Raw genomic sequence first — 45,448 nt, forward strand, 5'->3', positions numbered from 1 at the left:
CGTTCCGCAGCGGCCGTCACCTTCCTCGGCGCCCTTTCCCCGCACCGCGCCGAGGACTACGAGTGGATGCAGGACGAAATCCTCTACTCCCGCGTCTACATGGCCGGCCACGTCACCAGCGACCTCACCGCCGGAACCCTGCTCGGCGACCTGATCGGCGACTACGAACTCGCCGTCAGCGGACACTGACATCCCTGAAACCCGGCGATCTGCCCGCCCCGCGACTCACGTGGGGCGGGCAGACGACCATGGGGAAGTGCACCTTCCCGTCGACTGCCTGGGTGCCCCCCGCCTGGGTGCGTGGGGAGGGCAGGAAACCGTCGCCGAACTCCAGGATCACAGTGCCGAGTTCGTCACCTGTGGGACCGACCGCTCCCGGGAGACTTCGTCCGAACCGGTACTGAACCTGCGCTGGACGGGACAACGATGAGCCGACTCCTCGTCCACCCGTGACCGGCATTGACGGACAGCCGAGCGGCGCGCCACACCGGCTGTCCGGTTCGCACCGAGGAGCAGCCGTCGGCCGAGCGGGGAACGATCAGATTTCCCGGGCTGGAACGCTGGCAACCGGTCGGGCGTTCGGTTTCCTCCCACAGCCTCTCGAGCTACTGCCGACGCATCACCACTCAGTTCACTCGGACGCCCGCCGTGACACCGCATTCAGAAGCTCCTCAAGGCTCATCGCGCCAGTATCGCAACAGCCCTCTCCCGATCGCTGCACGAGTGCCAGGACCTCAGCCATCCTCGCCTGGGCGGCGACCGCACCGGGCCCGCGACCTGCGGCCGCGCCACCAGTACTGCCCCGGCAACTACGGGCGCTAGATGATGAAACGCTCCTTTCTGCCGGCGCCATGCCAGATGCAGTGGCTCTCCTGACCTGCACCCCAGAGCACCTGACAACCCCTCAAGTCAAGCGTCAGCTCTACTACACGCACGACTGCGGGGCCCCTGATCGACATCCACATCGCCTTCCGTGCATTCGCCTTCACGTGAAGAGCTTCGCCGCTAGCTTTCGGCACATGGCACACGACGAGGCAAGGCAGGTGGACGTGGTCCACCGTGCTGGGGAGCGGCAAGGGCCACCGCTGCAGGTGCAGGTGGGGGACGAGGTCGTCATCACTCTGTACGGATCATCCGCCTACGGGTGGACGTCGGTCGAGGTGGTCAGGGGGCCTTTGACGGTGGTGGCGGCAGAAGCGACCGACGGAACCGTACGGGCCACGGTCAGGGCGGTCGGCCCGGGTGAGGCGGAGTTGCGGTCGACGTCGTCGTTCCTCGGGGATCGATTCGGGCCTCAGACGCGGCTATGGTGCCAGCTAGTGCACGTCAGACCGTCGTCGTAGCCCCACGACGACGGTTGCGGGACCACGACGACGCTCAGTTGAGAACCATGACGGTGCCACTCAGGCACAGACGGGTGGAGCCGCCGACGCCGACGGACACCGTGCTGACGGACGCCGTTACCGCGGACGAAGAGGACGAAGACCCCACGGAAACAGGGACCAGGGGCGACTGGTTGCGGGCGCGGAAGACCTGGTGCCGGACACACAGGCAGCGGCTGAAACAATGAGGGCCACAACGGCGAGTGATCGGGCGCCGGTTCGGCGATGCCTCGCGATGTCCCCAAGCGTGGTCAGGACAGGTCCACGGTGGGACGTCGTTGCGACGCCAAGCGTTCCCCGTGCGGGCGGGCGCGGAAGCCGCCGACACGGGCGATACAGGGGAATCCCCTGTGCCGATACAGAGGAAGCCCTGTGCTTTACGGTGAGTTGACTGTGCTCCGTAAATTCTCGGTTGCTTCGCGCCACACTGACGCCTTCTCTCTTGTTGCGTGAAATGTCCGGTGCAACCATCCCGGATTGCGAACACGCGCTCCATCGGCGTGAACGTCCTTCTTCTCCCCACATGCCGGGCGATCTCCGGCTGGCCGAAAGGATGTTCCGTGTCCCGATCCGGACGCAGACGCGGCCGCATAGCCGCGCTCACCGCGATCCTGACCGCAGTTCCCGCTCTCTGGCTGGCCGCTCCCGCGGCCCAGGCCGACCCCACACCCCACACCCCGCGGCCCACCGATCGGCCGACACCGGCCCCGCCGTCCGGCACGACACCTCCCCCACCCTGCGTTCCATGGCCGCCCACGCCCACCACGGGCACCACGGCAAGAAGCAGCAGGACGACGACCCCGGCGAGGCACGCCTCCCGCACCCGCCCGCGTCCCACTTTCCCGACCCGGTCGTCCAGTCCAGCCCCGGTGGGCCGTCCGCCCCCTCGACGGGAACGAACTTCGAGGGCATCGGTCTCCCGCGCACTCCGGAACTTGGCCGACTCGGCTGACCACGCGGCGAAGATGGTGCGGAAGGCGGACGCGGCACGGCGAAGCTGAACCGGCACACCCAGGTAGGCCAACAGCCGTGCTATCCGCGCGAGCGGAGGTGAGCCGCCCATTGCCGCGGAGGAACAAGGCCGACCTCCAGCGCACAGCCCCGGCCCCGCCGCGCCGCCCTACGCCGCCTGACCCGCCCAACAGTTCGCCTGACTGCCCATCAGAACGAGCGTCACGAGCGCCATTTCAGCGTCAAGACATCGCCCGTAACGCCCACACCGCACATCATGCGCACCAACAAAACTGCAGGTCAGGAACCCTTTGCGGCCGGTTCGAGGATGGCAACGCACTCCACATGATGCGTCATCGCAATCACGTCACGGTCGGCGGAGACGAGAGAACATCCACGTCAGACCTTGGATTTCGGTCCGGCAGGGTGGCCGTGGAGGCCCGGAGCGTCACTTGAGCGTCAGGGCTGATGATCACTGACTTCGCTAGGCGGACTGCTCCCAGGCCGGCCAGTACACCACCGAGAACTCGCGGGGAACCCAGGATCGGCCCGAGGCAATCCATGGGCCCAGAAAGTCACGGTGCAGGTAGCGCAGCTTTCCATGTCTATCCAGGCGGCGGTGGTTGCGCTTCACGCGTTCGGTGAGGGTCGGAGCCCGTGCAGCGGCGATCTGCTGGGTGCGCTGCCCGCCTGTGGCGTCCACCAGGAAGAGCCACGAGACGGTGCTGTCTGGACAAGCGGCGGTCTGCTGGCGTGGGGGGCGAGCAGACCTTGGAGTTCCTCGGCTGCGGTCTTGAGGAGGTCGCCGTCGCGGGTGGCGTGGAGGGTTTCGAGGATGAGGGCTACGTGGGTTGAGTCCTCGGTGGCGCGGGGGTGGTGGGCGTCGCGGTGGTTCCAGTGGCCGGTCAGGACGCCGGTGATGTCGGTGTAGATGATCTCGACGGTGTCGGGTTCGCCGAGCGGGGTTGAGGACTCGGTGCCGTCGGCGCGGCGGACGGAGACAGTGCTGTGGGAGTCGGCGGCCGGGTCGATGCGCGGCCGGCAGCCCTTCTTCGCCATGCGGCGGCCGAGTGCGTCGACGCTGGGGCGGATGTGGCGGGGTTGGTGCCGAAGGAGCGGTAGGCGGTGTGCCGGGGCAAAGGGCTTGGCAGCGCATGACCCGTCTGCCTGACGCTCAGCCGCCCCGGGGGCTACGGCCTGAGCCTGGCGCCCGCCGGCCCTCGCCGGGGGTGGCATCAGCGCCGTGCCTCGACCTCCGCGCAGCGGTCGGCCAGGTCCTGGGCTCTCGTGCGCGGCTCCCTCCTTCGTGGAAGAGGGGCGGACCTGCGCCCCGGCCACCTGGTGGCCGGGGTCTGCCCGTTCGCGACAGTCCCGGCCCCGGTCGGAGGAGTCGGGGCAGGCTCACAGCCACTACTCTTGAAGAGTTCTTCAATTCGCTAGTTGCCATGTCGACCAGGTTCCAGGGGAGGTGGTCCTCGGTGGGTGGGTTCACCGAGTCCGTACGAGAGCGGGTACGCAAGGCGCGTGCCGCGCTGTCGCAGGCGCTGGAGGCTGAGGACGCCTATGAGGTGGCCGTCGCGCAGGACGACCTGGACGACGTGCTGCGTGTGGCGCGACAGCACGGCATCGACGTCGGCGCCGACGTGGCGGCAGACGAGGGGTGAACGGGATGCCGGTTCCGCTGTACGAGGCGAAGGCCGAGTTCTTCCGGATGCTCGGCCATCCGGTGCGTATCCGGGTGCTGGAGCTGCTGCAGGACGGGCCGACGCCCGTGCGCGATTTGCTCGCCGCGATCGAGGTCGAGCCGTCGAACCTGTCGCAGCAGCTTGCGGTGCTGCGACGATCCGGGATCGTCACCGCCACCCGCACCGGGTCGACGGTGATCTACGAGCTGGCCGGCGGTGATGTCGCGGAGCTGCTGGCCGCCGCCCGACGGATCCTGTCCGTGCTGTTGGCCGGCCGCCAGGACCTGCTCGCCGAGTTGCACCGAACCGAGCCGGCACGGTGAGTGGCGACCCCCGCAGGTTCCGGCTGCCGTGGCACCGCCGCCGCCCCGCGGCGGCCGTCGAGCACGTACGGCCACAGGGACGGCGGCACGTCGCCTCGGTGCCGGTGGGGCCTGATGCGGTGCGTGAGGCCCGCGAGCGTGTGGCCGGGCACTTCGCCGAGGCCGGTATCGCCCCCGATTCGGCCTTCGCGGACGCGGTGCTGCTGGTGGTCAGCGAGCTGGTCACCAACGTGCTGCGGCACGCCCCGCACTCGCCGCTGACGGACGTGGGGATAACGGTCGTTGGCGATCAGCTGGTCGTCAGCGTCGCGGACGCCGACCCGCGTCTGCCGGACCTCACCCTTGAGGGCATGGGCGCCGGACTGCGGATGGTGGCCGAACTGGCCGCCGACTACGACGGGGAGCTGAGCGCCGAGCCGGCCGTCGACCACGACGGCAAGGTCGTCCTGGTCCGGTTCGAGATCCCCTTGTAGGCGCGCGCGGCAGGACGGAAGAAGACCGGGCCGGCGTGTTGAAGCACGAGACGTTGACGATCAGCTGGCCGGCAGCCGGCCTCACGGCGACCTCGCGCACCGCCTCAAGGAGCGCAGTTCCCACCCCACCGCGTGAGGCGGCAGGATCCACGGCGAGATGCTCCAGCCTCGCGGTCGAGCTCTCTTGGACATGCAGACTGCCTTCGCGCTCCACCACCCGGGCCAAGGCGTACCCGACGACGGCCTCCCCGGATGGGAATTCGGCTACGAGGACATGCACGGAGGGCTCATCGAGGGCGTCGTGAAAGAAAGCCTGCAGCCGCACCCGGTCCGGCTCCGGGACGAAGATGTCGGGCCGTTGCCGCGCGTGCAGGTCATGAACGGTGGCGTGAAGCTCCACGAGCCGCGGACCGTCGTCCTGCGAGGCGCCCCTGACCCGGATCAGGCCCCATGGTGCCCGGCAAGCCCGCCCTCCCGCTACGGGTCACCGCATCCCCCTGCCAGGGCCTACCGGCGCCCATCCCGTCCCCGGTCGGCCCTGGTGCACTGCGCCCCCGCCCGGAGATGATCAAGCTGGCTGTGGGCGGTCGCTGCGCTCCCGGGAGCCCGCCCACCGGGGAGAAGGGACAGCCAGGTGATCGCTGTTGTGGAGCATCCCGATCTCAGGGTGCCGACGCTTGCGCTGCTGGAGGAGGAGCTGTGTTCCCGGCTGGCCGGCTTCGCGAGGGCGGGCAGGGGCGGGCTGGTCCGCGTAGGGAGGGGACTGCCGGTGGCGTTCGGGCGGGCCGCCCGGAAGGCGGGGCTGGCCCTGGTGACGGTATCGCCGTCGTACAACGGCGTGCCCGCGCCGCGCGCCGAGCCCGACCGGAAGGCGGCCGGTGAGCTGCTGTTGCTGTCGGGGCAGGTGCGGCTGGTGGAGTACGACCCCGGTGACCGCGGTGCTTGCGTGGCCGCGGACGAGCGTCTGCTGTGCAATTGCGCCCGCGTGCCGGCGGTGTGGGACGGTTCGCCGTCGAACGGCCGGGACGCGACCGCGCACCTGGTGGCCTACGCCCGCAGTCACGGAGTCGATGTCGAGGTGCTCTGGCCTTCGGGAGCCGAGCACCGGGCCGTCTGCAGGGAGGCGTCATGACCGCTGAGCCCTCCCCTTCCACTCCTGGCGCCCGGATGATCGGGCTGGAGCGGGAGGAGTCCCTCAGGCTGCTGGCCGGTGTGTCCATGGGCCGTGTCGGCTTCACTCACCAGGCCCTCCCGGTGATCCGGCCGGTCAACCACCTCGTGAACGACGACGGCGACATCGTCATCCGTACGCACGCCGGGGCCGCGCTGCTGGCCACCGCCTCCGCGTCGGAGGTGGTGGTGTATGAGGCGGACCGGATCGACGAGGGCACGCACACCGGCTGGAGCGTGATGGTGACCGGCCGGGCGAGCCGCGTGACGGACGCGCAGGCTCTGTCCCGCTACCGCGCCGAGCTCATGCCCTGGATCGACACGGAGATGGAGCACGTGGTGCTCATCCGGGCCGAGCTGGTGACCGGCTACCGGCTCGAGCGCTGGGACCGCCGCGCGGGCGGGTCACAGGTCGTTGCCGGCGTAGGAGAGGTTGAAGCTCTTGTTGGTGAGCGGGAAGTCGGGGACGATCGTGTCCGCCAACGCCACCGGCAGCGCAGGCCAGTTGAAGAACGACGGGTCGACCGGCTTCACCCGGGCCAGCGTCCCGTCCGAGGCGAGTTCGACGCGGGTGGCGATGGTGCCGCGCCAGCCCTCGACCAAGCCCACACCCGCACGGGAACCGGTGCCGGGTGCGGGTGAGGGCGCCAGTGCGGCCGCAGGTGCGCCGAGTCCCTCGGTGAACTGTCCGATCAGTGCCAGAGACGTGTCGATCTCCTCGGCGCGGACCAGGAAGCGGGCCAGGACGTCACCGCTGTCGTGCACAGGTACGTCGAGCTGGGTGCCGTATGGCGTGAAGGGGTGCGCGACGCGGGCGTCGTAGGCGAGTCCGCTGGCGCGGGCGACGTACCCGAGACAGCCGATCTCCCGGGCGGCATCGGTCGTCAGGATCGCGGTGCCGGTGAAGCGGTCACGGACGGTGGAGTGGCCCAGGGCGAGGTCGGTGATCTCGCGGATGTCCTCGCCGATCACCTTCAGGCGTCCTGCGTCGGGTACGGTCCGGAGCGCTGCGCCGCCGGGTACGACGCCACCGCGCAGCAGCCGGTGGCCGGTGACTTCCTTGTTGAGGCGCAGGAGTTGTTCGCGGACGCGCTGGGCGTGGGCGTTGAGGATGCCGTGCCCGACGTCGTTGCAGAGCATGCCGAGGTCGGCGACGTGGTTGTGGATCCGCTCCAGCTCCAGCAGCAGGGCCCGGGCCTGCTGGGCTTCGGCGGGTACGTCGGTGCCGGTGGCCTCCTCCACCGCCAGGCAGTAGGCCAGGGCGTGACCCACGGCTGTGTCGCCGCTGATGCGTTCGGCCAGTGGCAAGCCTGCGGCGATCGTGCGGCCCTGGAAGAGTTTCTCGATGCCCTTGTGGACGAACCAGAGGCGAGCCTTGAGCTTGAGGATGGTCTCGCCGACGACGGAGAAGCGGAAGTGGCCGGGCTCGATCAGCCCGGCGTGCACCGGGCCGACGGGGATCTCATAGACGCCCTCGCCCTCCACCTCCAGGAAGGGGTACGGGCCTTCCTGTTCGCCGAAGCTCGGCGGTGGTCCGGCGTCCGGGCGCATGGGATACCAGCCGCGGGGCCAGTGGAAGTGGCGGACGAGACGGTGCGGCAACGGGTGGTCGAGGGGGACGATGCCGAACAGGTCGCGCATCTCACGCTCGAACCGGCCTGCGGGGAACGACAGATGGGCGAGGGTGGGCACTTCCGGCCGGTCGGGGTCGAGGCGGACGTGCAGTTCGGTGCGCGTGTCGGGCGGGCCTGTCACGAACAGGTACACCACGCGCGGTCCGGCCTCGTCGAGGTGCGCGGCGACCAGCGCGAGCCGGTGACCGTCCGCCAGCAGCCGCTCCGCCCGCTCAGGCAGTTCGGTGACGTCGATTTCGCGTGTGGTGCGCATCGCTTCAGCCTCCGATCGCCTGGGCGGCGGCGTGCAGCAGGTCGGTGAGGGGACCGAGGGTCACGCCCAGGGCGGCGCAGGCGGCCAGGCCCAGCATCAGAGGCCACACGGCGGACGGGCTGTCCTCGGCCGGGATTCCCGGTCCGAGCAGCATGCGGGCGGCACGGACGGCGATCGCGGCGAAAGCGACCAGCACGAGCAGCAGGGCCACCACCGTGACCCAGCCCAGGCCCTGTCCGGCCGCGAAGCCGGCCCGGGCGATGCCCAGTTCGGAGGCGAAGAGGCTGAAGGGCGGGAACGCCATCAGCGCCACCACCGCGAGCCCGAATGCCCCCGCGAGCGGCGGCGCCTGGGCGACCAGGCCGCGGACTCGTCCGATCCGCGTGGTGCCCGTGAGTTGCAGGATGCGACCGGAGGCGCAGAACGCGACAGACTTGGCCAGGCCGTGGCCGGCGATGTGCAGCAGTGCGGCGGACAGGGCGAGCGGGCTGCCGATCGCCGCGGCCAGGGCAATCAGGCTCATGTGCTCCATGCTGGAGTACGCAAGCATCCGCTTGTAGTCGCGCTGGGCGAGCAGCAGCCCGGCCGCGAGGGCGAGGGTGAGCAGGGCGATTCCGGCGAGCAGGATGCGGGTGAAGTCCGGGCCGAGGGCGGCGTCGGCGATGACCCGGTAGCGCAGGATCGCGGCGAAGGCGACGGAGAGCAGTACCCCGGACATGAGCGCGGAGACCGGCGCGGGGGCCTGGCTGTGGGCGTCCGGCAGCCAGGCGTGCAGCGGGATCAGGCCGGCCTTGGCGCCGAAGCCGAGCACGATCAGGGTGATGCCGAGCCGGGTGACCGCCGGGTCGAGCCGGTCGGCGCGGGCGACGAGGGTGGGCCAGTCCAGCGCCCACGCCTCCGCGATGCCGGCCTGTCGGGCCGCGTAGTAGATGAGCACGGTGCCGAGGAAGGCGAGCGCAATGCCGGCCGAGCAGATCACCACGTACTTCCAGGCGGCCTCCACAGAGACGCGGGTGTGGCGGTGGCCTACGAGGAAGGCGGTGACGATGGTGGTGGCCTCGATGGCGACCCACAGCACGCCGAGGTTCGCGGTGACGACGGCCAGGCACATCGCGGCCAGAAACGCCTGGACCAGGACGTGGTAGCGCCACGCAGTCTGCTCGCCCGCCCGTCGTGCGGCCCGCTCGCCCGCAAGGTACGCGGGGGCCGAGCCGCAGGCGATCAGTGCGACGGTGCCGACCACCAGCAACATCCACGCGGTCAGCGCATCCGCGCGCAGCAGGCCCGAGTACGCCTGCGGAACTCCGCCGTCGACCACGTCCCTCGTGAGCAAGCTCCCGCACGCGAGGATCACGGCGGGCGAGACGAGCCCCACCCAATCCCGCACTTGCCGCTCGGGCACCGTGCCGGGCTCGGGCGCCTCCGCCACCAGGACGGAGCCCTGTGCGGACACTCCGCGCCGGGCCTCGGTAAGCGCCGCGGCGGTCGAGCGTGTGCGCAGTCCGGTCAGCGCGTACCCGCCGCCCATCGCCAGCGGCACGGCGGCGGGCGCGGTGAGGAGCAACGCGGAAGCGGTAGGGCTCATCAGTCGTGCAACTCCCGCAGGTCGTCGATGTCGGTGGTGCCGAACGCCGCCCGCATCCGGGTGGTGAGGATCTGCAGCACCAGCACCGCCAGCAGGACGTCGAAGGAGACGCCGAGTTCCACGATGAGCGGCACACCGGAGGTGGCCAGGAAGGCGGTGGCGGTGATGCCGTTGTCCAGCAGCAGGAAGCCGACCACCTGAGCGAGCGCCCGGCGCCGGGTCACGAGCACGAAGAAGCCGATCAGGACGACGGCCAGGCCCACCGGCAGGGCACGGGTGGCCGGTGTCGGGTCCAGCTCGGTCAGGGGCCGGGCCACCGCGTAGGCCAGCAGCGTCAGCAGCGCGGCCGTGAGCAGCGAGGCCGCGACGTTGACCAGCGGCTGGGTCTCCCGGGTCTCGGCGCCACCGGTGCCGTAGCGCTGCCGGTCCTCAGTGAGCGCGGCCAGGGCGCGCCGCATCAGATACGGCAGGACGCCCGCTCTGAGCACCCCGACGCCGAGGCCCACTGCGACGAGGTCCCAGCGCTGCTCGTGCGCGCCGAGGAGTACCGCGATGGCCGCCAGAGCCATGCCCTGCAGGGCGAAGTCCCGGACGATCGCGGCGAGTTCTCGCCGCCACAGCACGATGACGGCGGCCAGCAGGAAGGCGCCGCAGGCCAGGTCGAGGAGCTGGGTGTACAGGCCGCCGCTCATGACGCTCCGTTCAGGAAGTACGAGGCGGTCACCGCGAGCAGCGCCAGCAGGAAGGAGCCGGCGAGCAGTTCGGGTACGCGGAACAGCCTGACCTTGGCCCAGAACACCTCGGCCGCCGCGAGCACCGCACCCAGCAGGCAGACCTTCGCGGCGAACAGCACCAGCGCCACGGCGAGAGCGGCCCAGGAGGCGCTGGTGGCGATGCCCCACGGCACGAACAGCGAGGACAGCAGCCCCAGCAGCAGGGTGAGCCGCATCTGGGCGCCGAGTTCGACCAGCGCCAGGTCCGGGCCTGCGTATTCCAGCACCATCGCCTCGTGGATCATCGTCAGTTCAAGATGGGTGGAGGGGTTGTCGACCGGGATCCGGCCGGTTTCCGCGAGCACAGCCACGGCGAGGGCGGCCGTGGCCAGCAGTCCGGCCGGGGAGGCGAGGCGGGCCGGGTCGTGGGCGGCGCCGGAGACGATGGCGGGCAGGTTGGTCGTCCCGGTCGGTATCGAGAGGGCGAACACCGACAGCAGGATGGTCGGCTCCACCAGCGCGGCGACCGTCATCTCCCGGGAGGCGCCCATCCCGCCGAACGCGGTGCCCGTGTCCAGCCCGGCCAGGGCGAGGGCCATGGTGCCCAGCGCGATCAGCGCCACCACCACGATCAGGTCCGCATGACCGCTGACCGGCGTGTCCGTCGACAGCAGCGGCACCAGGCCGGCCGCCACCACCGTGGTGGCCACCAGCAGCGCGGGGGCAGCCCGGAAGGCGGGCCCTGTTCCTACAGGCGTGATGGGTTCCTTGCGCAGCAACTTGCGTGCGTCGCGCCAGGGTTGCAGCACCCCGGCCCCGGCCCGGCCCTCCAGGCGGGCTCGTACCTGCCGCATCCAGCCGGTCAGCAATGGTGCTCCCGCCACCACCACGACAACCTGGCCGACGACGGCCGCGTATCCGATCCCGTTCATCACCAGCCCACCGCCAAGACCAACAGCAGGACGACCAGGCCGACAAAGCCGTAGCCGAGATAGAGATGCACACTTCCGCCCGCCAGCCGGCGCGCCGCGCGTCCGGCACGGGCGAGGGCGGTCAGCACCGGTTCGTACAGCCGATGCTCGATCCGGTCGGGCACCGCGCGGGAGAAGCGCACCCGCTCCACCAGGTAGGCCGACTCGCGCACCGGTGTGACGTTCACGTCCTGCTCGGGGGCGAGGACGTCGTCGAAGACCCGTTGCAGCGGCTCGGCGAACGACGTCGCCGTGTAGGCCATCCGCGGGGTCGGCGCCCCTCCCCCGCAGTCCCAGAGTCGCGCGTCCCGGCGCCGCCGCCGGTGCCCGTAGAGCCGGGGCAGCCAGGTGGCGAGGAGGAGCACACCGGTCAGGGCCGCGGTGATCCACAGCGGTGAGAGCGACGCGGAGATGTCGGCGAGCCGCACCTTCAGCCCGCCGCCAGAAACCGCGCCGGTGCCCGGCAGCCCGACCGCGCCCACGGCCCGGTCAAGGCCGTCGCCCACCAGTCCGGGCACCAGCGCCAGTGCCGCGCACAGAGCCGCGAGCAGTCCCATTCCGGCGAGCATGAGCGGCGGCGCCTCCTGGGCCGAGGCGGCCCGGTCACTGCGCGGCCTGGCGAAGAACCCCACGCCGAGCGCCTTGACGAACACCGCCGCCGCGAGCCCCGCCGACAGCGCGATCAGCGCCACGGCGATGGGCAGGACGACCGCCGGTGCCACACCGGATACCTGAAGGCCGTGGATCAGGGACTGCAGCAGCAACCACTCACTGATGAAGCCGTTCCCCGGCGGCAGCGCCACCGCGCCCAGCGCGGCCACGGCGAACAGGCCCGCCGTGAACGGCATCCGGGAGCGCAGCCCGCCCAGCAGGTCCAGATTGCGTTCCCCCGTGGCCCGCAGCACCGACCCCGCCGCGCAGAACAGCAGCGCCTTGAACGCGGAGTGGTTGACCACGTGCAACAGCGCCGCCGCGAGCGTCAACGCGGCCAGCGCCTCGTCCCCGTACGCCGTGAACAGGCCCGCCGCGCCGACGCCGATCAGGACCAGGCCCATGTTCTCCGAGGTCGAGTAGGCCAGCAGCCGCTTCAGGTCCGAGGCCATCGCGGCCTGCAGGATGCCGTACACCGCGGACAGCCCGCCCAGCGCGAGCACCGTCAGCCACCACCAGGCCGCTCCGCCGCCCAGCAGGTCGAAGCCGACCCGCACCAGACCGTAGACGCCGAGGTTGACCATGGCCGCGCTCATCAGCGCCGAGACGGAACTGGGCGCCTCGGGATGCGCGCGCGGCAGCCAGGCGTGCAGGGGCACGGCGCCCGCCTTCGACGTGAACCCGGCCGCCACCAGAACGAAGACGAGTCCGCGTACCGTCGGCGACATACCCTCCGCGCCTGCCCGCAAGGCCCCGAAGGACTCCCCGCCCGCCTGTCCGGCGAACAGCGCCAGCCCTGTCAGCAGGAGGACGAGCCCCAGATGCGTCATCACCGCGTACCACACACCGGCCTGCCGCACTGTCGCCCGCTCCCGGTGCTCGACCAGCACCAGCAGCAGCGAGGCAAGCGCCATCAGCTCCCACAGCGCCAGGAACGTGGACACCGACGCCGCCACCGGAACCAGGATCAGCGTGAGCGCGAACAGCGGCAGCAGCGCCTGCGCCGTACGGGAGCCGAGTCCGTGCGGGCCGTGCCCGCCCGCGTAACCGATGCCGTACACCGCGACCGCGGCCACGACGGCCCCCGCTACCGCCAGGAACAGGCCCGCCAGCGCATCCACCGCCAGATGCGCCCCGGCCAGCGGCAGCAGCCCGGGATACACGGCTGCCCAACGGCTTCCGCCCAGTGCAGCCACACCCGCCGTGCCACCTGCCACCCCCACACCCACCGTCAGCAGTCCAACGACCGGGATACGGACCCTGTTCGGCAGTCCGAGACCGGCCAGCGCCCCCGCGCCGCCCAGTGCCGTAGCCGTCGCGAGGGCGGCCGAGATCACGCTCACCGCCCGGTCACTCTCCTGAGCGCCGCCACGATCTCGCCCGGCTCCGGCGGGCATCCGGGGACGGCCAGGTCCACCGGTACGACATCGGCGACGGCGCCCTCGACGCCGTACCCGCCCGCGAACTCCCCGCAGTTGATCGCACAGTCCCCGACCGCGACAACCAGCCGCGGCTCTCCCATCGCGGCGACCGTACGCCGCAGGGGCTCGGCCATGTTCCGCGTCACCGGCCCCGTCACCAGCGCCACGTCCGCGTGCCGGGGCGAGGCCACCAGCCGGGCGCCGTACCGCTCGGCGTCGTAGACCGGGTTGAAGGCCGCGGCGATCTCGATCTCGCAGCCGTTACAGGACCCCGCGTCCACGCACCGAACCTGCACCGAACCGCCGAGCTCCCGCGCCCCTGGCGGGACCTCACCCTCAGGACGCGGCGGCGCGGGCTCGGCCACCCGCCCACTGCCGCGGATCTTGCGCAACAGGCCCATGAACCCTCCTTGACACGGTGAGGACGTGTCCGCAGGTGATCAGAACGGTGTTCTGCGGCTGGAGTTACGGCACTTTTCTTGCGTTTTGCCAATTTTTGTGAGGCTTTGCCGGTTAAGGAATGCCTCGGTCCTGTCGGGACCAGCTCCACGGGGTGAAGGCGACCGCCTCCCGCACCACAGAGCGCTGTCCAACTCTCGGGAGGCGGCCGCCGATCGAGGGCCGTCGCTACGACGGCGGCTTTCCCTCCCCCTGGGCGGCCTGCAGGTCTGCCAGCAGCTCGGCCTGCCCGGCCAGTACGCCGGAGAGGATGGTGCGGGCAACCCGGAGGAGTTCGGCCACGTGCGGGCTCGTCAGCGAGTAGTACACGGTCGAGCCCTCCTTGCGGGTCACCACCAGGTTCGCCCGGCGCAGCACCGCCAACTGCTGGGACAGGTGTGCGGGCTCGATGCCCACCTCGGGCAGCATCTCGGCGACCGCGTGCTCACGCTCGCTCAGCAGCTCCAGGACCCGGATGCGGGCGGGATGGCCGAGGGTCTTGAAGAACTCGGCCTTCAGTTGGTACAGCGGCGTACTCATCGTGCCGTCCCCTCTCCGACACACCAGCACGGCTCCACCGGCCGGACGTCGGTGCATCGCATCCACCCACTTATCAAGAACATGCGGCCCATCCTCGCGTGGGACATCGGCAGGACCGAACCCGCGCCGAGAAGCTGAACCTCCGAACCCAGCGGTGACGACATCAGTAATTGCTAAGATTAGCAATTCCATACGTCCTGTGAGGGAGGCTCGGTGAGAATCACCCCGCTCCGCGGTCTGAGCGTCGCCTGGTTCAAGTGCCCGGCCTGCCGCCTGAAGTGCCGCCCCACCGCCGTCGGCCCGGACGGCGTCTGTCCGCGCTGCGGCAACGCCCGCATGCTCAGGCTGTCCTTCGGCGGGCGTCCCGGTCAGCCGACTCAGGGCGCCGACCGCGGCTGACCGGTGGTGCCACCGGCCCGGTGAGACAGTCGGTTCAGACCTTCTTGACCACGCTGGACTTCAGCTGCATGGCGCCGAACCCGTCGATCTTGCAGTCGATGTCGTGGCCGTCCACCCCGTCGACGAGGCGGATGCCCCGCACCTTGGTGCCCGCCTTGATCCCGGTCGGGCTGCCCTTGACCTTGAGGGTCTTGACCACCGTCACGGTGTCGCCGTCGGCGAGCACATTGCCGACCGCGTCCTTGATGACCTTGTCCCCGCCCGCGTCGGCTGCTGAGTCGGACGGCGACCACTCATGGCCGCATTCCGGGCAGACGAGGAGCGCGCCCATCTCGTACGTGTACGCGCTGGAGCATGCGGGGCAAGGGGGAAGGGTTTCACTCATGGGACCAGTGTCTTTCTCTCAGTGAGCTCTCAGTGAGCCGATACGTATGTCGTGCGGGTGGGTGTCACGCGGGCCAGCCGTCCGTGCGCCACTCCTGCTGCCCCTCCTCCAGGGCCGACGGCCCCCTGCCATGGGCCGCGAGGGCGGCTGTCAGGTTGCAGTGGACGGGGATGTCCGGGCAGTCGCCGGCAGGGACGAGGGAGCCGTCGGCGGGGATAGCGGCCAGCTCCAGGCTCCTGCCCGCTTCGGCGAGGCGGCGCGCCGCCTCGGTGATCGCCAGCTGGCCCTCGGCCGACCAGCTGCGCAGCCCGGTCAGGTCGAGGACGACCGGTCCGGTGCCGCGGGCAACAACCCAGCCGATCGCTCCGCCGAAACGGCGGACCGCGTCCGGGCCGAGGTAACCGGCGACCGAGAGGATGCCGAGGTCCTGCTCGATGGTGTAGCGCCAGTCAATGGTCATGAAAGTGAACTTCCTTGTGCGGGGTGCCTGTTGGAGGTCTGCTCTCCGGTCAGAGAGGAAGGGTGATCCAGATGCTCTTGCCCTTGCCGTCGGCATCACCCCGGACTACGGCGGTGCCGCCCAGGCCGAGGGTGAGCTCCATGACGGTGCCGAGACCACCGGCTCCCGTTCCGGTGACCGGCGCGTACAGCGACGGCTGGAAGGGATGCCGGTCGTGAACGGCGAAGGCCAGGCAGTCCGCGCCGGCCGCATAGAACACCATGACCTGCGGAGAGAGCACGGCGGCATGCCGGACGCTGTTGGTGACCAGTTCACTGAGGATCAGCAGAGCCGGGTCCACCGTGGGGTGGCGCAGACCGATCCCCCACTCGATCAGTGTCTGTTCGGCGGTCTGACGGGCCACGCGGACCGCCGCCGGCTCGCACGGCAGGGTGAGCACATGCCGGTGGGGCAGCGCCTCCAGCCTCGTGGACATCAGCCCCCCGTCCCGCGGGCGAGTCGGAAGCCGGTGACCGTCTGGGGGTGGATGCGCAGGATCGTGTCATGCGGACCGTGCGTCCAGCCGAAGAGGGTACGACGGTAGTGCGCGGCCTCGTCCGGGTCGGTGATCACATCGACGGGGCCGGCCGCGGTCACCGTCCACCCGGTGCCGGTCGCGGCGCGGACCTCGTCCACGTGGTACGTCGCCGTCGTCGGCACCGCGGCTGCCTGCACCGGGGCACGCACGATCAGACGGCCGTACTCCCACACATGCCGGGCGGGCCGTACGACGGCCACCTCCCGCTGGACGAACACCAGCCGGCCCAGGCTGCCGCCCTCCAGCAGCCACAGCGCCTCCGCGCCGGAGACCTCGATCATGCGCAGGGGGGCGGGAGTGGTGCTCATCGGGCGGGTTCCTTGCTGACGTCTGTCGTCTTGGGGCTCGTTTTCTGCGCGGGGACGGCGGACAGGACGCCGACCGTCTCCAGGTGGTCGCGGGCGCCCTGGATCGCCTCGGGGGTGGTGGCGTACTCCCGGCCGTCCAGGCGAAGGAGGTCGAGTGCGCCCACCGAGTCGAGAACCTGGCGCTGGCCGGGGCATATCCCGGAGGTCATGACGACGATGCCGCGCCGGTTCAGCTTCTGCACCGCGTCCTTGAGGACAAGGGCGCCGGTGGCGTCCATGGTCGACACCCTCGACATGCGCAGGATGACCACGCGGACGTCGGCGACCTCGGTCAGCTCCAGCAGGAAGCGGTGGGCGGCGGCGAAGAACAGCGGGCCGTCGATGCGATACGCGACGATGTGCTCGGCGAGCAGCGCGTGCTCCTCAGCACTGTGGTCGCCGTGGTCGAGGGGCACCTGGTCGAAGCGGGCCTGCTTGGCCACGGCACGCAGGGCGAGGGCACCCGCCACGATCAGGCCGATGATCACCGCGTACACCAGGTCCAGGGCCAAGGTCGCGGCCGCGGTCAGGACGAGGATCAGCGCGTCCGAGCGGGTGGCCTTGGCCATGGCTCGCAGCGAGCCGACCTCGACCATGCGGATCGCGGTGGCCAGCAGCACGCCCGCCAGGGCGGCGAGCGGGATCTTCGACACCAGGGGCGCCGCCGCGAACACGATCACGGCGAGGACCGCGGCGTGGGTGAGGGCGGCCAAGCGGGAGCTTGCGCCGGTGCGGACGTTGACCGCGGTGCGGGCTATCGCTCCGGTGGCCGGGACGCCGCCGAACAGCGGGGCAGCGATGTTGGCCAGGCCCTGGCCGAACAGCTCCCGGTCCGGGTCGTGCTTCTGCCCGACCGTCATGCCGTCCGCCACCGACGCCGACAGCAGGGACTCCAGGGCGGCGAGTGCCGCCACGGCCACCGCCGGGGCGAGCAAGGTACCCAGCGAGCCGAGGTCGAGGAACGACAGCGAGGGGACGGGTAGTCCGGCGGGGAGGTCGCCGATCGGCTTGGCCGCGTCCAGGTCTGCGACCTGCGCGACGATCGTCGCGGCGATCACGGCGAGGATGGAGAGGGGGATCGTCGGCCTCCACCGCGCGCCGGCCAGCATGACCGCGGCCACTGCCACGGCGAACCCGACGGCGGTCCAGTTCGGGGCCTCGGCGAACTCCTCGACCGCCCGCCAGGTGACAACGAGGACGCGGTCGCCGTCGGGTTTGGGCACGCCGAGCGCGTTCGGAACCTGCTGGAGCCCGATGACGCAGGCGATGCCGAGGGTGAAGCCCTCGACGACCGGGGCGGGCACGTATTGCATGTACTTCCCGGCCCGCAGCGCGGCCAGCGCGACGAGCATGAGGCCGGCCATCAGCCCGACGGTCAGCACGCCGGTCGGCCCGTACCGGCCGACGATCGGGACGAGCACCACCGTCATGGCGCCGGTCGGCCCGGACACCTGGAGATTCGAACCGCCGAACACCGCAGCCAGCGCACCCGCGACGACGGCGGTCGCCAGGCCCGCCTCGGCGCCGAGGCCGGAGGAGACTCCGAAGCCGAGAGCGAGGGGAAGCGCGACGATCGCGACGGTCAGGCCGGCCAGCAGATCCCGCCGGGGGTCGCGCCGCAACTCCGCGAGGTCACTGGGACCGGGCAGGAGGGAGGTGATCCGGGTCCAGGCCCGGCCGAGGAGGGTGCTCATCGCGTGGCGACCTCGGCTTCCCGCAGCTCGGCCAGCAGTTCGTTCTGCCCGGCGAGCATCTCGGTGAGGATCCGGCGCGCGGCTTTCATCAGGTCGGCAACATCCCCGCCCGCGAGTTCGTAGACGACCGCCTGGCCCTCGCGCGTCGAGGTGACGATCCCGGAGCGACGCAGCACCGCAAGCTGCTGCGACAGGCTGGAGGGCTCCACTTCGATCGCGGCGAGCAGCTCCCGTACGGGCTTGGGCCCGTCCTGCAGCAGCTCCAGCACCCGTATCCGTACGGGATGCCCCAGCATCCGGAAGAACTCGGCCTTGGCCTGGTACAGCGGAACGGACACGACCCCTCGGCTTCCCCTACGAAGAAGACCCTGCCCTCGCGGGGCAGACACAGCAGACGACAGACACGAATGTGCTGCGCCCGCGGCTACCGGATCAGGACGGACGGGCGCAGCCATCACAGCATCTAACCAATTGCAAAATTTCGCAATTCAGATATCCGTTGTGTGGCAATCAGCACGCGTGTACCTTGGCGCCCGACCAGGCCGCAGTCACGGCCGGCAGGTCAGCCGGTGGCGGGGGCAGGCGGCGGCGCGGGTGAGCAGAGCGCGGACCTGGCATTGCGCCTGCCGGGGGTGGAACACCTGGGCGGCGAAGGCAAGGCCGTCAGACCTGCCGGCGGCCCCGGCTCCGTCCGGGGACAGGTGCCGCCGTACATGAAGGGCACCCCTCGAAGGCATCCCAGTCACGTCACCCCACGACTGGGCGGACCGCAATCGGTAAGACCTGTAAGACCTCACGCCTCCGGGCGACCGCCAAGGGCTCGGGCGGAGGGAGATGACGTACTCCGCCCGAGCCGTTCGCTGTGCCCGAAACCGCTTACGGTCGGTCACAGCAGACCACCCCTGGGTGGTCCGTACCCTGCCCAGTCAAGCCGACCGCACCCCGCCCCTGCTAAGGCCGTTCGGCCTCCTGGAGCCACGGCGATGGCCAGAGCCTTGACAGGTACGTGCTCCGAGCGTGTGGTGGGAGCAGGGCCTGATGCTCGTGGCACGGCGGCGAGGACCAGGGTGGCGATGGTGATGACGCGGCAGTACGTGGCCGGGGAGTTGTCCCAGCTGATCGCCGAGCTCGGGACGGCGGCCCAGGCCGAGGAGACGGACGTCGCCCGCGAGCTGCGGGGGCTGCGCCGGCAGGCGGAGACGCTACCCCTCGACTCCCTGGGAGCGATCGCCACGCGGGCGCTAGCGGCCGGGGACGAGCTGTGCTGGCTGTCCCTGTCCCAGGGGGACGTGGCCGGGTTCCAGTGCCAGGCTGGGATTGTCGGCCGACTGTACGAGTTCGGTGTCTGTGCCGGGCTGGTATACGAGGCGTGACCCCGCCGAAGGCCCGGAACCGGGAGGTTGGGCAGATGAGTACCGAATCCCAGATCGCCGTCCACTGGCGCGAGGAGGAGTACTACCAGCCCCCGGCAGCCTTCATCGGCCAGGCGAACGCCACCGACCCGGCCCTCCTCGAACAGTTCGGTGAAGAGAACTTCCCGGACTGCTACCGCGCCTACGCAGACCTGCTGACCTGGGACACGTACTGGCACACCACACTGGACACCAGCACGCCGCCCTTCTGGAAATGGTTCGCAGGCGGTCGGCTGAACGCCTGCTACAACTGCGTCGACCGGCACCTGGCAGCCAGCCGGAACAAGGCGGCCTTCATCTGGGTCCCCGAACCGGAGGACGAGCCCACCCGCGCCATCACCTACCAGGAGCTGTACGTCCAGGTCAACGAGGTGGCCGCGCTGCTGCGCGAGCTGGGCCTGAAGACCGGCGACCGGGTCACCCTGCACCTGCCGATGGTGCCCGAGCTGCCGGTGTGCATGCTTGCCTGCGCCCGCCTCGGCATCGTGCATTCGCAGGTCTTCGGCGGGTTCTCGGGCACGGCGTGCGGGGACCGGATCGCCGACTCGGGCAGCCGGATCCTGATCACCATGGACGGCTACCACCGAGCCGGAAAGATCTCCGACCACAAGACGAAAGCCGACGAGGCCGTGGCAGCCGCCGCCAAGCTCGGCCAGCAGGTCGACAAGGTGCTGGTGTGGCGCCGCTACCCGGACCGCTACCTCTCCGACAGCGCGATGGTCGACTGCCGCGACGTCTTCGTCGACGAGTTCCTGCCCCGCCACCGCGGACAGCGCGTCGAGCCGCTGTCGATGCCCGCCGAGGCACCACTGTTCCTGATGTACTCCAGCGGCACCACCGGCCGGCCCAAGGGCTGCCAGCACTCCACCGGTGGCTACCTCGCCTACGTGGCCGGCACCTCGAAGTACTACCAGGACATCCACCCCACCGACACCTACTGGTGCGCCGCCGACATCGGCTGGATCACCGGCCACTCCTACATCGTCTACGGCCCCCTCGCCCTCGGTGCCACCAGCGTGCTGTACGAAGGCGTCCCCACCTATCCGGACGCGGGCCGCTGCTGGCGCATCGCCGAACGGCTCGGCGTGAACATCTTCCACACCGCGCCGACCACCATCCGCATGCTGCGCAAGCTGGGCCCGGACGAACCGGCCAAGTACACCTACCACTTCAAGCACATGACCACGGTCGGCGAGCCGATCGAACCCGAGGTGTGGCGCTGGTACCACGACGTGGTCGGCAAGGGCGAAGCGGTCGTGGTCGACACCTGGTGGATGACCGAGACCGGCGGCTTCCTCGGCTCGACCCTGCCCGCGCTGCAGCCGATGAAGCCGGGCAGCTGCGGCCCGGGGGTGCTGGGCATCTATCCGGTCATCTACGACGACGAGGGCAACACCGTCGAGGCGGGCAGCGGCCGCGCCGGCAACGTCTGCATCCGCAACCCCTGGCCCGGAGTACTGCAGACCATCTGGGGCCAGCCGGACCGCTTCGTGCAGCTGTACTACGGCCGCTACTGCCGTGACGAGAAGAGTACCGACTGGCACGACTGGCCGTTCCTGTGCGGCGACGGCGCCGTCCAGGCCGCCGACGGCTACCTGCGCATCCTCGGCCGCATCGACGACGTGATCAACGTGGCCGGGCACCGGCTGGGCACCAAGGAACTGGAGTCCGCCGCGCTGACCGTGGCGGAGGTGGCCGAGGCGGCGGCGGTGCCGGTGATCGACGAGCTGCGAGGCCGGGTGGTGGAGATGTACGTCGCCCTCAACCCCGGCCAGGAACCGAGCCAAGAGATCGAGGACAAGGTCACCCACGCCATCGATGAGCAGATCGGCAAGATCGCCCGCCCCCACCGGGTGTGGATCGTTCCCGACATGCCCAAGACCCGCTCCGGCAAGATCATGCGCCGGGTCATCGCGGCCGTGTCCAACTTCGCCGACGTCGGAGATGTCACCACCCTGGCCAACCCCGAGATCGTCGAGAACATCCGGCACCGGGTGCAGAGCGCCAAGCTGTCCGCCGGGGACGTACCGCGCGACCTCAGCGAACAGGAGGCCGCCGAGATCCGCGCCTTCGGCGACGCAGGCTGAGCTCGCATCTGTGGGCTGTGCTGCACGCGGGCTACACGGCGCCGTGCCTGTCGTACGGTCCACCACCGCGTCAGTCGATCAGCTCCGGGTCGCCGACGGCCGTATCGGAGTTGGGCAGGCCCGCTTGGTGGAGGAATTCGAGCACATCGAAAAGGTTGTGGGCGCTGCCCATGCGCTCGCCCCGGATCGTCACCCGCCGTCCACCGTCCTGGGCAGGCGAAGCACGACCACCGGAGGGTGCCCATCCTCGGAGTCGGGGTTGCCGGGCACCCATTTCACATCTGACAACTAGTCAGAACGTGCGTCAAACATGCGTCACGAGTACTTCGCGTGCGTCAAACGTGCGTCAAGATATCGCCCGTAACGCCCACAGCGCATTCCACCTAAAACAGCAGGTCAGGACCCCTTTCCGGCAGGCTCAAGGATCGCCACGCACTCCACATGATGCGTCATCGGAAACACGTCGACTTCGAGGGGCAACCTGATACGGCCGGCGTCAGGCCCAGCACGCAGGCCGCCCACAGCACGCCGACCACGCCCAGCAGTGGCACGGACACCACCGTCAGGGCGTATCCGGCGATCGCCAGGCCCCAGAAGCGGCGGGTCCGGTCGGCCAGCGGCCCGGACACCAGGCGCAGGCCGAGTGCCGCCGCCTCACCGGCGCCGGTGACCACCCCGACGACCAGGGCGGAGGCACCCAGCGAGGCCACTAGAGGGCCGGTGACCGAGCGAGCGCCCTCGTACACGAAGTCCGCGAGCAGACTGACCGTGCCGAACCACACCACGAACCGCCACGGCCCCATCACACCCGACCGTACGGACCGTGGCTCCGTCCCCGCTGCTCCCACGCCCACCACACCTCCGCGAATGCCACGCCGAAGCATGCCGCACGCGCAGCCGTTACGGTCGCGCTGTGGTGAACGAAGTGGATACACGGTGGCTGCTGGTGTCGGTGACGACGGCCGGGGCGGCATCGTCCTTGCGGATGCAGGTATGGCGGAAGCTGAAGGGGCTGGGGGCGCTGTATCTGCAGCAGTCCGTGTGTCTGTTGCCCGACCGGCCTGCCGTGGCCGCTGCCCTGGACGAACTGCGGGAACGCGTACACACGGACCGTGGGCGGATGCGGGTCGTGCACGTCGAGGTCGGCGACGAGGGCGAGCGCAGGGAGTTCGCCGAGGAGATGACCGCTGCCGTCGACGAGGAGTACGCCGAGGTGCTCGAGCGGCTTCCGTCGTTCTTCGCCGAGCTGGAGATGGAGTCCGGGCGCGGCCGGGCTGTCTTCGCGGAGGTGGAGGAGTCCGAAGCCGACCTGGAGCGGTTCCGTTCCTGGGTGGCGAAGATCGCAGCCCGGGACTACTTCGGCGCCCCGCTGGGCGAGCAGGTGCGCGCCGAACTGGAACGGGCTGCTGCGACGCTGGCCGCGTTCGAGTCGGCAGCGCTGGAGGGCGAGGGCGCGGACGGCTACAAGGCATAGCTGCCGCCACGGATGCGTCAGCGGTCGGTCGGCCGGTCCCCTGTGAACTGGGCTGACGTGAGGGGTGAGCTGGTTACGGAGGCCGCTCCCGTGATGCCGATGCGCCGTTGGATTCGGCCTGTGTTCAAGGCGGAGAGTGCAAGCGCGGAGAACGCCGAGATGACTCCGCCCAGGATCAGGGTGGAGCGGGCGCCAAGGGCGTCCGACACCAGGCCGACCAGCGGGGCACCGACGGGGGTGCCGCCGAGGAGGACGAGGAAGTAGACGGACATGACGCGGCCCCGCAGGTGTGGGGCGGCATGGAGCTGGGTCAGGGCGTTGGCGGTGGTGGTCACGATCACTGCGGCGAAGCCGGTGGGGATCAGCAGGGCCAGGAATGAGCCGTAGCCCGGCATCAGGCCCTGTGCGGCTTCCAGTGCGCCGAAGACGATCGTGGTGGAGATCAGGCGGCGTGCGGTGGGGGGCTTACCGCAGTTCGCTCCGTAGATCGCGCCGATGAGGCTGCCCAGGGCGTAGGCGGCGGAGAGGCAGCCGAAGGCGGCGGCGCCCGTGTGGAAGGCCGTGATGGCGACGAGCGAGATGGTGACCTGGAAGTTGAGGCCGAAGGTGCCGACGAAGGCGATGAGGCTGATCGGCAGGAGCAGTTCCGGGGTGGAGGCGATGTGGCGGAAGGCGTCGCGCAGTCGGGTACGGCCGGGTCGGGGTCGGCCTGGGTCTGGCTGGTCGTCCATCCGGATGGTGACCAGCCCGTAGAGGACGGCCAGGTACGAGGCCGCGTTCACGAGGAACACGGGGCCCGTACCGAAGGCGGCGACCGTCAGGCCGGCGAGGGCGGGGCCGATGGTGCGGGCGACATTGAACTGGGCGGAGTTCAGGCTGACCGCAGTGGCCACACGCTCCCGGTCCACCAGTTCGGAGATGTAGGCGTTGCGGGCCGGGCTGTCCACGGCGGTGGCGGTGCCGAGGGCGAAGGCCAGCGCGTAGACGGACAGCAGGTTCACCGCCCCGGTGACGGTCAGCAGTCCGAGCAGGAGTGACTGCACTCCCATGGCTGTCTGGGTCAGGAGCAGGATCCGCCGCTTGGGGTACCGGTCGGCCAGTACGCCTCCGGTCAGGCCGAACAGGGTCTGCGGCAGGAACTGCAGTGCGGTCACGACGCCGACCGCGCTGCCGCTGTTGCCGGTGATGTGGAGGACGAGCAGGTCCTGGGCGGCGCGCTGCATCCAGGTACCGATGTTGGAGGCCAGCTGACCGAGCAGGTAGCGGCGGAAGTTCCGGACGGTGAGCACGGCCGTCACCGGCATGCGGGAGCCCACGCTCATGACATCTGACAGGCGAACGTGTCGCCGGTGGCGGACACCTCGACATCCTCGACGTGATGGAAGGTCGGGTGGGGGTGCATGAGGAAGGCGTGGTGCGAGATGTTCCAGGCGTAGGCGCCGGCCATGGCGAAGGCGACGCGGTCGCCGACGCGCAGCCGCTCGACCATGATCCCGCGTGCCAGGACGTCCTTTGGCGTGCAGAGCTGGCCGACCAGTGTCACTGGCTCGTCGCGGGCCTCTGGGCGGTTCCAGGGGCGGATCCAGGTGTCGTCGGGGATCACTTCGAAGGGCTGGTCGTGCTGCTTCGCTGCCGGGGTGCGGAGGTGGTGGGTACCTCCGCACAGCACGGCGAACGCCTGCCCGCGGCTGAACTTGATGTCCAGGACCTGGGTGACGTACCAGCCGCAGTAGGCGGTGACCGAGCGGCCGGGTTCGATCCGCAGCGTGAGATGGGGGTGGCGGGCCAGGAGAGGGCGGAGTCCGGCGCCGAAGGCGGACCAGTCGTACAGCTCGTGCGGGTGCGTGTAGTCGACGCCCATTCCGCCCCCGACGTTGACCTCGGCCAGGTCCACGCGGCGTTCGTGAGCCCAGTCTTCGGCCCAGGTCAGAACCTTGCCGACAAGGGCCAGTTGGGGCTGAGCCCGGAGTCCGCTGGCCAGGTGGAAGTGCAGGCCGCGCAGTCGGATGCGTGGGTGGGAGGCGATCAGCTCCAGGCAGCGGTCCAGCTGCGCGGGATCCATGCCGAAGGGGCTGGGGTGTCCGCCCATGGCGAGGGCGACCTGGCCGAGGTCTACGGGCAGGTTGACGCGGAGCAGGACGTCGGCGCTCCGTTCGCCTAGTAGCGCGGTGAGGAGGCGTAGTTCGTGTTCGCTCTCGACGTGCAGGCGCTCCGCGCCGGCGTCCAGCGCGCAGGCCAGCTCCGTCGCTGTCTTGCCAGGGCCTCCGAAGGCGATCGGCACCTCGGGGGCGAGCCCGCGGACGTGGCTCAGTTCACCGCCGGATGCCACCTCGAAGCCGTCGACGTGCCGGGCCAGGGTCCGCAGGATTCGGGGATCGGAGTTGGCCTTGGCTGCGTACAGCAGCTCGACGCGGTCCGGCAGTGCGGCGCGGATGGCGTGTACGTGCTCGCGCAGGTCCGGGAGGTCGTAGACGTAGGCGGGCAGGTCGTCATCGGACAGCCGGCCGACATGGCCGAGCAGTGCGGGCCTCACCTGATCACCTCGCGGGGGAAGTCGGCGCCGAGCGGGCTGGTCAGGGGGACGTACGTGGCGTGCCGGTCGGCCTTGCGGGACCAGCGCAGCAGGAGGTTGGCCTTCGCGGGCAGCGGTACGCCGGACAGCAGGGCGCGCAGGCGTGGCGGTTCGGCGGCGGTGCGGGCAAAGCCGGCGAGGTGATCGCGGACCAGACCCCAAAGGGCGGGTTCCAGCGTCGGGTCGAGGTCGGCCAGGGCGCCGAGCACTTCGGCGGTGTGGTTGACCAGGAGGCAGTACGCGACCCGGTTCCAACCGCGTTCGGGATCGTAGGTGAGGGGACCTCGGACGTCGTCCGGGAGGTCGCTGAGGGTGTGCTGGTGATGCGCGGGGAGGAGCTTGGTGCCTTCCAGGTCGCGGAAGAGCATCTGCGCCGGGGTGCCGTCGGCGTTGACACCGACGACGACGTTCTGCAGGTGGGGTTCCAGGACGATGCCGTGTTCGAAGTAGGCGGCCAGCACCGGTGGCAGCAGCAGTCGCAGGTACGCGTCCCACCAGGCCAGCACGTCCCCGTCGCCGCGGGCCAGCAGGTGGGAGACGTGGGCGGTACTGGTGGGGTGCTCGTCCGCCACTGCGGCGGCGAGCAGGGGTGTGACCCCGGGACGAAGGTGGTGGCGCAGGCCGGAGCGGACGATGACGCCGAGGCTCTCCAGGAGGGCGGTGTCTCCGGCGGTGTCGAGTGTGCGGTAGCCGGGCTCGGCCAGGAGCGTGCATCCCGGGAAGCGGCCGGCGAGGTCGGCGAAGAGGGGCTGGAGCAGCCGGTTGAGGGCGACGGCGCCGGGCAGTTCGTAACTGGCGTGCTTGCGGACGCAGTTGGTGAGGCGGACGTTCAGGCTGAACTTCAGGAAGGTGTCGCTGTCGGGGTGGTACAGCGTGCGCACCGATGCGGTTGGCACCAACTCCGCCCCACTCATGCCGATGTCGACGACATCGCCGGCCGAGATCGTCTCGCGCAGCCGTTCGTGATTCTGTAGCAGCCGGTACTGCCAGGGGTGCACCGGCAGTATCGCGAATTCCGGGTCGGTCGTCGGGTGCAGTGCGTCCATCTCGTGCAGTTCGCCTTCCTCGCGTACGAGATGGCGGCGCACGGACAGGTAGCGCAGGCGGAAGCGCGCGCCGGTCTCCGGGCCGTACGCCAGCCAGTCGGCCGGGTCGCCGGTGCGGGCCTTGGGAGTGGGGTGGAAGCGGTGGCCGTAGACCAGGGACTGTTCCGACGCCACGTACGGGTCCGCATGCGGCGTCGCGCCGGCTCGCTCTTCGAGTGCGGTGCGGATCGTCTCCCGGCTGTCCGCCACTTGGCTCAGGAACTCTTCGTTGGCGAGGCCCGTGCGCAGTTCCAGTTCGTCGTGGATGTAACCGGCCAGCTCCCGCCAACTCACCGTGATCCAGGCGTCGTTGTCGAGCCGCTGCACCGGGCCCTGGAAGCGGTGCGCTCCGATCAGCGAGACCCGGCGCAGCCTGGAACGCAGGAGCAGGCCCCGGCGGGGCAGTCGTAGCAGGAGGTGGTCGTCGTCGACGGTCACCTGGTGCTCGGGGGCGGACACTTCGCGGATGAGGCAGTTGAGGAGGGTGTGGGTGGTGACGGCGTCGGCTGTGCGCATCGGTTCGCCGGCCGGTCCGGCGACGAGGCTGGTATGGGGGGCAGTGCCGGTGGTCATATGGTCACTCCAGTGGGACGACGATTCGTGTCGGATTTCAACGGCACAAGGCCAGCGGGTTGGGCATAGGCGTCCACTGCGCCTTGCCCGGGTTCTCGGCCAGGCGCATGGCGATGGTCGCCTTCAGCGGCATCGTGTCGCCGAAGAACGCCGCCGCGTCGCCCTGGTCCGGCAGGTCGGCGTACACCCGGCGGCCCACCTCGGCCACCGCACCCCACAGCGCCCGAGGATCAGCCGCCTGCGTCCGGCTGAGGACGTCGACCAGCTCGCTGAAGACTCCGCTGATCAGGCCGCCGAACAGTTTGGTGTGCAGTGCGTCCACGTCGTCTCCCGCGCGGGTGCCGAGCAGCGGTGGCAGCGCGAAGCCGCACTGAGCCAGGCGCCGTGGGCTGACGCGTACGCCGTCCAGGTCCCGGTACAGCACCCGCACCGGCCGCCCGTCCCGCAGGACGACGAGGGTGTTCTGGCCGTGTGCCTCCAGGGCGACCCCCATGGACAGCAGGGTCAGCGCGGGCGGCAGCACGAGCTCGGCGAGGTCCGCCAGCCAGCGCACCGGATCCCCCGCCACCAGGGTGGCTCCGGTCGCGTGGACGGCGGTGAGCGGAACCGCGATCTCCCCGGCGTCGAGGTGGCACTCGGTCGACTCCCGGATCATCGCCGCGAGGCTCACGGAGGGCTGCCCGTCCACGCACACCGCACCGCCGCCCAGCTCCCGCAGGATCCGCAGGCTGCCGCCGTACCCGGCCTTGTCGACGACGGCCGAGACCAGGTCGGACAGCGGGGGCCCGTCGGCGACCTCGGCCGGGGAGATGGTGCGCCGGTAGTTGGTGACCTGGACGTCGAGGGCAGTCTTGATGTGGCAGCCCGGCAGGACGTCCAGCGGGGCCAGGGTGCGCAGGGAGAGCAGCGGTCGGGCCGGGATCGTCTCCTCCACGACGACCAGGTCGGGGTGGTGCGCGAGCACGTGGTCCCGCTGCCAGGGATGCAACGGGACCAGAACTGCGTCACCGTCCCGCAGGGGCTGCGGCCAGGCGCCGGCTCCCTGCCAGCGGTCGGTCGGGACACGGAGCAGCGCCAGCTGGACGACCGGGTGGTGCTCGGGGGCGTAGGCGAGCACGTCGGCGATCGACATGCCTGTACGGGTGCGGCAGCAGGGGTGCTGTGGATGGCCGTCGACCACCGCCTGCTCGGCGTCCGCCGAGTCGTTCAGCGGGGCCGCACGGCCTGCGTTCGCGGCCCTGGCCAGGGCCAGGTTGACCACGCTGTTGTCCAGCTCGGCCGCCAAGCGTTCCGCCGCGGGGGTGCGCAGGCCGAGCTGTGCCAAGAGCTGTGCCGGACCGCTGATCGGCCCCTCCGGCCCCGACACGGTGAAGTCCTCGGGCACCTCGGCGAACGGCCGCGCACACGACTCGGCCGCCGAGAGCGAGCCGCCCCGCTGCAGATCGACCACCAGGGCATCGGACTCCCTACGGTGCCGGGTCACGCCGGGCAGGGGTTCTCGTACAAGGGCGCCCCACAGTCGGGCCAGTACGGTGGCGCGTGCTCCCGGGAGCGCGGCCGTGAAGGGCTCCACCAGGTCCGGGCTCGTGCGGCGTAGTTCATCAATGGGCATGGGGCATCCCAGGTGCTTGTGGGGGCGCTTGGCGCGCGGTGCTCCGGTGGCACCGGCCGTGCAATCGACGCTACGGGAAAACGATCAAGCGGATTGCCAGAGCACATACAGCGGGGATCGCCGAATTCCTCCGATGAAGCGTTTTTCCTTCCTCATCCACGGCCGCATCCGCCGGGAAGGCTTTCGTGCATGCGGCCTGACCTTAAATCAGTTTTCGGCTGTCACCTTGGGGGATCGGGACGACGTCCGCGGCCTTAACTCTCGGCTTACTCCACGCTGTCAATCTCCTGGATGTCGACCTCGCGCCGTGCTTCCGCGGTTACGCCGACCGTGGAGGATCACCGGCTCGGGGGAGGTTTCGGCGTTTGCCCCAGACTTTCCGGCCGAGGTCTGTGAGCCTTTCGGCATGCGTGTCTTGCTGATCGAGGACGACGACCGGGTGGCTGGACCGTTGATGGAAGGACTGCGTCGTTTCGGATTCACCGTCGAACACGCCGGAAACGGTGCCGACGGCCTCGCCGCGCCGGAGGCGGCGATGGTGCTGCTGGACCTGGGACTGCCCGACATGGACGGCATCGACGTCTGCCGTGCCCTCCGAGCCCGCTCATCCGTGCCGATCATCATGATCACCGCCAGGGACGACGAGGTCGACCGTGTGCTCGGTCTCGAACTGGGTGCGGACGACTACGTCTCCAAGCCTTTCGGCGTGCGGGAGCTCGTCGCCCGGATCCGTGCCGTCACCCGCCGCGCCCGCCCGGCAATGCCGGAGACGTGCCGTGAGCAGACGGGCTCGTCGGATGACCCGGCACAACCCGGGACGCCCGACGTCCAGCGGATCGGCCTGCTGACCATCGACCGTCGCACTCGGCAGGTACATCTGCACCAGACGCCCATCGCCCTTGCGCCCAAGGAGTTCGACCTGCTGGTCTGCCTCGCCGAAGACCCTGGAGCCGTCTGCTCCCGCCGGCAGATTCTCGACACGGCATGGGAACCGAACTACTTCGGCCCCACCAAGACCCTTGACGTCCACATCGCCGCGCTGCGCCGCAAACTCGGTGACTCCTCCTGGATCGAGAACATCCGCGGAATCGGCTTCCGCCTCGTCCCCCCGGCACCCGTCGACGCCGCATCCGCAGCCGTGCCGGCGGGCGGCGGAGGAGCCCGGTGACGCGTCGCCTGCTGCTCAGCCATCTGAGCCTCATGCTGTTCGTCCTGCTCGCGCTCGAAGTGCCGTTCGGCATTTTCTACTCCCACAGCGAGCTGTCCCGCTTCTCCCATGCGGCGCAGCAGGGGGCGATGACGCTCGCCGAGGTCTGCGAGGACAAAATGGAGCATGGCCGTGTGGCCGACCTGCCCGAACTGGCCCACGCGTACGGGCAGCGCACCGGCAGCCGCGTACTCGTCGCCGGCCACAACGGCACCGTTCTCACCGACACCGCTGCGCGTGCCCTGGTCGGCAAGGACCTGTCCGCCGCGGCGGACATCTCCACCGCGCTGCGCGACCACCCCGCCGTGGGCACCCGAAGCGACCCGTCCACCGGCGCCGAAGCTCTGTTCGTCACCGTGCCGGGCGGCTCCAACGCCACCGTCGCCTGTGTGGTGCGAACGGTGTATACGCTGGGCCCGCTCAAGGCGAAGGTCCACGCAACCTGGCTGGCCCTCGCCACCGTCGGGCTCGGGGTCCTGGCCGCCGTCTCCCTGATCGGCTTCGTACTCGCCCGCTCGATCACCCGTCCCCTCCAGGCCCTGGAACGCGCCACCGCACAACTCGCCGAAGGCCGGATCACCGACCCACCGGCCACCGATCACGGACCGCCGGAACTGCGTCGGCTCGCCGCGTCGTTCACGAGGACCGCGACCCGGCTGCAACACCTGCTCCAGGCCCAGCAGGCGTTCGCGTCCGAGGTGTCGCACCAGCTGAAGACCCCGCTGACCTCACTCCGCCTGCGCCTGGAGAACTTCGAGCCGCACCTCGCCCCCTGCGCCCAGGACAGCCTGGACAAGGCACTCGGGGAAATGGAGCGGCTCAGTCGTATGGTGCAGGGGCTGCTCGCGCTCGCCAGGCTGGAGAACTCCGCGATCAGGCCGGAGACGGTAGATCTCAACGCCGTCGTCGCCGATCGCGCGGCCATCTGGGCAGCCTTCGCCGACGACCAGCAGGTCGACATCATTGTCTCCGGCGCCGCGGCCGTCAGAGTGTGGGCGGTGCCGGACGCGTTGGAGCAGATCATCGACAACCTCCTCTCCAACGCGCTGCGCGTGTCCCCACCGGGAACCGCCGTCACGCTGGCATCCGTCGTCGGCCCAAGAGAAGGAAGCCGCACCCCGCCCATGGCCGAGCTGCATGTGATCGACCAAGGACCCGGCATGTCCGAGGCGGATCGGCAGCGAGCCTTCGCCCGGTTCTGGCGGGCCCCTGATGCCGACCACGACGGCACGGGCCTCGGCCTGCCGATGGTCCGGCAGCTCACCCGCGCCAGCGGTGGCGAGGTCACCCTGGAGGCAGCCCCCGGCGGTGGGCTCGACGCCGTCGTCCGCCTCCTGTGCGCCGAGAGCCGCACTCACCGGGAAGGCCCGGGCACCTCTGCGGACGTCGACTGTGCAGACCGCCCCCGTCGCCGCACCACCCACAGCAGCGTCGCATCAGGACGCGGATCTTCCTCGGTCTGATCCTGGCGATCGCAGACCGCACAGGGGCCCGGGTGGTACGTCGGCCGATCAGCGAGCTGACGCTCACGCAGGCGCTGCGGCTACGGCTTCGCGCAGTCCCGGCCGAGACTCCCCTGGGTGTCCGCTCGGGCTCCGCCACGGTACGGACTCAAGGGCGGGCACGATCGGCCGAGGACGGCAAGACCGTCGACCGTGCGGTGCGCAGAGCACTGGACATCCGCGGCCCACCCCGCGCCGAACGCAGATGAAGGACCGCCTCGCAAGGCGCATTTCGCTGGTAGCCCAGCACCGGCTCAGACTGTGTTCAGTCGGTGAGAACCCCGATGTGTTCCAGAAGGCGGTGCAGGTCGTGGGCCGCTTCGGCCGAGGACCAAGCGGCGATGACGAGGACGAGGCCGGTGACGAGGGCAGGCAGCGTCCGGCGATCAGAGGGCGGCGCGAGGAGGGCAGCCACACGGCGAGGCACCGGTCCGGCGCGGCGCAGCGGGTCGCGCTGCCTTCCCAGCAGCCCGAGTGCGCCGGCCGGCAGCCGGCCCGGAGCGTGGGAGTGCCGGGTGGCAAGGGCTGCCTTGCCGACGGCGCGGGCGACGCGCGCCCGGTCGCCGGTGGCAGTGGCGGCGTGCTCGTCGGCCCAGCGTTCGAGGGTGTAGGTGACGGCCCGGGCGAGCGGGCGCAGCAGCGGGTTGGCGGCGGCACCCAGCTGCGTTAGGGCGACGAACAGATAGTGGTGACCGGCGAGATGGGCACGCTCGTGGGCCAGCAGGATCTCGTGGTCGGTACGGTCCAGGGTCTGGAGCATGCCGGTGGAGACGACGATGCGGCCGGGCAGCCCCGGGAGGGCGAACGCGTCGGGCGCCGGGTCATCGATGACCACGGTCCCGTCGCGTGTGGGCATGCAGGCCGCGTCCAGGGCGGCGCCGGCCAGCGCGCGCACGCGTCGTACGAACAGCCGCAGCGCGGCGATCACCGCGACCGCGAGCAGGGCCGCAGCGACGACCGCGACCGGCAGCCGGGCGGGGGCGTTCTGCTCGGCCAGGGCGAGCGGCCAGTGCCCGAGGAACGCCAGCACTGGTATGCGGATCAACCCGGTGGCGGCGAGCAGGCCGAGTGAGACAGTGCTCGTGCCGCCCAGTACGAGGGCGGAGGCGGCCAACAGCCAGCTTGCCAGCCGCGGTTCACAGTGCTCGGACAGCATCCGCGCACCGGGGACCGCGAGGAGGGACAGCAGCAGGGGCAGATAGACGGCCAGATGCATCGAACCCGGCCCTACCGTTCCGGCCCTTGGTCGAGCAGCTGGCGCAGCAGCTCCTCGTCGGAGCTGGACAGGCCGTCGACGAACCTGGACAGCACCGTCTCCCGGTCGCGGCCGCGTTCGTCCAGCACGCCCTGCATGCGGCGGGCGGCCAGGCCGGCCTCGTCGGTGACGGGCTCGTAGACGTACGCGCGGCCACGGCGGACGCGGCTGAGCACCCGCTTGTCGTGCAACCGGTTCAGCACGGTGATCACCGTGCTGTACGTGAGGTCGCCGTTCAGCTGCTCCATGACCTCGCCGACGCTCAGCGCGGCACCGGCCTGCTGCAGCACGGCGAGGATCTCCGCCTCCAGCTGCCCGTTGGGGCGGCGGCCGGGCGGCCCGAAATCGGCGGCCATGGTTTGCGTTCCCCTCGGTCCGTCTTTTACAGTCGCGTAAAACTTTTACAGCCGCGTAAAAGCGACTGCTACGAGTGTGCCATGCGAGGCCGCCCCCGGCCCCCCTCTCCCCCGAAGTGGATTCCATGAGCGCGATCAGTGTCGGTCAGGCCGTCGTCCTCGGAGTAGTCGAGGGGGTGACCGAGTTCCTCCCCGTGTCCTCCACCGGCCACCTCAAGATCACCGAGGGGCTCATGGACATCCCGGTCGACGACAAGTCCGTCGTCGGGTTCTCCGCCGTCATCCAGGTCGGCGCCATCGCCGCCGTGCTCGTGTACTTCTTCAAGGACATCAAGCGGATCGTCTCCGCCTGGTTCCGCGGCCTCACCAAGCCCGAGGAGCGCTACCACCACGACTACAAGTTCGCCTGGTGGGTGATCGCCGCGACCATCCCGATCGTCCTGGTGGGCCTGGCCGCCAAGCCGCTGATCGAAGGCCCGCTCGCCTCGCTCTGGGTGGTCGCCGGCTCCCTGATCGGCGGCTCCGTCGTGATGTGGGCGGCGGACCAGATGGGCCGGCACAAGCGCGGTGAGGACGACACCTCCTTCAAGGACGCGATGCTGGTCGGCTGCTCGCAGATCCTCGCCCTGCTCTTCCCCGGCTTCTCCCGCTCCGGCGCCACCATGTCCACCGCGCTCATCCTCGACCTGGACCGCGTCGCCGCCACCCGCCTCTCCTTCTTCCTCGGCATCCCGGCCCTGACCGGCGCCGGCATCTACGAGCTGAAGGACGCACTCGGCGCGGGCGTCGGCGCCGCCCCGCTGGCCGCCGGCACGATCGTGTCCTTCGTGGTCGCCTACGCCTCCATCGCCTGGCTGCTGAAGTTCGTCGCCAAGCACTCCTTCAACGCCTTCGTGATCTACCGCATCGTCATCGGCGTGGCCCTGCTCGGCCTGCTCAGCACGGGCGTGCTCTCCGCCTGACGCACCTTGCTCGGGGACTCACGGCCGCCGCTCTCACCAGTGGCGATGCGAGCGGCCCATCCCCGTGAGGGCTTCCTTGCCCTCTACTCCGGAGGTGTCGCGGCGGGCAGCCCTGCCAATCGACGTACGACGCCGAGTCCGTCGGGGGTGCCCGGCCAGTGCCGGTCGAGGGCGGCGGGGCCGGACTGCCGGATGACAGTCCGCAGTACGAGGGCGACGGCGATGGCGTCGTCCGCATAGCCGAGGACTGGAATGAAGTCAGGGACCAGGTCGATGGGCAGGGCCAGGTAGCCGGCCAGGATCCACAGCAGCCAGCGGGTGCGGCGCGGGAGGGTGTCGTCGCGGGCGAGCCGGGAGACGAGGCGCAGCAGGTCGGGCAGGAGGCGGATGGCCTCGGTGAGCAGATTGCCCTTGGGGCGGGCGATGGCAAGGCCGGCCAGCAGCACCAACCAGCACACCAGCAGGCCGACGGCGATCCCGATCAGGATCTGCCATACCTCGTTCATCGGACTTCACTCCCGCGTGCCGGTGCTTTGCTTCCGTGACTTCACGCCCCCGTGGCTTCATGTTACGGGTGTAACATCTCGCCTGGTTGCGGGGCCGCTCCCCCGTCGGCCCCGCAGCCTCTTCCGCCAGGCGACTCTGTCAGACCTCGCAGGCACCAGTGCATGTCAGCCGTCGCCGGGACGGCGGAATCACGACGCTGTCGCGGTTGCCTGCGTCGATCGGGGTGATCCGCATACGCCCCGCGACCGCCCACCGGCCACCGGGCGCAGCCGAACGGCGGCGTCCAGGCCGGTGCCTGGAGCCGGGTGCAGGGTGATGTCGCCGCCGGAGGCGTGGACGAGGTGGCGGACGATGGGCAGGCCGAGGCCGGTGCCGTCGTGGTGTGTGTCGGAGGCGCGCCAGAAGCGGTCGAATGCGCGGGCGCGGTCGGTCTCGGTCATGCCGGGGCCCTGGTCGACGACGTGGAGTTGGGCGCCGGGCGCTCGGTGGAGCGTAATGATGGTGCCGGTTGGGGAGACGCGCAGGGCGTTGGCCAGCAGGTTGTCGATGACCTGCTCCAGCGCCCCGGGGATCGCCCACACCCGGCCGGCAGGGCTGCCGGTGACGGCGAGGGTGACGTACTGTTCGGCGGCCAGCGGTTCCCACATCCCGATCCGGTCGGCGATGACGGCGTCGAGGTCGACCGGTTCCGGGGTGGTGGCGCTGTTTTCCAGGCGGGCCAGGGCGAGCAGGCCCTGCACCATGCGGCTGAGGCGTTCGACCTCGCCGACGGCCTCCTCCAGGCTGCCGTGAGCGCGGGGGTCGAGGTGGGGCTCGAAGTTCTCCAGGTGCAGGCGCAGTGCGGTCAGCGGGGTTTTCAGCTGGTGGGAGGCTTCGGAGGCGAACGCCTGTTGGGCCTTGAGGAGTTGTTGCAGGCGGGTCGCCGTGTGGGTGAAGGAGGCGGCGAGGCTGCGGAGTTCGGGCGGGCCGGTGGTGGTGTCCGGCGGGTTGGTGAGCCGGCCGTCGGCCAGCTGGGCGGTGGCGGCTTCCAGGGTGCGCAGGGGGCGGGTGATCCAGCGTGCGAGGGTGAAGGCGACCAGGGCGACGGCGGCCAGGATGCAGGATCCGGCCAGGGCGAGGGCGCCCCAGATGCCGTGCACGCGGGCGTTGACCTCGGCCATCGGGTAGGTCAGGCGCAGGGTGCCGCGGATCTTCGTGCCGGAGGAGCCCGGCATGGTGGCCGACAGCGCGTCGTCCTCGGTGGCCACGGTCGGCTGGTTGCGCAGGGCGCGGGCGATGTCCGGCTGGACGGCGATGTTGATGCCCGTACGGCCGGACGGGTCGGAGTCGGCCAGGACGATGCCCTGCTTGTCGGTGACGACGACGTGGCCGCCGGTGCGGGTGGCGTAGTCGCCGACTACGTCGGGCAGGGCGTCGAGGTTGCCCTTCTCGATGTTCTCCTCGGTGACCTCGGCGAGCATCGAGGCGTCGCGTTCGACGCTCTGGGAGGCGTGGGAGATCTCTCCGCGGGCGTAGATCCAGCCGAGCGGGATCTCCAGCCCGGCGAGCACGAGGATCGCCAGGCCGAGGTAGCTGAGCAGCAGGCGCCGGGTCATCCGGCCGCCCCGGACGCCGGGCCGTCGCCGGGAACGGTGAGACGGAAGCCGATACCGCGAGCCGTGGTGATCCAGGCCGGGTCTCCCAGCTTGCGGCGCAGCGCGGCGACGTGGGCGTCCAGGGTCTTGGTGGGGCCGAAGAAGTGCGGATCCCACACCGTGTCCATGATCTGCTGCCGGGAGTAGACGCTGCCGGGGTCCTCGGCGAGGTAGGCGAGCAGGTCGAACTCACGTGGTGTGAGGGGTATTTCACCACCGTCCAGGTGGACTTGGCGGGTACGGCGGTTGATCTCCAGGGGGCCGAGCCGCTGCGGTGCGGGGGCCTCGGGCGCCGCCGGGTGCGTGGGCGCGGGGAAGTGCAGTGCGCCGCTGGTGCGGCGGATGACCGCGCGGATGCGCGCCACCAGCTCCCGTACACCGAAGGGCTTGGCGAGGTAGTCGTCGGCGCCCAGCTCAAGTCCGACGATGCGGTCGGCCTCCTCGCCCCGGGCGGTGATCATGATGATCGGTACGGCGGAACGGGCGCGCAGGCTGCGGCAGACGTCGAGGCCGTCCATGTCGGGCAGGCCGAGGTCGAGCAGCACCAGATCCGGGGAGCCGTCGGGCCCGGTGAGTCCGGCGGCGCCGGTGCGGACGTGGTCCACGGTGAAGCCGTAGCGTCCGAGTCCTTCGGTGAGGGGGCCGGCGATTCGGTCGTCGTCTTCGATGAGCAGGAGCCGCATGGCGACAGGCTCGCACAGCTGTGCCAGGGGAGTCGGTGTGTTCACGAGAAGCCGCCTGGAACCTGGGAGGCATACGGGACGGTGAGCAGGCGCGGGTTGCCGCCCGGCCGATCGGCGCGGCGGGAATGTGATCGGCCGGGCGGCGGGAGCGGGACGGTGACGACGCCGACCGTGGGGAGTCAGTCGTCGGCGTGATCTCCGTCCTCGCGTCCCTGTTCCTCCCCGTGGTTGTCGTCACCGCGGTCACCACTGACGGGCGGCAGGGCCGTCTGCGTCGGCGGAGCGGCCGAGTTCGGTCCGCCGCCGGGCGTTTCGGCCGGGGGCGTCGCGTCCGGCGGGAGGGGCTGTGAGCCGGGCGACTTGGGAGCGGAGACCTGGGCCGTGCTGCCGGGGCTCGGGTTGGAGGTGACCGTGTCGCTGACCGTGGACAGCGCCAGGCCGAAGCCGCCGAGGACGACGATCGCGGCCGCGGCGGTAAGGGCCGGGCGGTGGCGTGCCGCCGCTTGCCACCACCCGCTCTCGTCACGCGCCCGACTCCGCCGGCCTCCGCCCTCATCAGCCGCCGGCTCCGACTCCTCGGCCGTGGATTCGGCGAAGCCGGTGGAGGTGTCGTCCGAGGACCAGGCGTGGGAGGGAGAAGGCAAGGGGTAGTCGAAGGCATCCTCCGCGAAGCGGTACCCGTAGCCCCCCCGTGAGGGGTCGCAAACCGGAGGCCCCAGGGTCGCCGTCATCTCGGCATCCGGCAGTGACGCGGTGGCGGTCTCATCCTCGCTCGGCACCCGTATCTCCCTTCCAGCCGGCCGGCCCGCGACGGTCAACCGGCGTTCTCCTTCTCCTCGGTGCCTTCCTGCTTGGTGCCGGTGACCTTGAAGGACTTGTCCAGGTACACCTCGACCGAGGTGCCGTCCGCCTTCTTCACCTCCACCGCGTACATGCCGGCCTTCTCCGCGTCCTCCTCCGACTTGACCACCGTGCCCGGGTACGCGGCCAGCGCGGCGGCCTCGGCCTTCTGCTTGACGTCGCCGGCCAGCGGCGGTTCCTTCTTGTCGTCGGTGTCACCGGCGGCCTCGCCCGCCGCATCGGCACCTCCCGTGCCCTGTGCGGCCTGCTGGGTATCCGACTTCGAACTGCCGGAGCCGGAGTCGGAAGAACCGCCACCGCAGGCGGCGAGGGCGAACATCAGCGCGGCGGCGGGAGCGGCGAGGAAGGCACGACGGGGCAGGGCTCGCATGAACTCGTCTCCAGAATTCGGGGATTCGGTGATCCGCGAGCCGGACCACCGGGGGACGGCAACGACCCTAGGAAGACGCTGTAGAGAGTCGGCCCAGCAGACGGAGAGCAGGAACCCAGCAGATCTCCAAAGTTTCGCCACCGATGCCAGCAGGCGGTGAACTTCCCCTGGCGTACCGGTGGTTCAGTGCGTGCGGGGCAGCCGGACCTCGAAGACCGCGCCGCGGCCGGGGGCCTCGCTCACGGCCAGTGTCCCGCCATGGTGCTGTACGACGTCGCGGGCGATGGCCAGGCCGAGGCCGGCGCCGCCCTCGTCGCGGCTGCGGGCCTCGTCCAGGCGGACGAAGCGTTCGAAGATGCGCTCGCGGTCGGCCGGAGCGACGCCGTGGCCGTCGTCGGTGACGGCGAGGACCACGGCGTCCGTTGTCTCGTACACGGTCACGGTGATCGAGGTGAGGGCGTGCCGCTGGGCGTTGTCCAGCAGGTTGCCCAGCACGCGGGCGAGCTGGTTCCTGCTGCCGTTCACTTCCAAGGCGGCGTCCTCGATGACCAGAGCCGGTGTGATGCGGTCGGTCGATGCCCGCAGGGCCGTCTCCTCCCGCACCAGATCCCCCAGGTCGACCACGGCGTCGGCGGGACGCTCACCGGCGTCCAGACGGGCGAGCAGCAGCAGGTCGGCGGCCAGGTGCTGGAGGCGTACGACGTCGTGCAGCAGGTCGGGGACGTCCAGCAGCCCGGGATGCTGCTCGGCGACCTCCAGCTGGGTGCGCAGGGAGGCGATGGGGCTGCGCAGTTCGTGGGAGGCGTCGGCGACGAAGCGGTGCTGCCGCTCGACCGACTGCTCCAGCGCGGCCAGGGTCTCGTTGGTGGTGCGTGCGAGCCGGGCGATCTCGTCGCGCGAGTCCGGCTCGGGCACCCGGCGGGCCAGATCGCCGCTACCGGTGATCTCAGCCATTTCCGCCCGGATGCCCTCCACGGGCCGCAGCGCCCTGCGCGTGACCAGCCAGGTCACCCCAGCCACGACAGCCAGGAGGAACGGAAGGCCGATCAGCATCGCCCGGGTGACCTGGCCCAGCGTGGCCTCTTCTTCCGCCAAGGACACGCCCGCGTAAACAGTGTATGTCTGGCCGGCGTACGTGGTGCCGTGGACGGCCGCGAAGCGGTACTCGTGGGTCTCGTCGCCGACCTTGACGGTGAGGGTCCTGCGGTCCACGTCGGTGCCGACCTTGCCGCGGGCCGGGGTGCTGTCGTGGTCGTCATCGTCGTCGGTCGTGTCGCTCGGCGCCGTGCCTTTGGGCGCGGGCGAGTAGTGGGTGATCGCGCTGCGTCCGTGCAGATCATCGCCTGCGGCCAGCACCTTGCCCGCCCCGTCGACGACCTGGACAAGGTGGTCCTCGTCGTCGGGCAGGTCCAGCGAGCCGAAGTTTCCATCGAGCGCGGCCTGGGCCCCTGCCACGGTGCGGGCGGTGACCTCGGCCCGAAGGCCCGCCCGGTCGGTGAGGTTGTCGCGCAGGACGGAAACGACGAGGACGCCCGCCGCGACCAGGGCGATCGACACGACCACGGTCGCAGCCAGCGCCGCGCGGGCCCGTACGGAAGCGAACGGTCTAGGCATCACGGCTCCCGCCGGCCTCCAGCCGATACCCCGCCCCGCGCACGGTCGTGATCGACCGCCGCCCGAAGGGCACGTCGATCTTGCGGCGCAGGGCGCTGACGTAGACCTCGACGATGTTCGGGTCGCCGTCGTAGGCGAAGTCCCACACGTGATCGAGGATGTCGCTCTTCGACACCACCTGCCCGGCGTGCAGGGCGAGGTGTTCCAGGACCGCGAACTCCTTCGCGGTCAGCGTGATGTCCGTCCCGGCCCGCTCGACGCGCTTGGCGGCGGGGTCGATCGTCAGGTCGCCGATCCGCAGGACCTGGGATCCCGCGCGGGTGCGGCGGCGCAGCAGCGCGCGGATGCGGGCCAGCAGGACCACATAGGAGAATGGCTTGGTCAGATAGTCGTCCGCGCCGGTGTCGAGGCCCTCGGCCTCGTCGTACTCGCCGTCCTTGGCGGTGAGCATCAGGATCGGCGCGTCATGGCCTGCGGCCCGAAGCTGTGCGCACACGCGGTAGCCGTTCAGGCCGGGCAGCATGATGTCCAGCACGATCAGGTCGTAATCGTGCTCCTGCGCCAAGTGCAGACCGGTGACGCCGTCATGGGCCACGTCCAGGGCGAAGCCTTCCGCGCCCAGGCCACGGGCCAGGGCGGTGGCGAGGCGCTTTTCGTCCTCCACGATCAGCAGGCGCATGCCTCCAGCCTCGCAGACCCTTCCTGAAGTGATCTTCAGGAAGCTTCAGCGTGGCTTCAGGATCGCTCGCCCATGGTGGACGGCGTCAGGACGAAAGACACCGGACCAGCGAAAGGGAATCCTCCTCATGAAGGCTCGACTGCGCACTCTGACCGGCCGCCGCCGTACCCTCTCCGCCGTGCTCGCGGCCACCGTGGTCCTGGGCGGCGCCGGCGCCGCGACCGCCACCGCTTTCGCGGATGACAGCGACCACGACGACACCCAGGTGACCGCCACCAACTCGCCCGGCGACGACCACGACGAAAACGACAACGACGCCACGCTGATCAAGAGCGCCAAGGTCGACATCAAGAAGGCTGCCGACACCACAACGAAGTCCGTCTCAGGCACCGTCACCGCTGTCGACCTTGAGGGCAGCCAGGGCAAGCCGGTCTGGAAGGTCGACGTGACCGACTCCAAGGGCACCGAGCACGAGGTCACCGTCAACGCCACCGACGGCAAGGTCACTGCGACCAAGGCCGACCAGGACAACGACTCCGACGACCGCAGCGGCGACGCCGCCCTTGCCAAGTCCGCCGAGACCGACCTGGCCAAGGCCGTGGACGCGGCGCTCGCCAAGGTCAAGGGCACCGCGACCTCCGCCGGCCTCGAGAACGACCACGGCAAGACCACTGCCTGGCACGTCGACGTGACGGACGCCAAGGGCAACGACCACGAGGTCACCGTCGACGCGACCAACGGCAAGGTCACGGCCGCCAAGACCGACGACGACCGGAACGAGGACAACAGCACGTCCGGCGACCACGACGAGGACTGATCGGCCAGAGCGCACCGGCGTACCGCCGACCGGGCGGGGACCGCTCCCGGCGGACACCCCCGCCCCGCCCGGTCACACCACGCTGTGGGGCGGCCGCGCCGCCGGCTCCGGGCTACGCTGCCCGGCGGGGGCTCCCTGGCTCACGGAGTCAGCCATGCCGAAGCCCGAACCGAAGCGGAACAGGTCCTCTCTGCGACACAAACTCCGCTACGCCTTGCGACACCCTGAGCGGATCCCTCCCTACCCGCGGCGCGCCGACCGGAAGATCCTCGTCGACGCCGACGACTCCGTCGTACGGGTCCGGCCGACCGCGGTGCAGCGGGCACAGTCCAACCTGGTGGATACTGACTTCGGCTTGTCAGGGTGACGTAGGGACATCGGCCAGGAGGCCGGTTCCGGCTATGAAGCCGTCGAGGGTGTCGGGGCGGTACTGCAGGCGTTTGAGTCGGTTGCGTACGAGTGCCTCCAGGCGATCGAGGCCGACGACGGAAAGGTTGGCCAGGCTGTGCTTCACGTGCGCCCATACCCCCTCGACGGGGTTCAGGTCCGGCGCGTAGGCGGGTAGCAGGAACACCGTCAGCCATTCGCGCTCGGCGACGAGCTGGCGCATCTTGTAGGAGACGTGGGTGTTGAGCCGGTCCCACACCAGCACGATGGGGGCCTTGACCAGTTGGTGGGCCGCGTCCAGGAGTTGGATGAAGTCACGCTCGCTCATGCTGCGCCGGGCACCCTTGCCGGCGGGGTGGGAGCGAGGGCGGTGGCACAGGCGGGTGCGCTGTCCGGGCCGCATGGCGATCAGTCCGGCCACGGACAGGCGTCCGGAACGCCGTCCGCCGATGGTTACCTGCAGGGTGATGCCGCGTCGCCCCCAGGTTCGTCCCTTGGGCGGCCTGCGACTGAAGCCGGCTTCGTCCTCGAAGCAGATCCACCCTCCGCAGGCCGCCCGCGCTTTTTTACCTCCGTCCAGGTAGCCTCCTTCCACTGCGCGACCGCCTGCTCATCCCGCTCCGCCACCCGCCGAGCGGGGATCTGCGGGGTAAAGCCGAGCCGGTGCATCAGCCGAGTGGCGCCGGAGACGCTGTAGGAGACGTGGAATTTCCTGCCGATTAGCGTGGCCACCCGGGCCGCCGTCCACACTTGGTCCTCCACCCAGCCGTGGGCGGCCGGACCCTGCTCCAGGTACCCGGCCAGCTTCCGCAGGCAGTAGAGAGACAGACGACACCGCGATCCACTGGGCCCCCGCGAGGCCAGGACCTCCTCGCCTCCGCCCTGCCATGGCTGGTGCCACTGGTAGGCCGACTTCCGGCTCACCCGCAGCCGCCGCGCGACCTCCGGCGGCTTGACCTTCTGGGCGAATAGTTCCGCCGCCTGTATTCGCACCGTCTCCCGGCGTCGACGTGCCTCCGGCGTCAACCCGCCCCCGTCCGCATACCTCACACATCAGGGACTACAGCCAACAGCCCATCAGTATCGGCAAGTTCCACGAACAATTCCCTGACGAGCCGAAGTCAGGGTCGCTGTGACGTGGTCACCGCGTGGCCTCGGCCACGGCCCGGTCGGGGATCAGGGCGAGGAGCTGTTTCGTGTGGCCGGGCAGTTCTGCCTCCGCCAGTCCGGTGACGATGTCGCGCAGCGACATGGGCTGATCGACCAGGAGGGTGTCGTTGGACAGGAGCCGTGCAGGCACCAGGGTGCCGAGTTCGGCATCGGTGAGCGCCGCACCTCCGGCGAGTGCGCACAGTGCGGCTGCCTGGCCACTGATGCGGTCCCGGAGCCCGGAGTTGCCGCCGGCGTGCGCGATGGTTTGCTCGATGGTCCAGGCGTCGAGGGCGATCCGATTGTCGTATGTCGTGTTGGCTCCCGCTGCGATACCTGCGACGGCGGCGATGGTGGCGGCGCTGACGAGAGAGACGTGCGCGAGGATCTGGTCAACGTTCCACTCGCCGTCTGGCGGGGCGGGGCTGGGGTCGTCGGCGTTGGCCACGTTGGCGGCAGCGTCGAGCAAGGCGCGGTAGGCGTCCTTGAGCGGGGCAGTGTCCAGCATGTGTCGTACCTCTCTGTGCGGGCGTAGGAGCGGCTCAGGTGTGGGCGCCGGACATCTCCCAGGGCGCCTGCGGCAGGACCTCGCCGGTCTCCAGCATCGACTTGAGATTCGCCAGCACGGCCGGCCAGCCAGCCGAGATGCCGCCCAGCATCTCCTGGTTGGGGAGGTTCTCGTGGGTCACGGTGAGGCGAACGATGTCCTGATGCGGTTCGACGAGGAAGGTGACGACCGACGGCTCTCTCGGCGATTCGCCTTCGGGGGCGTCCTCAAAGGTGATGACCAGCCGGGTTGGGGGCTCGGCCTCCAGGACATGCCCCACCACGTCGATCTTGCCTGACCCGTCGGCTCGCCGGTGCTCCCAGCCGGAGCCCGGCTGCCAGTCGGAGACGTTGGCGTGTCCCCAGTAGCGCGCCGTCAGGTCGGCGTCGGTCAGGGCCTGCCACACCTGCTCCGCACTGGCCCGGATGTAGGTGACGTATACGTAGTCCGGCACGGATGTGGGTGCGTTGGTCATGGCGTACTCCTCTGCCTGGTGCTTGATGGCGCTGATCGCTTGCAGCCGGGGTTTGTCGAAGCCGGAGATCCAGCGTTCCTCGATCTCATGGATCGGGGCCGGGTTGAGGTAGTGCAGCCGCTCCCGGCCGCGCCGTACCACGGTGACGAGGTTGGCCCGCATGAGGATGTCCAGGTGCTGCGTCGCCGACTGGCGCGTCATGTCAAGGCGCTCGCACAATTCGCGCAGCGTCTGCCCGTTGTGTTCGCGTAGCCGGTCGAGCAGGAGCCGCCGTGTGGGATCGGCCAGCGCCTTGAACACCAAGTCCATCGTCGTTGCTTCGAGGCTCACGCTCGACATTATGCAGGCATTCACCTGCCTATCGTCAAGGGCGAGGCCAACGGCCTCCCCAGCCACGGCATCAGGTGAGTCGCGGGGTGACTTCGGCTGCGATCCATTCCATCGCCTTTTCGACATGCTCAGCGGCGACAGGCAGCCACAGGGTGCAAGCGGTGAGCCCTGCCTCGGCGAGCCGCCTGAGATCGTCGGCGACGCTCGCTGCGGTGGGCGCAGCACCGCCGAGTGGTCGTCCCGGTGGCGGAACCACCGCGGGGATACCGGGCGGAGTAAGGAACGCGGCCGAAGCCAGCGTCAGTGGGTCTGCGTTCCCTGTGTCGCCGGCAAGGTCATGCAGGCGGCGCCGGATATCGCTGACCTCCGCGGTGTCGGCGCCGGTGCCATACCAGCCGTCGCCGAACCGCAGCACACGGCGCAGGGCGGCGTCGCTGTGGCCGCCGACCCACACGGGCGGACCGCCGGCGGTGACCGGAGGCACTCCCAAGCGCGCCTCGTGCAGTTTCGTGAACGGTCCGTCGAAGTCTGCGGGTCGTCGGGTCCACAGGGCCTTGGCGGCGGCGAGGTGGTCGTCGGTGCGTGCACCGCGTTCACGGGCGGGTACGCCGACGGCGGTGAACTCGTCGGGGTTCCAGCCGGTGCCGACGCCCAGGATCAGGCGGCCGCCGGATACGACGTCCAGGGTGGCCGCCTGGTTGGCGAGCACCAGCGCGGGATAGTACGGAGCGACGAGCACGGACGTCAGCAGCCGCAGGCGCGTCGTCGCCCCTGCGACGGCCGACAGCAGAACAAGCGGGTCCGTGTCGAGGCCAAAACCGCTGTCCAAGAGGCGGTTGCCGACCGCGACGTGATCGAAGCCTAATTCTTCGGCCTGGCGTGCGGCGCGGAGCACGCTGGCTCCGTCGTCGAGCGGCCAGCGCGGTTGAAGGGAGACGCCGAGGCGCAGCAGGGACATGAGGTTGCCTTTCGGTGGCAGTCCGGTGGCGACACAGCGATCATCCGACCGCCCTGTCGCCACACTCAACCCTGCACCGCCCCTGTTTCATCCTGGCCGGGACGCAGCAGATCGCCCATCGCTCCATGCGGTGCTCGCTGACTGACGCCGCGAACTCCACAATCCGGTGAACCTTCCCGGTCAGGGCACTAGCTGTATTGATCACGAGCGTTGTTAACGCGGGCCGGGCTTGATCACGGCGAAGGCCTCCGTGTGTGGTGGAGGTGTCGAATCTTCACCGCACGGAGG

Annotated in this window: 46 protein-coding genes and 3 pseudogenes (1 of these 49 cut by a window edge); 15 read left to right on the forward strand and 34 right to left on the reverse strand. The window is 70.3% G+C overall.

What is annotated here, in order from left to right:
• Positions 1-189 carry the final stretch of a phosphatase PAP2 family protein gene (locus tag ACZ5DS_RS11580; protein WP_468236247.1) on the forward strand. It extends 672 nt beyond the left edge of the window, so only the last 189 of its 861 coding nucleotides appear in the window; its start codon lies beyond the left edge, outside the window; the stop codon is at positions 187-189.
• A gap of 1,938 nt (positions 190-2,127) precedes the next feature.
• Entirely contained in the window at positions 2,128-2,334 is a 207-nt protein-coding gene (locus ACZ5DS_RS11585) for a hypothetical protein (protein WP_468236250.1), read from the forward strand.
• A gap of 629 nt (positions 2,335-2,963) precedes the next feature.
• Here ACZ5DS_RS11585 and ACZ5DS_RS11590 read toward each other — a convergent pair.
• Positions 2,964-3,463 (reverse strand): annotated as a pseudogene (locus ACZ5DS_RS11590) (hypothetical protein); the annotation flags it as partial.
• Positions 3,464-3,778: 315 nt separating this feature from the next.
• On the opposite strand from ACZ5DS_RS11590, the gene ACZ5DS_RS11595 reads away from it, so the two are divergent.
• From ACZ5DS_RS11595 to ACZ5DS_RS11605, 3 genes are read left to right on the forward strand one after another with little or no spacing between them, the layout of a single operon-like run.
• Complete coding sequence (locus tag ACZ5DS_RS11595) at positions 3,779-3,997, forward strand: hypothetical protein (RefSeq protein WP_468236253.1); 219 nt, start codon at positions 3,779-3,781, stop codon at positions 3,995-3,997.
• Positions 3,998-4,002: 5 nt separating this feature from the next.
• On the forward strand, positions 4,003-4,341 hold the full coding sequence (locus ACZ5DS_RS11600) for an ArsR/SmtB family transcription factor (protein ID WP_468236256.1): 339 nt from the start codon (positions 4,003-4,005) through the stop codon (positions 4,339-4,341).
• Positions 4,338-4,814 carry an ATP-binding protein gene (locus ACZ5DS_RS11605; RefSeq protein ID WP_468236259.1) on the forward strand — a complete coding sequence of 159 codons (477 nt, stop codon included), beginning with the start codon at positions 4,338-4,340 and terminating at the stop codon, positions 4,812-4,814. The genes ACZ5DS_RS11600 and ACZ5DS_RS11605 overlap by 4 nt, the downstream gene beginning before the upstream one ends.
• 37 nt (positions 4,815-4,851) lie before the next feature.
• Here the strand turns inward: ACZ5DS_RS11605 and ACZ5DS_RS11610 are convergent.
• Positions 4,852-5,214: pseudogene (locus ACZ5DS_RS11610) on the reverse strand (GNAT family N-acetyltransferase); the annotation flags it as partial.
• Between the two features lie 234 nt (positions 5,215-5,448).
• On the opposite strand from ACZ5DS_RS11610, the gene ACZ5DS_RS11615 reads away from it, so the two are divergent.
• Both ACZ5DS_RS11615 and ACZ5DS_RS11620 read left to right on the forward strand, forming a co-directional pair.
• Positions 5,449-5,946, forward strand: a complete 498-nt coding sequence (locus ACZ5DS_RS11615; protein WP_468236261.1) for a hypothetical protein — start codon at positions 5,449-5,451, stop codon at positions 5,944-5,946.
• Between the two features lie 35 nt (positions 5,947-5,981).
• Positions 5,982-6,335, forward strand: a pseudogene (locus ACZ5DS_RS11620) (pyridoxamine 5'-phosphate oxidase family protein); the annotation flags it as partial.
• A gap of 54 nt (positions 6,336-6,389) precedes the next feature.
• Here ACZ5DS_RS11620 and ACZ5DS_RS11625 read toward each other — a convergent pair.
• The 7 genes from ACZ5DS_RS11625 to ACZ5DS_RS11655 all read right to left on the reverse strand — a co-directional run bounded on the left by ACZ5DS_RS11625 (position 6,390) and on the right by ACZ5DS_RS11655 (position 14,190).
• Positions 6,390-7,871: a hydrogenase large subunit gene (locus tag ACZ5DS_RS11625; protein ID WP_468236264.1), complete on the reverse strand. Its 1,482-nt coding sequence runs from the start codon at positions 7,869-7,871 to the stop codon at positions 6,390-6,392.
• A 4-nt stretch (positions 7,872-7,875) separates the two neighbouring features.
• Positions 7,876-9,456, reverse strand: a complete 1,581-nt coding sequence (locus tag ACZ5DS_RS11630) for a proton-conducting transporter transmembrane domain-containing protein (protein WP_468236267.1) — start codon at positions 9,454-9,456, stop codon at positions 7,876-7,878.
• Positions 9,456-10,148: a hypothetical protein gene (locus tag ACZ5DS_RS11635; protein ID WP_468236270.1), complete on the reverse strand. Its 693-nt coding sequence runs from the start codon at positions 10,146-10,148 to the stop codon at positions 9,456-9,458. The genes ACZ5DS_RS11630 and ACZ5DS_RS11635 overlap by 1 nt, the downstream gene beginning before the upstream one ends.
• The gene (locus tag ACZ5DS_RS11640; protein ID WP_468236272.1) at positions 10,145-11,101 is read right to left on the reverse strand and encodes a respiratory chain complex I subunit 1 family protein; all 957 of its coding nucleotides are present in this window, start codon (positions 11,099-11,101) and stop codon (positions 10,145-10,147) included. The genes ACZ5DS_RS11635 and ACZ5DS_RS11640 overlap by 4 nt, the downstream gene beginning before the upstream one ends.
• On the reverse strand, positions 11,101-13,134 hold the full coding sequence (locus tag ACZ5DS_RS11645; RefSeq protein WP_468236274.1) for a proton-conducting transporter transmembrane domain-containing protein: 2,034 nt from the start codon (positions 13,132-13,134) through the stop codon (positions 11,101-11,103). The genes ACZ5DS_RS11640 and ACZ5DS_RS11645 overlap by 1 nt, the downstream gene beginning before the upstream one ends.
• Positions 13,131-13,613: an NADH-quinone oxidoreductase subunit B family protein gene (locus tag ACZ5DS_RS11650; protein ID WP_468236277.1), complete on the reverse strand. Its 483-nt coding sequence runs from the start codon at positions 13,611-13,613 to the stop codon at positions 13,131-13,133. Before ACZ5DS_RS11650 ends, ACZ5DS_RS11645 begins: the two co-directional genes overlap by 4 nt.
• Positions 13,614-13,839: 226 nt before the next feature.
• Complete coding sequence (locus ACZ5DS_RS11655) at positions 13,840-14,190, reverse strand: ArsR/SmtB family transcription factor (RefSeq protein WP_367326406.1); 351 nt, start codon at positions 14,188-14,190, stop codon at positions 13,840-13,842.
• Between the two features lie 213 nt (positions 14,191-14,403).
• On the opposite strand from ACZ5DS_RS11655, the gene ACZ5DS_RS11660 reads away from it, so the two are divergent.
• Positions 14,404-14,589 (forward strand): hypothetical protein, encoded by a 186-nt coding sequence (locus ACZ5DS_RS11660; RefSeq protein ID WP_468236280.1) that lies wholly within the window; start codon positions 14,404-14,406, stop codon positions 14,587-14,589.
• A gap of 34 nt (positions 14,590-14,623) precedes the next feature.
• On the opposite strand, the gene ACZ5DS_RS11665 is transcribed toward ACZ5DS_RS11660, so the two are convergent.
• From ACZ5DS_RS11665 to ACZ5DS_RS11690, 6 genes are all read right to left on the reverse strand, one after another.
• Positions 14,624-14,974, reverse strand: coding sequence for a zinc ribbon domain-containing protein YjdM (locus tag ACZ5DS_RS11665; RefSeq protein WP_468236282.1), 351 nt, complete (start codon positions 14,972-14,974; stop codon positions 14,624-14,626).
• A gap of 64 nt (positions 14,975-15,038) precedes the next feature.
• Positions 15,039-15,434 carry an STAS domain-containing protein gene (locus ACZ5DS_RS11670; protein ID WP_468236284.1) on the reverse strand — a complete coding sequence of 132 codons (396 nt, stop codon included), beginning with the start codon at positions 15,432-15,434 and terminating at the stop codon, positions 15,039-15,041.
• Positions 15,435-15,483: 49 nt separating this feature from the next.
• Complete coding sequence (locus ACZ5DS_RS11675; RefSeq protein WP_468236287.1) at positions 15,484-15,909, reverse strand: ATP-binding protein; 426 nt, start codon at positions 15,907-15,909, stop codon at positions 15,484-15,486.
• Positions 15,909-16,319, reverse strand: coding sequence for a pyridoxamine 5'-phosphate oxidase family protein (locus ACZ5DS_RS11680; protein ID WP_468236289.1), 411 nt, complete (start codon positions 16,317-16,319; stop codon positions 15,909-15,911). The genes ACZ5DS_RS11675 and ACZ5DS_RS11680 overlap by 1 nt, the downstream gene beginning before the upstream one ends.
• Positions 16,316-18,052 (reverse strand): SulP family inorganic anion transporter, encoded by a 1,737-nt coding sequence (locus ACZ5DS_RS11685; protein ID WP_468236292.1) that lies wholly within the window; start codon positions 18,050-18,052, stop codon positions 16,316-16,318. The genes ACZ5DS_RS11680 and ACZ5DS_RS11685 overlap by 4 nt, the downstream gene beginning before the upstream one ends.
• Entirely contained in the window at positions 18,049-18,390 is a 342-nt protein-coding gene (locus ACZ5DS_RS11690; protein ID WP_468236295.1) for an ArsR/SmtB family transcription factor, read from the reverse strand. Before ACZ5DS_RS11690 ends, ACZ5DS_RS11685 begins: the two co-directional genes overlap by 4 nt.
• Before the next feature lie 741 nt (positions 18,391-19,131).
• Here ACZ5DS_RS11690 and ACZ5DS_RS11695 point away from each other — a divergent pair.
• Both ACZ5DS_RS11695 and acs read left to right on the forward strand, forming a co-directional pair.
• On the forward strand, positions 19,132-19,425 hold the full coding sequence (locus tag ACZ5DS_RS11695; RefSeq protein WP_468236297.1) for a hypothetical protein: 294 nt from the start codon (positions 19,132-19,134) through the stop codon (positions 19,423-19,425).
• Between the two features lie 35 nt (positions 19,426-19,460).
• A complete protein-coding gene (gene acs / locus ACZ5DS_RS11700; RefSeq protein ID WP_468236300.1) occupies positions 19,461-21,551 on the forward strand; it encodes an acetate--CoA ligase in 2,091 nt (696 codons plus the stop codon).
• Positions 21,552-21,621: 70 nt separating this feature from the next.
• Here acs and ACZ5DS_RS11705 read toward each other — a convergent pair whose 3' ends face one another.
• Entirely contained in the window at positions 21,622-21,744 is a 123-nt protein-coding gene (locus ACZ5DS_RS11705) for a hypothetical protein (RefSeq protein WP_468236303.1), read from the reverse strand.
• Positions 21,745-22,000: 256 nt separating this feature from the next.
• Positions 22,001-22,354 carry a hypothetical protein gene (locus tag ACZ5DS_RS11710; RefSeq protein WP_468236306.1) on the reverse strand — a complete coding sequence of 118 codons (354 nt, stop codon included), beginning with the start codon at positions 22,352-22,354 and terminating at the stop codon, positions 22,001-22,003.
• A 110-nt stretch (positions 22,355-22,464) separates the two neighbouring features.
• Here ACZ5DS_RS11710 and ACZ5DS_RS11715 point away from each other — a divergent pair, with 110 nt between their 5' ends.
• Positions 22,465-23,025 carry a Chromate resistance protein ChrB gene (locus ACZ5DS_RS11715; protein WP_468236309.1) on the forward strand — a complete coding sequence of 187 codons (561 nt, stop codon included), beginning with the start codon at positions 22,465-22,467 and terminating at the stop codon, positions 23,023-23,025.
• 17 nt (positions 23,026-23,042) lie between these two features.
• Here ACZ5DS_RS11715 and ACZ5DS_RS11720 read toward each other — a convergent pair whose 3' ends face one another.
• The 4 genes from ACZ5DS_RS11720 to ACZ5DS_RS11735 are packed head-to-tail and all read right to left on the reverse strand — an operon-like array spanning position 23,043 to position 28,867.
• Positions 23,043-24,347, reverse strand: coding sequence for an MFS transporter (locus tag ACZ5DS_RS11720; RefSeq protein ID WP_468236311.1), 1,305 nt, complete (start codon positions 24,345-24,347; stop codon positions 23,043-23,045).
• Positions 24,344-25,558: a type III PLP-dependent enzyme gene (locus tag ACZ5DS_RS11725; RefSeq protein ID WP_468236314.1), complete on the reverse strand. Its 1,215-nt coding sequence runs from the start codon at positions 25,556-25,558 to the stop codon at positions 24,344-24,346. The genes ACZ5DS_RS11720 and ACZ5DS_RS11725 overlap by 4 nt, the downstream gene beginning before the upstream one ends.
• Entirely contained in the window at positions 25,555-27,255 is a 1,701-nt protein-coding gene (locus ACZ5DS_RS11730) for an IucA/IucC family protein (RefSeq protein ID WP_468236316.1), read from the reverse strand. The genes ACZ5DS_RS11725 and ACZ5DS_RS11730 overlap by 4 nt, the downstream gene beginning before the upstream one ends.
• Positions 27,256-27,292: 37 nt before the next feature.
• The gene (locus ACZ5DS_RS11735; protein ID WP_468236319.1) at positions 27,293-28,867 is read right to left on the reverse strand and encodes an IucA/IucC family protein; all 1,575 of its coding nucleotides are present in this window, start codon (positions 28,865-28,867) and stop codon (positions 27,293-27,295) included.
• Between the two features lie 406 nt (positions 28,868-29,273).
• Between ACZ5DS_RS11735 and ACZ5DS_RS11740 the strand changes: the two genes are divergently transcribed.
• Both ACZ5DS_RS11740 and ACZ5DS_RS11745 read left to right on the forward strand, forming a co-directional pair.
• Positions 29,274-30,035, forward strand: coding sequence for a response regulator transcription factor (locus ACZ5DS_RS11740; protein WP_468236322.1), 762 nt, complete (start codon positions 29,274-29,276; stop codon positions 30,033-30,035).
• Positions 30,032-31,537 carry a sensor histidine kinase gene (locus ACZ5DS_RS11745; RefSeq protein ID WP_468236325.1) on the forward strand — a complete coding sequence of 502 codons (1,506 nt, stop codon included), beginning with the start codon at positions 30,032-30,034 and terminating at the stop codon, positions 31,535-31,537. Before ACZ5DS_RS11740 ends, ACZ5DS_RS11745 begins: the two co-directional genes overlap by 4 nt.
• 304 nt (positions 31,538-31,841) lie before the next feature.
• Here ACZ5DS_RS11745 and ACZ5DS_RS11750 read toward each other — a convergent pair whose 3' ends face one another.
• Together ACZ5DS_RS11750 and ACZ5DS_RS11755 are read right to left on the reverse strand one after the other, a co-directional pair.
• A complete protein-coding gene (locus tag ACZ5DS_RS11750) occupies positions 31,842-32,792 on the reverse strand; it encodes a M56 family metallopeptidase (protein WP_468236328.1) in 951 nt (316 codons plus the stop codon).
• Positions 32,793-32,803: 11 nt separating this feature from the next.
• Positions 32,804-33,187: a BlaI/MecI/CopY family transcriptional regulator gene (locus ACZ5DS_RS11755; RefSeq protein WP_468236331.1), complete on the reverse strand. Its 384-nt coding sequence runs from the start codon at positions 33,185-33,187 to the stop codon at positions 32,804-32,806.
• Positions 33,188-33,312: 125 nt separating this feature from the next.
• Here ACZ5DS_RS11755 and ACZ5DS_RS11760 point away from each other — a divergent pair, with 125 nt between their 5' ends.
• Positions 33,313-34,149, forward strand: a complete 837-nt coding sequence (locus ACZ5DS_RS11760) for an undecaprenyl-diphosphate phosphatase (RefSeq protein WP_468236333.1) — start codon at positions 33,313-33,315, stop codon at positions 34,147-34,149.
• An 83-nt stretch (positions 34,150-34,232) separates the two neighbouring features.
• On the opposite strand, the gene ACZ5DS_RS11765 is transcribed toward ACZ5DS_RS11760, so the two are convergent.
• The 7 genes from ACZ5DS_RS11765 to ACZ5DS_RS11795 form a co-directional block, all read right to left on the reverse strand.
• Entirely contained in the window at positions 34,233-34,655 is a 423-nt protein-coding gene (locus ACZ5DS_RS11765) for a YkvA family protein (RefSeq protein WP_468236336.1), read from the reverse strand.
• 189 nt (positions 34,656-34,844) lie between these two features.
• Entirely contained in the window at positions 34,845-36,251 is a 1,407-nt protein-coding gene (locus ACZ5DS_RS11770; protein ID WP_468236338.1) for a sensor histidine kinase, read from the reverse strand.
• Positions 36,248-36,973 carry a response regulator transcription factor gene (locus ACZ5DS_RS11775; protein ID WP_468236441.1) on the reverse strand — a complete coding sequence of 242 codons (726 nt, stop codon included), beginning with the start codon at positions 36,971-36,973 and terminating at the stop codon, positions 36,248-36,250. The genes ACZ5DS_RS11770 and ACZ5DS_RS11775 overlap by 4 nt, the downstream gene beginning before the upstream one ends.
• A 179-nt stretch (positions 36,974-37,152) precedes the next feature.
• Complete coding sequence (locus ACZ5DS_RS11780; RefSeq protein ID WP_468236340.1) at positions 37,153-37,752, reverse strand: hypothetical protein; 600 nt, start codon at positions 37,750-37,752, stop codon at positions 37,153-37,155.
• Positions 37,753-37,787: 35 nt separating this feature from the next.
• Positions 37,788-38,204, reverse strand: coding sequence for a PepSY domain-containing protein (locus ACZ5DS_RS11785; protein WP_468236343.1), 417 nt, complete (start codon positions 38,202-38,204; stop codon positions 37,788-37,790).
• A gap of 183 nt (positions 38,205-38,387) precedes the next feature.
• Positions 38,388-39,818: a sensor histidine kinase gene (locus tag ACZ5DS_RS11790; RefSeq protein ID WP_468236345.1), complete on the reverse strand. Its 1,431-nt coding sequence runs from the start codon at positions 39,816-39,818 to the stop codon at positions 38,388-38,390.
• Positions 39,811-40,497 (reverse strand): response regulator, encoded by a 687-nt coding sequence (locus ACZ5DS_RS11795; RefSeq protein ID WP_468236347.1) that lies wholly within the window; start codon positions 40,495-40,497, stop codon positions 39,811-39,813. The genes ACZ5DS_RS11790 and ACZ5DS_RS11795 overlap by 8 nt, the downstream gene beginning before the upstream one ends.
• A 127-nt stretch (positions 40,498-40,624) precedes the next feature.
• Here ACZ5DS_RS11795 and ACZ5DS_RS11800 point away from each other — a divergent pair, with 127 nt between their 5' ends.
• Positions 40,625-41,314, forward strand: coding sequence for a PepSY domain-containing protein (locus ACZ5DS_RS11800; protein WP_468236350.1), 690 nt, complete (start codon positions 40,625-40,627; stop codon positions 41,312-41,314).
• Positions 41,315-41,672: 358 nt separating this feature from the next.
• Here ACZ5DS_RS11800 and ACZ5DS_RS11805 read toward each other — a convergent pair.
• The 4 genes from ACZ5DS_RS11805 to ACZ5DS_RS11820 all read right to left on the reverse strand — a co-directional run bounded on the left by ACZ5DS_RS11805 (position 41,673) and on the right by ACZ5DS_RS11820 (position 45,160).
• A protein-coding gene (locus ACZ5DS_RS11805) for an IS630 family transposase (RefSeq protein ID WP_468236352.1) occupies positions 41,673-42,751 on the reverse strand; the annotation gives its coding sequence in 2 pieces (ribosomal slippage) (positions 41,673-42,250 and positions 42,250-42,751; 1,080 coding nt in all).
• Positions 42,752-42,842: 91 nt separating this feature from the next.
• Positions 42,843-43,358, reverse strand: a complete 516-nt coding sequence (locus ACZ5DS_RS11810; RefSeq protein WP_468236355.1) for a hypothetical protein — start codon at positions 43,356-43,358, stop codon at positions 42,843-42,845.
• A gap of 34 nt (positions 43,359-43,392) precedes the next feature.
• Positions 43,393-44,181 (reverse strand): ArsR/SmtB family transcription factor, encoded by a 789-nt coding sequence (locus ACZ5DS_RS11815; protein WP_468236443.1) that lies wholly within the window; start codon positions 44,179-44,181, stop codon positions 43,393-43,395.
• Between the two features lie 91 nt (positions 44,182-44,272).
• The gene (locus ACZ5DS_RS11820; protein ID WP_468236358.1) at positions 44,273-45,160 is read right to left on the reverse strand and encodes a TIGR03619 family F420-dependent LLM class oxidoreductase; all 888 of its coding nucleotides are present in this window, start codon (positions 45,158-45,160) and stop codon (positions 44,273-44,275) included.
• Positions 45,161-45,448: the final 288 nt, after the last annotated feature.

Source organism: Streptomyces sp. NPDC031100 (assembly GCF_055570785.1).

Excerpts from the sequence above, each read along its gene's own strand:
- ACZ5DS_RS11585 (WP_468236250.1), top strand. The coding sequence starts at position 2,128 with ATGGCCGCCCACGCCCACCACGGGCACCACGGCAAGAAGCAGCAGGAC.
- ACZ5DS_RS11595 (WP_468236253.1), top strand. The coding sequence starts at position 3,779 with ATGTCGACCAGGTTCCAGGGGAGGTGGTCCTCGGTGGGTGGGTTCACC.
- ACZ5DS_RS11600 (WP_468236256.1), top strand. The coding sequence starts at position 4,003 with ATGCCGGTTCCGCTGTACGAGGCGAAGGCCGAGTTCTTCCGGATGCTC.
- ACZ5DS_RS11625 (WP_468236264.1), bottom strand. The coding sequence starts at position 7,871 with ATGCGCACCACACGCGAAATCGACGTCACCGAACTGCCTGAGCGGGCG.
- ACZ5DS_RS11630 (WP_468236267.1), bottom strand. The coding sequence starts at position 9,456 with ATGAGCCCTACCGCTTCCGCGTTGCTCCTCACCGCGCCCGCCGCCGTG.
- ACZ5DS_RS11635 (WP_468236270.1), bottom strand. The coding sequence starts at position 10,148 with ATGAGCGGCGGCCTGTACACCCAGCTCCTCGACCTGGCCTGCGGCGCC.
- ACZ5DS_RS11640 (WP_468236272.1), bottom strand. The coding sequence starts at position 11,101 with ATGAACGGGATCGGATACGCGGCCGTCGTCGGCCAGGTTGTCGTGGTG.
- ACZ5DS_RS11650 (WP_468236277.1), bottom strand. The coding sequence starts at position 13,613 with ATGGGCCTGTTGCGCAAGATCCGCGGCAGTGGGCGGGTGGCCGAGCCC.
- ACZ5DS_RS11655 (WP_367326406.1), bottom strand. The coding sequence starts at position 14,190 with ATGAGTACGCCGCTGTACCAACTGAAGGCCGAGTTCTTCAAGACCCTC.
- ACZ5DS_RS11665 (WP_468236282.1), bottom strand. The coding sequence starts at position 14,974 with ATGAGTGAAACCCTTCCCCCTTGCCCCGCATGCTCCAGCGCGTACACG.
- ACZ5DS_RS11670 (WP_468236284.1), bottom strand. The coding sequence starts at position 15,434 with ATGACCATTGACTGGCGCTACACCATCGAGCAGGACCTCGGCATCCTC.
- ACZ5DS_RS11675 (WP_468236287.1), bottom strand. The coding sequence starts at position 15,909 with ATGTCCACGAGGCTGGAGGCGCTGCCCCACCGGCATGTGCTCACCCTG.
- ACZ5DS_RS11680 (WP_468236289.1), bottom strand. The coding sequence starts at position 16,319 with ATGAGCACCACTCCCGCCCCCCTGCGCATGATCGAGGTCTCCGGCGCG.
- ACZ5DS_RS11685 (WP_468236292.1), bottom strand. The coding sequence starts at position 18,052 with ATGAGCACCCTCCTCGGCCGGGCCTGGACCCGGATCACCTCCCTCCTG.
- ACZ5DS_RS11695 (WP_468236297.1), top strand. The coding sequence starts at position 19,132 with ATGACGCGGCAGTACGTGGCCGGGGAGTTGTCCCAGCTGATCGCCGAG.
- acs (WP_468236300.1), top strand. The coding sequence starts at position 19,461 with ATGAGTACCGAATCCCAGATCGCCGTCCACTGGCGCGAGGAGGAGTAC.
- ACZ5DS_RS11710 (WP_468236306.1), bottom strand. The coding sequence starts at position 22,354 with ATGGGGCCGTGGCGGTTCGTGGTGTGGTTCGGCACGGTCAGTCTGCTC.
- ACZ5DS_RS11720 (WP_468236311.1), bottom strand. The coding sequence starts at position 24,347 with ATGAGCGTGGGCTCCCGCATGCCGGTGACGGCCGTGCTCACCGTCCGG.
- ACZ5DS_RS11730 (WP_468236316.1), bottom strand. The coding sequence starts at position 27,255 with ATGACCACCGGCACTGCCCCCCATACCAGCCTCGTCGCCGGACCGGCC.
- ACZ5DS_RS11735 (WP_468236319.1), bottom strand. The coding sequence starts at position 28,867 with ATGCCCATTGATGAACTACGCCGCACGAGCCCGGACCTGGTGGAGCCC.
- ACZ5DS_RS11740 (WP_468236322.1), top strand. The coding sequence starts at position 29,274 with ATGCGTGTCTTGCTGATCGAGGACGACGACCGGGTGGCTGGACCGTTG.
- ACZ5DS_RS11750 (WP_468236328.1), bottom strand. The coding sequence starts at position 32,792 with ATGCATCTGGCCGTCTATCTGCCCCTGCTGCTGTCCCTCCTCGCGGTC.
- ACZ5DS_RS11755 (WP_468236331.1), bottom strand. The coding sequence starts at position 33,187 with ATGGCCGCCGATTTCGGGCCGCCCGGCCGCCGCCCCAACGGGCAGCTG.
- ACZ5DS_RS11760 (WP_468236333.1), top strand. The coding sequence starts at position 33,313 with ATGAGCGCGATCAGTGTCGGTCAGGCCGTCGTCCTCGGAGTAGTCGAG.
- ACZ5DS_RS11765 (WP_468236336.1), bottom strand. The coding sequence starts at position 34,655 with ATGAACGAGGTATGGCAGATCCTGATCGGGATCGCCGTCGGCCTGCTG.
- ACZ5DS_RS11770 (WP_468236338.1), bottom strand. The coding sequence starts at position 36,251 with ATGACCCGGCGCCTGCTGCTCAGCTACCTCGGCCTGGCGATCCTCGTG.
- ACZ5DS_RS11775 (WP_468236441.1), bottom strand. The coding sequence starts at position 36,973 with ATGCGGCTCCTGCTCATCGAAGACGACGACCGAATCGCCGGCCCCCTC.
- ACZ5DS_RS11785 (WP_468236343.1), bottom strand. The coding sequence starts at position 38,204 with ATGCGAGCCCTGCCCCGTCGTGCCTTCCTCGCCGCTCCCGCCGCCGCG.
- ACZ5DS_RS11790 (WP_468236345.1), bottom strand. The coding sequence starts at position 39,818 with ATGCCTAGACCGTTCGCTTCCGTACGGGCCCGCGCGGCGCTGGCTGCG.
- ACZ5DS_RS11795 (WP_468236347.1), bottom strand. The coding sequence starts at position 40,497 with ATGCGCCTGCTGATCGTGGAGGACGAAAAGCGCCTCGCCACCGCCCTG.
- ACZ5DS_RS11800 (WP_468236350.1), top strand. The coding sequence starts at position 40,625 with ATGAAGGCTCGACTGCGCACTCTGACCGGCCGCCGCCGTACCCTCTCC.
- ACZ5DS_RS11810 (WP_468236355.1), bottom strand. The coding sequence starts at position 43,358 with ATGCTGGACACTGCCCCGCTCAAGGACGCCTACCGCGCCTTGCTCGAC.
- ACZ5DS_RS11815 (WP_468236443.1), bottom strand. The coding sequence starts at position 44,181 with ATGGACTTGGTGTTCAAGGCGCTGGCCGATCCCACACGGCGGCTCCTG.
- ACZ5DS_RS11820 (WP_468236358.1), bottom strand. The coding sequence starts at position 45,160 with ATGTCCCTGCTGCGCCTCGGCGTCTCCCTTCAACCGCGCTGGCCGCTC.